The 57671-nt window shown below is 38.2% G+C and carries 44 protein-coding genes (2 of these 44 running past the window's edge); 27 read left to right on the forward strand and 17 right to left on the reverse strand.

Annotation, left to right across the window (positions count from 1 at the left end; translation table 11 throughout):
• The 8 genes from BCF58_RS04145 to BCF58_RS04180 all read left to right on the forward strand — a co-directional run.
• A protein-coding gene (locus BCF58_RS04145; protein ID WP_394337662.1) for an SDR family NAD(P)-dependent oxidoreductase crosses the window boundary here: on the forward strand, positions 1-5701 show its 3' portion. Its footprint begins 1169 nt before the window's first position; the window shows 5701 of its 6870 coding nt (coding positions 1170-6870); its start codon lies beyond the left edge, outside the window; it ends in the stop codon at positions 5699-5701.
• Between the two features lie 15 nt (positions 5702-5716).
• Positions 5717-9952 (forward strand): type I polyketide synthase, encoded by a 4236-nt coding sequence (locus BCF58_RS04150; RefSeq protein WP_121460520.1) that lies wholly within the window; start codon positions 5717-5719, stop codon positions 9950-9952.
• Positions 9940-10239 carry an acyl carrier protein gene (locus BCF58_RS04155; RefSeq protein ID WP_121460521.1) on the forward strand — a complete coding sequence of 100 codons (300 nt, stop codon included), beginning with the start codon at positions 9940-9942 and terminating at the stop codon, positions 10237-10239. The genes BCF58_RS04150 and BCF58_RS04155 overlap by 13 nt, the downstream gene beginning before the upstream one ends.
• A complete protein-coding gene (locus tag BCF58_RS04160) occupies positions 10230-11021 on the forward strand; it encodes an alpha/beta fold hydrolase (protein WP_121460522.1) in 792 nt (263 codons plus the stop codon). The genes BCF58_RS04155 and BCF58_RS04160 overlap by 10 nt, the downstream gene beginning before the upstream one ends.
• Positions 11014-13410: a glycosyltransferase gene (locus BCF58_RS04165; RefSeq protein ID WP_121460523.1), complete on the forward strand. Its 2397-nt coding sequence runs from the start codon at positions 11014-11016 to the stop codon at positions 13408-13410. The genes BCF58_RS04160 and BCF58_RS04165 overlap by 8 nt, the downstream gene beginning before the upstream one ends.
• Positions 13411-13444: 34 nt before the next feature.
• Positions 13445-14683: a condensation domain-containing protein gene (locus tag BCF58_RS04170; RefSeq protein ID WP_228434731.1), complete on the forward strand. Its 1239-nt coding sequence runs from the start codon at positions 13445-13447 to the stop codon at positions 14681-14683.
• Entirely contained in the window at positions 14680-15927 is a 1248-nt protein-coding gene (locus tag BCF58_RS04175; protein WP_121460525.1) for a condensation domain-containing protein, read from the forward strand. Before BCF58_RS04170 ends, BCF58_RS04175 begins: the two co-directional genes overlap by 4 nt.
• 71 nt (positions 15928-15998) lie before the next feature.
• Positions 15999-16472: a hypothetical protein gene (locus BCF58_RS04180; protein WP_228434732.1), complete on the forward strand. Its 474-nt coding sequence runs from the start codon at positions 15999-16001 to the stop codon at positions 16470-16472.
• Between the two features lie 25 nt (positions 16473-16497).
• On the opposite strand, the gene BCF58_RS04185 is transcribed toward BCF58_RS04180, so the two are convergent.
• From BCF58_RS04185 to BCF58_RS04200, 4 genes are all read right to left on the reverse strand, one after another.
• Positions 16498-16704, reverse strand: coding sequence for a hypothetical protein (locus BCF58_RS04185; RefSeq protein WP_121460527.1), 207 nt, complete (start codon positions 16702-16704; stop codon positions 16498-16500).
• 196 nt (positions 16705-16900) lie between these two features.
• Positions 16901-19075 carry a cytidine/deoxycytidylate deaminase family protein gene (locus BCF58_RS04190; protein WP_121460528.1) on the reverse strand — a complete coding sequence of 725 codons (2175 nt, stop codon included), beginning with the start codon at positions 19073-19075 and terminating at the stop codon, positions 16901-16903.
• A 54-nt stretch (positions 19076-19129) separates the two neighbouring features.
• On the reverse strand, positions 19130-20989 hold the full coding sequence (locus BCF58_RS04195) for a DUF2075 domain-containing protein (RefSeq protein WP_121460529.1): 1860 nt from the start codon (positions 20987-20989) through the stop codon (positions 19130-19132).
• Complete coding sequence (locus tag BCF58_RS04200; protein WP_121460530.1) at positions 20986-21315, reverse strand: nucleotide pyrophosphohydrolase; 330 nt, start codon at positions 21313-21315, stop codon at positions 20986-20988. Before BCF58_RS04200 ends, BCF58_RS04195 begins: the two co-directional genes overlap by 4 nt.
• A 645-nt stretch (positions 21316-21960) precedes the next feature.
• Here BCF58_RS04200 and BCF58_RS17645 point away from each other — a divergent pair.
• The 4 genes from BCF58_RS17645 to BCF58_RS04220 all read left to right on the forward strand — a co-directional run bounded on the left by BCF58_RS17645 (position 21961) and on the right by BCF58_RS04220 (position 26033).
• Positions 21961-23520, forward strand: coding sequence for a hypothetical protein (locus tag BCF58_RS17645; protein WP_121460531.1), 1560 nt, complete (start codon positions 21961-21963; stop codon positions 23518-23520).
• A gap of 11 nt (positions 23521-23531) precedes the next feature.
• On the forward strand, positions 23532-24134 hold the full coding sequence (locus tag BCF58_RS04210) for a DUF6705 family protein (RefSeq protein ID WP_121460532.1): 603 nt from the start codon (positions 23532-23534) through the stop codon (positions 24132-24134).
• Between the two features lie 51 nt (positions 24135-24185).
• Positions 24186-24947, forward strand: a complete 762-nt coding sequence (locus BCF58_RS04215) for a M23 family metallopeptidase (protein WP_121460533.1) — start codon at positions 24186-24188, stop codon at positions 24945-24947.
• A gap of 339 nt (positions 24948-25286) precedes the next feature.
• Positions 25287-26033, forward strand: a complete 747-nt coding sequence (locus BCF58_RS04220; RefSeq protein WP_121460534.1) for a metallophosphoesterase — start codon at positions 25287-25289, stop codon at positions 26031-26033.
• A 43-nt stretch (positions 26034-26076) separates the two neighbouring features.
• Here the strand turns inward: BCF58_RS04220 and BCF58_RS04225 are convergent, their stop codons facing one another.
• The 4 genes from BCF58_RS04225 to BCF58_RS04240 form a co-directional block, all read right to left on the reverse strand.
• On the reverse strand, positions 26077-28338 hold the full coding sequence (locus BCF58_RS04225) for a glycoside hydrolase family 3 C-terminal domain-containing protein (RefSeq protein ID WP_121460535.1): 2262 nt from the start codon (positions 28336-28338) through the stop codon (positions 26077-26079).
• A 188-nt stretch (positions 28339-28526) separates the two neighbouring features.
• Positions 28527-29336 carry a methionine ABC transporter substrate-binding lipoprotein MetQ gene (gene metQ, locus BCF58_RS04230; protein WP_121460536.1) on the reverse strand — a complete coding sequence of 270 codons (810 nt, stop codon included), beginning with the start codon at positions 29334-29336 and terminating at the stop codon, positions 28527-28529.
• 71 nt (positions 29337-29407) lie between these two features.
• Positions 29408-30064, reverse strand: coding sequence for a methionine ABC transporter permease MetI (gene metI, locus BCF58_RS04235; protein WP_121460537.1), 657 nt, complete (start codon positions 30062-30064; stop codon positions 29408-29410).
• Positions 30057-31085 (reverse strand): methionine ABC transporter ATP-binding protein, encoded by a 1029-nt coding sequence (locus BCF58_RS04240; protein ID WP_121460538.1) that lies wholly within the window; start codon positions 31083-31085, stop codon positions 30057-30059. Before BCF58_RS04240 ends, metI begins: the two co-directional genes overlap by 8 nt.
• 665 nt (positions 31086-31750) lie before the next feature.
• Here BCF58_RS04240 and BCF58_RS04245 point away from each other — a divergent pair.
• From BCF58_RS04245 to BCF58_RS04275, 7 genes are all read left to right on the forward strand, one after another.
• Entirely contained in the window at positions 31751-33871 is a 2121-nt protein-coding gene (locus BCF58_RS04245; RefSeq protein ID WP_121460539.1) for a type IA DNA topoisomerase, read from the forward strand.
• 107 nt (positions 33872-33978) lie between these two features.
• Positions 33979-34401, forward strand: coding sequence for a PaaI family thioesterase (locus tag BCF58_RS04250; protein ID WP_121460540.1), 423 nt, complete (start codon positions 33979-33981; stop codon positions 34399-34401).
• Between the two features lie 96 nt (positions 34402-34497).
• On the forward strand, positions 34498-34842 hold the full coding sequence (locus tag BCF58_RS04255; RefSeq protein ID WP_121460541.1) for a phage holin family protein: 345 nt from the start codon (positions 34498-34500) through the stop codon (positions 34840-34842).
• A 188-nt stretch (positions 34843-35030) separates the two neighbouring features.
• Positions 35031-37025 (forward strand): S9 family peptidase, encoded by a 1995-nt coding sequence (locus BCF58_RS04260; protein ID WP_121461040.1) that lies wholly within the window; start codon positions 35031-35033, stop codon positions 37023-37025.
• Positions 37026-37096: 71 nt separating this feature from the next.
• The gene (locus BCF58_RS04265; RefSeq protein ID WP_121460542.1) at positions 37097-37789 is read left to right on the forward strand and encodes a hypothetical protein; all 693 of its coding nucleotides are present in this window, start codon (positions 37097-37099) and stop codon (positions 37787-37789) included.
• Positions 37790-37792: 3 nt separating this feature from the next.
• Complete coding sequence (locus tag BCF58_RS04270; RefSeq protein ID WP_121460543.1) at positions 37793-38281, forward strand: DNA-deoxyinosine glycosylase; 489 nt, start codon at positions 37793-37795, stop codon at positions 38279-38281.
• A gap of 10 nt (positions 38282-38291) precedes the next feature.
• A complete protein-coding gene (locus BCF58_RS04275) occupies positions 38292-38966 on the forward strand; it encodes a hypothetical protein (RefSeq protein ID WP_147462018.1) in 675 nt (224 codons plus the stop codon).
• 21 nt (positions 38967-38987) lie between these two features.
• Here BCF58_RS04275 and BCF58_RS04280 read toward each other — a convergent pair whose 3' ends face one another.
• The 4 genes from BCF58_RS04280 to BCF58_RS04295 form a co-directional block, all read right to left on the reverse strand.
• On the reverse strand, positions 38988-40022 hold the full coding sequence (locus tag BCF58_RS04280) for a phosphotransferase enzyme family protein (RefSeq protein ID WP_121460545.1): 1035 nt from the start codon (positions 40020-40022) through the stop codon (positions 38988-38990).
• The gene (locus BCF58_RS04285) at positions 40013-40921 is read right to left on the reverse strand and encodes a sugar phosphate nucleotidyltransferase (RefSeq protein ID WP_121460546.1); all 909 of its coding nucleotides are present in this window, start codon (positions 40919-40921) and stop codon (positions 40013-40015) included. Before BCF58_RS04285 ends, BCF58_RS04280 begins: the two co-directional genes overlap by 10 nt.
• On the reverse strand, positions 40911-42302 hold the full coding sequence (locus BCF58_RS04290; RefSeq protein WP_121460547.1) for a Gfo/Idh/MocA family protein: 1392 nt from the start codon (positions 42300-42302) through the stop codon (positions 40911-40913). The genes BCF58_RS04285 and BCF58_RS04290 overlap by 11 nt, the downstream gene beginning before the upstream one ends.
• 113 nt (positions 42303-42415) lie before the next feature.
• Positions 42416-43108, reverse strand: coding sequence for an AIM24 family protein (locus BCF58_RS04295; protein WP_121460548.1), 693 nt, complete (start codon positions 43106-43108; stop codon positions 42416-42418).
• A 175-nt stretch (positions 43109-43283) separates the two neighbouring features.
• On the opposite strand from BCF58_RS04295, the gene queA reads away from it, so the two are divergent.
• From queA to BCF58_RS04320, 5 genes are all read left to right on the forward strand, one after another.
• Positions 43284-44333, forward strand: a complete 1050-nt coding sequence (gene queA, locus BCF58_RS04300) for a tRNA preQ1(34) S-adenosylmethionine ribosyltransferase-isomerase QueA (RefSeq protein ID WP_121460549.1) — start codon at positions 43284-43286, stop codon at positions 44331-44333.
• Positions 44334-44409: 76 nt separating this feature from the next.
• The gene (gene rlmN, locus BCF58_RS04305) at positions 44410-45444 is read left to right on the forward strand and encodes a 23S rRNA (adenine(2503)-C(2))-methyltransferase RlmN (RefSeq protein WP_121460550.1); all 1035 of its coding nucleotides are present in this window, start codon (positions 44410-44412) and stop codon (positions 45442-45444) included.
• A gap of 73 nt (positions 45445-45517) precedes the next feature.
• Positions 45518-46429, forward strand: a complete 912-nt coding sequence (locus BCF58_RS04310) for a sterol desaturase family protein (RefSeq protein WP_121460551.1) — start codon at positions 45518-45520, stop codon at positions 46427-46429.
• 102 nt (positions 46430-46531) lie between these two features.
• Positions 46532-47410: a hypothetical protein gene (locus BCF58_RS04315; RefSeq protein WP_121460552.1), complete on the forward strand. Its 879-nt coding sequence runs from the start codon at positions 46532-46534 to the stop codon at positions 47408-47410.
• Between the two features lie 74 nt (positions 47411-47484).
• Positions 47485-48462 (forward strand): polyprenyl synthetase family protein, encoded by a 978-nt coding sequence (locus tag BCF58_RS04320; RefSeq protein ID WP_121460553.1) that lies wholly within the window; start codon positions 47485-47487, stop codon positions 48460-48462.
• A gap of 50 nt (positions 48463-48512) precedes the next feature.
• Here the strand turns inward: BCF58_RS04320 and BCF58_RS04325 are convergent, their stop codons facing one another.
• Complete coding sequence (locus BCF58_RS04325; RefSeq protein ID WP_147462019.1) at positions 48513-49307, reverse strand: hypothetical protein; 795 nt, start codon at positions 49305-49307, stop codon at positions 48513-48515.
• A 132-nt stretch (positions 49308-49439) separates the two neighbouring features.
• The gene (locus tag BCF58_RS04330) at positions 49440-49733 is read right to left on the reverse strand and encodes a hypothetical protein (RefSeq protein WP_121460555.1); all 294 of its coding nucleotides are present in this window, start codon (positions 49731-49733) and stop codon (positions 49440-49442) included.
• 137 nt (positions 49734-49870) lie between these two features.
• On the opposite strand from BCF58_RS04330, the gene BCF58_RS04335 reads away from it, so the two are divergent.
• Positions 49871-52303 (forward strand): alpha-ketoacid dehydrogenase subunit alpha/beta, encoded by a 2433-nt coding sequence (locus BCF58_RS04335; protein ID WP_121460556.1) that lies wholly within the window; start codon positions 49871-49873, stop codon positions 52301-52303.
• 52 nt (positions 52304-52355) lie between these two features.
• On the opposite strand, the gene BCF58_RS17715 is transcribed toward BCF58_RS04335, so the two are convergent.
• Both BCF58_RS17715 and BCF58_RS04340 read right to left on the reverse strand, forming a co-directional pair.
• Positions 52356-52517, reverse strand: a complete 162-nt coding sequence (locus BCF58_RS17715) for a bacteriocin-like protein (protein ID WP_449384890.1) — start codon at positions 52515-52517, stop codon at positions 52356-52358.
• Between the two features lie 144 nt (positions 52518-52661).
• Entirely contained in the window at positions 52662-53045 is a 384-nt protein-coding gene (locus BCF58_RS04340; RefSeq protein WP_121460557.1) for a winged helix-turn-helix transcriptional regulator, read from the reverse strand.
• A gap of 168 nt (positions 53046-53213) precedes the next feature.
• On the opposite strand from BCF58_RS04340, the gene BCF58_RS04345 reads away from it, so the two are divergent.
• The gene (locus tag BCF58_RS04345) at positions 53214-54275 is read left to right on the forward strand and encodes an NADH:flavin oxidoreductase (protein WP_121460558.1); all 1062 of its coding nucleotides are present in this window, start codon (positions 53214-53216) and stop codon (positions 54273-54275) included.
• Positions 54276-54457: 182 nt separating this feature from the next.
• Here BCF58_RS04345 and BCF58_RS04350 read toward each other — a convergent pair whose 3' ends face one another.
• Positions 54458-55660 (reverse strand): C1 family peptidase, encoded by a 1203-nt coding sequence (locus tag BCF58_RS04350; protein ID WP_121460559.1) that lies wholly within the window; start codon positions 55658-55660, stop codon positions 54458-54460.
• Between the two features lie 329 nt (positions 55661-55989).
• On the opposite strand from BCF58_RS04350, the gene BCF58_RS04355 reads away from it, so the two are divergent.
• Positions 55990-57671, forward strand: the 5' portion of a protein-coding gene (locus tag BCF58_RS04355; protein WP_121460560.1) for a vWA domain-containing protein. 211 nt of this gene lie beyond the right edge of the window; only the first 1682 of its 1893 coding nucleotides appear in the window; its start codon is at positions 55990-55992; its stop codon lies beyond the right edge, outside the window.

Raw genomic sequence — 57671 nt, forward strand, 5'->3', positions numbered from 1 at the left:
AAGTATGGTCCTTTGGGAAAAACAGATTGAGCGTATCTTAAAAGAAGATCACCCCGAAAAGATCAGTGTATTTTTTGCAGGAGGTATCCATAATGCATTTTCAACGGCATTCGTCTCCATTATGGCAGCACCTTTAGCGGCCCGAGGCGTAAAAGTCGGAGTATTGATGGGGACTGCTTATCTCTATACCCAGGAAGCCGTTTCTTGTGGTGCTATTCAGGAAGAGTTTCAGTGGCAGGCTATGCAGGCAAAAGATACGGTTTTGCTGGAGACAGCCCCGGGACATGAAACCCGCTGTTTGAATACCGCGTTTGCACAATATTTTAATTCCGAGAAGGCCAAACTTATAGAATCCGGAACTGATAAGAAACAAGTCTGGGAACAGCTTGAAAAATTAAACGTTGGCAGGCTTCGGATTGCAGCGAAAGGTGTAGAGCGGCAAGGCGATCAGTTAGTCCGTATTTCTGCCTCTGAACAGCTAGAGTTAGGGATGTACATGATCGGGCAGGTAGCAGCCATGCATGACCGTGTGATTTCCCTGGCAGAACTTCATCAAAATGTAAGTGTCGGCAATTATGAATATATTGAAAAGGCAATTTTACCGGAAAAGCCTGCATCGGTAGAAAAACCGCTGGATATTGCCATTATCGGGATGGAATGCATTTTTCCGGATGCCAAAAACCTGGAAGAATACTGGCGCAATATCATCCTTGGAAAAGACAGTGTTACGGAAGTCCCTGACGAAAGATGGAACAAAGAACTTTATTATCACCCGGATTCTAACGAAGCAGACGTGTCCCATTCCAAATGGGGTGGTTTTATTCCGAAAATTGATTTTGATCCGCTGGCATTCGGAATTCCGCCACAATCTTTGGCAGCCATTGAACCCACGCAATTGCTCACACTGCTGGTGGCCAAACGTGCCATGGAAGATGCAGGCTATGGCGAAAAACATATCAACAGGGAAAATATTTCTGTAATTATCGGTGCGGAAGGAGGAAATGATCTTGCCAATAGTTATAGTTTCAGAGGATATTACAAACAGGTATTCGGAGAGCTTCATCAAGAAGTAAAAGAAGCCTTTCCCCATACAACAGAAGATTCTTTCCCGGGCATTTTAGCCAATGTTATTGCAGGGAGGATCACCAACCGCCTTGATCTTGGCGGAAGAAACTTTACCGTAGATGCGGCTTGTGCTTCCTCATTGGCAGCTATTGACCTGGCATGCCAGGAATTGATATTAGGAAAATCAGATATGGTTCTTGCCGGTGGGGCTGATCTTCATAATGGGATTAATGATTATCTGATGTTTTCCAGTACACATGCCCTTTCCAGAAAAGGAAGGTGTGCCACATTCGATAGTGAAGCAGATGGTATTGCCCTCGGTGAAGGAGTGGCCATCCTTGTTTTAAAACGGTATGAAGATGCTGTGCGCGACGGAGACCGCATTTATTCGGTCATCAAAGGAGTAGGAGGGTCAAGTGACGGTAAAGCTCTCGGCCTTACGGCACCAAGAAAAATAGGTCAGGTAAGAGCACTGGAGCGAGCATATACACAAGCAGGAATCAGCCCTGCTTCAGTAGGCTTAATTGAAGCTCACGGAACCGGAACCGTGGTGGGAGACAGAACAGAATTGAGCGCATTAACCAATCTGTTCAGCCGTTCAGGGGCTGTACCGGGGCAAACCCATTTAGGTTCCGTAAAAACACAGATCGGGCATACCAAGTGTGCCGCCGGATTAGCCGGTCTTATCAAAGCCTCTTTGGCAGTCTATCATGGCGTAAAGCCTCCGACCCTCCATCTTCAGCAACCCAATGCTTATTATAACCCTCAGACAAGCCCTTTTGCCTTTCATGAGGAAAGCGGGTTATGGACAACAAGAGACCGCTATGCCGGGATCAGTGCTTTTGGATTCGGTGGCACCAATTTCCACACGGTAATTGCCAATCACCCCAAAGAAGATGATTCTATAGCGTTGCAGTCGTGGCCATCAGAGCTGTTCGTATTCAGAGGGAATAGCTATGAAGAAGCAAAAAGTCAATTGGCTCAGGTCAAATCTTTACTGGAAATCAATGATCATATTCCCTTAAAAAATATTGCTTACAGTCTCGCTGTCGGTTCGGAAAAACCCATTCAGTTAAGTATGGTTGCTGACACGGCAGAACATCTGATTATGAATATTGAACTGGCGCTGGCAGGAATTGAAAGCAAAGATACCTTCACTGTCCATAAGAAAGAGGGCAAAGTAGCCTTCCTGTTTCCTGGACAGGGCAGCCAGCGAATCAATATGGCCCGTGAACTATTTGTTGCTTTCCCGCCCATGCGAAAACTCATCAACTCTTATCCTGAACTGGAAAAAGTGGTTTTCCCTTCTAAAACATTTGATGAAGCGGCTTTAAAGCAGCAAAAAGAAACCATTAAAGACACTCGTCTGGCACAACCGCTATTAGGCATTGTTGATTTGGCTTTAGCTCAATTTTTACGATCCATCGGAATTGTTCCGGATATGTTGGCGGGTCATAGCTACGGAGAATTACCTGCTTTATGTTTTGCAGGCGTTTTCGAAGAAGAAAAATTGGTTGATTTAAGTATCCAAAGAGCACAATCGATTTTAAATTCCGTTGAAGGCGGCGATCCGGGTTCTATGATCGCGGTAAGTTCGACAAGGGAAAACTTGCAGCCGATTTTAGAAAAGGTTGAAGGTTGTTATCCCGTAAATTACAATGCTCCGGCTCAGTGTGTGGTAGCTGGAACTACAGAAGCCATCAACAAATTAATGGAAGTTTTAAAGCAGGAAAGAATTTCAGCTAAAAAACTGGAAGTTGCCTGTGCATTCCACAGTCCGTTGTTGGCGAAATCTAAAGGCTTATATCAAACTGTTTTAGAGAATGTTCCGTTCAACGAAATGCAGATTCCTGTCTGGTCCAATACGACGGCAGAAATCTATCCTGCAACCGCTTCTGAAATCAAAGAAAGATTGACCGATCATTTGGTTCAACCGGTGCGATTTGTTGAACAACTTCAGGCAATGTACAATGACGGCGCAAGAATATTCATTGAAGTTGGTCCTGGAAAAGTATTGACGGGATTAACGAAATCCTGTTTAGATCAAGACCATATAACCCTGTTTGTTGAAGATAATAATCGTAATAAGCTTAGCCATCTGCTTTCTATGCTTGCTCAGTATTTGGGAACAGGACGGGATTTTAATTTGGCTAAACTTTTCGACGGACGTAATGCTCAGGTCATTCAAATTGACCAACCGGAATTATACAGAAAAAATCCGGCTATCTGGCGTGTCAACGGACAAGCTGCACATCCTACTACAGGCGCACTTCCTGCCAACGGTGCTTTACCTATCATAAATCCACTTCAAATGAACAGTTTAATTAATAATAATCAGGGTACTACTACTGAAAACCAGTCTAATACAGAACGTATGCTGCAGGAGTATTTAAACAGTATGAAATTAATGATACAGGCGCAGCGTGATGTGATGCTTACCTTCCTGGGGCAGAATCCACAGGTCAATCCGGTTCCTGTTGTCCATACTCCCTCAGTTCAGGTGCACTCCAATCATCAGGCTCCTGTGATCTCGAGTCCATCAAGTGATGGAATTGAAAAGTCTGTTTTCATTCCGGCAGCGGAAGTTCCGGCGAAAGATATTAAATCTTTATTACTGCAGGTTGTGAGCGATAAAACAGGATACCCTCACGAAATGTTGGGTATGGAAATGGATCTGGAAGCAGATCTAAGCATCGACTCCATTAAAAGAGTTGAAATCATTGGAACTTTGAAAAATGAGTTAGGTTCTTTCTCTTCCAATAATGCTAATGAAGACACCATCATGGAACAATTGGCAGGAATTAAAACATTAAACGGTTTGGTTTCTTGGCTAACGGAATATAGCGGAACAAACACGACAATAAGTTCAGAGAAAAATGTATGTACACAAACAGCACCTCCAAAAACTCAGAAGCAGGCTGTATTTTCTCTTGAAGAACTTCAGACGGCCATTTTAAATATTGTGAGCGATAAAACGGGCTATCCTAAAGAAATGTTAGGCTTAGACCTTGATTTGGAAGCAGATTTAAGCATCGATTCCATCAAACGTATGGAAATTATCGGTGATCTTAAAACAAAAATAGGTTTCGGTGGCGATATGGAGCAAGCAGATGATCTCATGGAAAAACTAGCCGCCATCAAAACATTGAACGGACTGGCTTCATGGATCAATGAAATGAACGGAAACAGTACGCCTGAACCCGAACAAAATCCTTTATCACGGCTTCGTTTCGACTTAACTCCAACGGATGTTTCGTTAATTGAAAATAAGGAAATTCTACACGGAAAGCGTTTTGCCATCACTCAAAACGACAACAATCAGACGTTAGCTATCAAAAACGAACTTGAAAAACATGGCGCAATTGCAGAATTGATTGATTCCGATCAAGATTTAAAAGATTTTGACGGCTTAATTATTCTTGATCTGTTCTCATCTTCCGTGAAACACAATATTATCGATCATGTGGATCTGATTAAAAAAATGGATCTTGATAAAGCCCAATGGATTTACCTGATCTCTGATATTCCGGCTCATGTGCAGGAGCTGACGGATACTACACTTTTGCGCCATTACAAAGGACACCCCGGACTTTTTAAAAGCCTGGCCCGTGAATTTGAACAGACGAATTGCAGATTGATCAGCCTGAGCTCTCCTCAACAAATCGATCAGATCGCCGAGATTGCTTTAAAAGAAATACTATCAACCGATAAGCCTTCCGAAGTTATTTATAAAAACGACCAGAGGCATAAAGTCGACATCATCCCGTCACCTTTGTCAAACAGCCTGGAAGAAGCTCATATTCAACTGGATCAACAATCCGTTGTTTTGGTTTTAGGGGGCGCACAGGGAATCACTTCCGAGTTGGTGAAACACATGTCACAGGCTTATCCTTGTACCTATGTTTTGGTCGGAAGATCGGCAGATCCGAGAAATCAGGCAACCAATAGTGAATTAGAAGCATTCAAAACCAAGGAAGAAATAAGAGCCTGTCTTATCAAATCCGGAACATTCACTTCCCCTTCCGAAATCGAAAAAGAAACGATAAAAATTTTCAAAAACAATCAGATCCTGCGTACGATCCGGGATATGGAGCAATTGGGCAATACGATTGTTTACCAATCATTAGACCTTTGTGATGAAAATGGGTTGTCTGAATTAATTAATAATATTTACGAAAAATACAACCGTTTAGACGGCGTTATTCATGGTGCAGGATTGTTGGAAGATAAATTATTCAGGCAAAAAACAACAAGCTCTTTCGGGAGAGTTTTTGATACCAAAGTAAAACCGCTTCGTGTACTGGCAGAACAGCTTCGTACCGATTGTCAGTTTGTGGTATTGTTTTCAAGCATCGCTTCGGTGTATGGAAATAAAGGTCAGACCGATTACGCAGCGGCAAACTCCGTATTGGATGATTATGCGAATGCTTTACATAAAAAATTAAAAGGAAAAGTAATTTCCATCAACTGGGGCCCGTGGAAAGGAGCCGGAATGGTTTCTCCAACACTGGAAACAGAATATGAAAGAAGAGGTATTTCTTTAATTCCATTGGAACAGGGCAAGGAAATTTTCCTGAACGAAATAAAATACGGAACGGAAAGTCAGGTATTAATCATGTCCGGAACTAACTGGTAATCTCTGTAATTAGGTATGAAAAAAACAGATGTTGCTGTCATTGGTCTGTCTTGTATCTTTCCGGGGGCACAGGATGCCGACACTTTTTGGCAGAATATTATCAATAAAGTAGATTCTACCCAGCTGGCCCCAGCGGACCGGATCGATCCTGTGCATTTCAGTGACAATACCAGTCCTGTTGACCGTTTTTATTGTCAGCGTGGCGGGTTTATCCCTGATTATGAATTTGATCCGACCGCTTTTGGAATTTTACCGTTAGCTGTGGAAGGGACTGAACCTGATCATTTATTAACATTGGATTTGGTTCAGAAAGCCCTGGATGATGCCGGAATATTTAAGAAAAATATTTCGCTCGAAAAAGCGGGAATCATTATTGGGAAAGGAAACTATACCGGACCCGGGGCAACCCGAGCCATTGAAATTGTAAGAACGGGAGAGCAGATTTCCTCTTTGTTAAAGGAGCTGTTACCCGAAGTTCCTTCCGCTGATATTGAAAAAGTAAAACATGCTTTTCAGGAAAGAAAAGGGCGTTTTGCTGCCGATACGGCGATGGGATTGATTCCCAATTTAGTGGCTTCATTGGTGGCGAACCGATTCAATCTTGGAGGTGCTGCTTTTACTGTTGATGCTGCTTGTGCAAGTGCTTTATTAGCAGTGGATCACGCTGTTCAGGAACTTCAGAGAGGCCGCTCTGATATTATGATTGCAGGAGGTGTTCACACCGGACAAAACGCTGCTTTCTGGAGTATTTTTGCGCAATTGGGTGCTTTATCCCGTCAACAGCAAATCAAGCCTTTCAGCAATGATGCCGACGGGTTGTTGATTGGCGAAGGCTGTGGCTTTGTCGTTTTAAAAAGACTGGAAGATGCCGTTCGAGATCAGGATAAAATCTATGCCATCATTAAAGGCGTTGGAATCAGCAGTGACGGTAACGGAACCAGTGTGATGAGCCCTTCTGTGAAAGGTCAGTTGAAAGCTTTACAGCAAGCCTGGGAAAATGCAGATTTAGATGAAAATCAAATCGGTTACTTAGAAGCTCACGGAACAGGAACTCCACTCGGAGACAAGACAGAGTTGCAGACATTGGCTCAATTTTTCGGAAAAGAAGAAGGCACTAAAATTGCCGGAATCGGTTCTGTAAAATCCAATATCGGTCATGCCATGCCCGCTGCGGGAATTGCTGGTTTAATCAAAACTTGTCTGGCTCTACATCACGATACATTACCACCGACATTATACTGCGAAAATCCGACCTCGGATATGCAGAATACCCGATTCGAACCTGTACAAGAGGCGAAAAACTGGTCTAAAACTGGTTTGCCGAAAGTGGCGGCTGTCAATGCTTTCGGATTCGGAGGAATCAATGCACACGTAGTGTTGGAAGGCTATGATATGCCTAAAAAAGACAAGATTTTAATCTTAGCAAGACCAACGCATGAAGAATTATTAACCGCTTTACAAAATAAGGAAACAGCAGTCGGCGAAGGAAATTTCCGAGTGGCGGTATTTGATCCGACTCCTGCCAGAATTGAAAAAGCAACTAAAATTGTTGCTAAAAATAATCCGTGGCGCAACAAGCAGGATATTTGGTATACCAACACACCCCTGTTGCAAAATGGCGAAAAAGTGGCGTTTGTTTTTCCGGGATTAGACGGGTTGGCAAAAGGTGAAGTCGAAAGTGTAAGCCACTATTTCAACATCAAAGCACCCATTGAAACAGAAGGCGAAGGTTTGTTAAATGACGCTTTACATATTTTCAACAACTGCAGCATTCTTGATAATTCATTAAAGAAATTGGGAATTTTGCCGGATATGAATGCAGGCCACAGCTTGGGAGAATGGCTCGCGGGCTACTCTTCCGAACTGGCGGAAGTAAATTCTGTAAAAGCATTAATTGATGTTTTAAATCCCGAAACCTTTGAATTAAAAGATTCTAAATTCATCGCTATCGGAGCAGGAATTGAAACCATTAAACCCATTATCGAAGAAATTAAAAACGTTTATATTTCCAACGACAATTGCCCGAATCAGGTAATTCTTTGCGGAAGTAATTCGGCGTTGGATGAACTGGTTCCAATTTTAAAGTCAAAACAGATATTTCATCAGATATTACCGTTCCAGTCAGGGTTTCACTCGCCTTTTATTGCAGATAAACTGGATGTGATTCTGGCAGGAATGGAAAAAGCACAATTCCAGCAGACAAAAATCCCGTTATGGTCTGCAACGACATTGGAACCGTATCCGGCCGATCAGGAATCCATCAGGAAACTCAGTGCGGAACATCTTGTGGAACCTGTCCGTTTCCGCGAGCTGACCGATAAACTATATGAAGAAGGCGCAAGATTTTTCATTCAGGTCGGAACCGGCGGTTTGATCGGATTTATTGATGATACTTTAAAAGGAAAAGCGTTCAGTACAATTGCTTCCAGTGTTGCGACACGTTCTGCACTGGCTCAGTTTCAAAGAGTGGTTGCTGCGTTATTTGTGGAAGGAAAAACAGTTGCGCTGGACTTTTTAGATATTCAAACTCAACCAAAAAAATCAACCGGAAAAGGAATGAAACTGGAATTAGGTTCACCGATTATCCGTGATTTTACAGCGATTCAACATTTAGCACAATCAATTGATATACCGAAGCCAAAAGTTTCTGCGGCAGTTGCAAAGTCAGGACATCCGCTTGTTCAGGCATTTCAGGATAATATTTCGGACATGATTAAAATGCAGGAAGAGGTTTTAACCTTATTTCAAGACCGTCCGAAAATTTCAATTCCGAATGTGGTTTTGGCAAAAGTTCAGGCTCCGATAAGTAAGAATTTTGAAAAAACATTGTACGTCACGTTGGAAACTCACCCTTACCTCATCGACCACAGCTTATTGAGACAACCAAAAGGCTGGACAGAAGTTGCCGATATAGAACCCGTGATTCCGATGACGATGATTTTCGAACAATTAGCAGAAATTGCACAGGCTGAAATTCCGGGAAGCCAGATTCATAAAATCATGAATGTAAGTGTTTTTCAATGGATGAATGTGGCAAAACCTTTCGAAAAAACCGTAAAAGGAGAATGGAAATCTACCAATCATGCTTATTTAGATATTGAAAATTTTGCAAACGCTGAAGTTGTATTAACCTCAACCGCAAGACCAAATCCTACGCTCAACCTTTCCATCGGAGAAATATTACCCATCGAAAGAACTCCCGAAGAAATCTACGAAATGCACATGTTCCACGGAGAACAATATCAGGGAATTACGGAAGTTTCAAAAGTCGGAACAAAAGGAATTATCGGGAAAATCAAAGGAAACGGCGGAAAAGGTTCGTTGTTGGATAATGCAGGACAATTATTTGGACTTTGGTTGCAGTTAACGTTAACGAAAGACAGAATTGCCTTCCCCGTAAAAATTAAAGACATTGAATTTTTCGGAGATCTGCACGATCAGGACGGCATTTTTGAATGCACCTGCAGCCTGACAGAATTGAATGACGAATTCGCGATTGCAGATATTCTTTTAACCAGAAACGGAAAAGTCTGGTGCAAAATTTCAGGGTGGCAAAACCGCCGTCTGGAAATCGATGCCGCGCTTTGGAATGTTTCAATGTCGCCTTTACACAACCGACTTTCAGAGGAAATTGCCCCCGAAGTATTTTTCTTTCATCAGGCCTATTCAAGGGTGGCGTCGTGGGATTTTATTCTGAAAAGGTATTTCAATCAGACCGAAAAACAGCATCATCAACAATTGCTTCCCAACAAGAGAAAAAGCTGGATGGTAAGCCGTGTTGCGGTAAAAGATGCAGTGAGAAACCTTCTTAAAAAAGAAAAAAATCATCCTTGCTTTCCCATCACTTTTGAAGTAGGGAAAGATGAGGTCGGAAAACCATATTTAATCGGAGATGCTACGAAAGACATTCACATTTCTTTAGCCCATAAAGGAAAAGATGCCGTCGGAATTGCAAAAAGCGGAAAGCCTGTCGGAATCGATATGGAAATCATGGAAGAACGAAGCTCCGGGTTTTACGATTTGGTCTTTACCGATCACGAATTAGCCTTATTAAAAGGAAAAGATCAGGCAGAATGGACGACCAAATTCTGGGTAGCCAAAGAAGCCTACGGAAAATTCGTCGGAACCGGACTGAAAGGAAACCCGAAAAATTTCGAAGTCGGAAAAATTACAGGAGATTCTTTATGGATCAATCAAACAGAAATCAAAACCATTAAACATAAAAATTATATCATAGGATGGACACTATAAGCACAACCGCAAAATTAAATCACGAAGAATTATTCACCCTTTTAAAAGGTTTCATCACAGAAGTTATCGGGGAAGAATTTGCAGAGGAAATGGACATTACCCCGGAAAGTTCGTTCACGAAAGACCTGGAAATGGACAGTATCGAAATCGTTTCTTTTTCCGAAAAGATCAAAGCACATTTCGGAGACCAGATCGATTTCACGGGATGGCTGTCTTCAATGGACCTGGATGAGCTGATCGATCTGGATTTAAACAGGATTATCAATTATATCTACGAATGCCAATAATCACGGTCAACGGTAAAAAAGTTCATATTCAGGAACTCAACAAAGGGGCTGAACACACGGTGGTACTGATCCACGGTATGTTCAGCAACCTTTCCATTTATTATTTTAATATTGCTCCGATTCTGGCAAAACACTTCCACGTCGTAATGTTTGATTTGAAAAGTCATGGCATGAGTGAACGTTTTACAGACGGCTACGATCTGGACAGTATGTCCTCTGATGTACTGGCCTTGATGGATGCATTAAATATTGAAAAAGCACATCTTATCGGGTATAGCTTTGGAGGGCTGATTGCTTTGAAAACCGCTTTAAAAGCACCAGGCCGTGTTGAACAGTTGGTGATTATCGAAGCACCAGATCCGCAAGATGAAAAAGCCCGACATATTATTGATGATTACAGCAAAGAGTTTCTGGAGCATTATGTAGCCAATTTCACCGATACCACCAAAGTACAGATGGGTAAAAGGCAGATGGAAAAGAACCACCGTATGTATGAGTTTCTGTTCAATGAAACCACTATTAAAGCAGACATGATCACAGAAAAGCATTTCCTGAGCGAAGTTGATTTTTCGGAATTAAAACCATCTACAATGCTGATGTACGGCGAAGATTCCAACTGCAGGCCGACCGGAGAATGGCTGAATGCTCAGATCGGAAATTCTGAATTACAATTAATTCCCGGAGATCACAACATCCCGATTCAGGAACCTGTTTTGATTGCGGAAACCATCGCCCGTTTTTTATCAGAATCATTAAAAACTTTAACACAAAACCATGGCTAAATTTGTATTTATAGTTCCCCCTTTAACCGGTCATGTCAACCCCACATTAAGCATTGGTGCCACTCTGCTGGAAAGAGGACACCGGGTGGCATGGATTAGTCTTGACCAGCATTTAAAAAACAAACTTCCGGAAGGCGGAGAATTATTACTGATTCAATACGACCAGACGGATGAAGAAAAAAGAGAAAGCGAAAACTATCTCGATATCATCTCTAAAAAAGTAGTCTACGGAATCGACAGCATTAAATTCCTTTACGAAGAGGTGCTGATTCCTTTAAACAGGCATTGCTATAACGGAATGATTCCATTGCTAAAGGAGTATCAACCCGATCTGGTAATTGGCGACCATCAGCTATTTGCAGCTTCTATTGCAGCCAAAAAGCTGGGTTTGCCTTACGCTACAACGGTTACCGCTCCGGCGGCCATTAAAATCATGAGTGAACTTCCAAAAGTCCATGAATGGGAAGAAAAGCAGATCATTGCACTGCAGAAGGAATTGGGCGTTGAAGAAAACCGTGCTTTGGATTGTTCGGATATATTGACATTGGTCTTAACATCAAGGTATTTCTTTGGCGAAATGGATCTTCCTGCTCATTTTCAATTCACCGGACCGGTTCTTACGGAAAGACGTATTTCCTGTGAATTTGATTGGGAAACATTCAGCCGCAGCTCAAAGAAAAAGATTTTGGTAAGCATCGGAACGACTTTCGACCACGAGCATAAAAAAGCATTTTTTCAAAAGGTGATTGATGCTTTTAAAGATGAAGAGGTAATGGTCGTTGTCGTTTCAGATCCTCAGCTTTTCGATCACTGGCCGGATAATTTTATGGTGTACCAACAAGTTCCACAGCTCGAATTGTTGCCACATCTGGATGGGGTGGTCTGCCACGGAGGTCACAATACCGTTTCCGAAGCCATTTCCAACGGGTTGCCGTTGGTGGTGATTCCGATTGCGTATGACCAGTCGCATGTGGCGGGCCGTGTTGTGCGCACAGGTGCTGGTGAACGACTTAATTTTAACAGGTTTAAAGCGCATCATTTAAACGAAGCCGTACAGCATATTTTGAATAACCCCGAATATAAAAAGGCAGCGGAAACCATCCGTGAATCTTTTGTAGAAGCCGGAGGAAGCGCAACTGCTGCTGATTTGCTTGAAAAGACTATTTCAGCATCAAAAACAGAAAAGCCCAGGTCTAAATTTTTATTTGTGGTTCCCCCGTTTTTCGGGCATATCAGTCCGACTTTAAGTGTCGGGGCAAGTCTGATTGCCCTTGGCTATGAGGTAAAATGGTTCGGAATTACACCTTTAGACCAAAAACATATTCCAGAAGGCGGAAGCTATTTTTACCCTGAAGAAGACCTGATCCCTTATCAGGAGGAGATCGCCCGTATTTTAAAAAGACAGGACGATGGTCCCGCCTGTTCAGGACCTGAAGTGATGAAGCTGGCGTTGGAAGAAACCTACGTTCCCTTTGCTAAAATAATGATGCCCGGATTGGAAACGCTTACCAAAGAATGGAAGCCTGATGTTATCATCAACGATTGTATTACGTTCGGAGGAGCGCTTTTTGCCCATAAAAATAATATTCCGTGTGTGACGACAACGCCCGTTCCGCCGGATGTGATGGGGGATACAGAGAACAGTGCCCCGAGAATATTTGAATGGCAGCAGAATTTGATCAGACAGCTTCAAAAAGAGGTCGGGATTGAAGAGGATGGTATTTTTATCCATTCTCATCATTTAAACTTAATATTTACCTCACAGAAATTTGCAGACTTTGAAACGGTTCCGTCCCACATGGAATTTGTGGGACCTGTAAAAGGGCGCCCGAATCCTGCTCCTTTCGACTGGGAAAAGCTGGAAGCCTCCACGACCCCAAAAATATTTGTGTCATTAGGAACCTTATTGGTAGATATCCGGAAAGCCTTTTTTGAAAAAGTCATTGCGGCATTGGGTAATCAGCCTGTAACGGTGATTGCCGCTACACCGCCGGACATCTTTGAAGAATGGCCGTCTAACTTTATCGTGAGCAGCTTTGTTCCTCAATCGGCATTGATGCCTCACATGGATATGGTGATCTGCCACGGCGGCTTCAATACGGTAAATGATACGTTCACCAACGGATTGCCGATGCTGATCACACCCATTGCTTACGACCATTTTCACATTGCAAAACTGATTGAAAAGGCAGGTTGCGGAATCAGTATCCGATATAAAAGACTGCGGGCTGAAGCCCTTCGCCAAACCGTTTTTGAATTGCTGGAAAACCCGGCGTACAGAAATGCTGCGAAAGACGTTCAACATACTTTGTTAACGGCAGGAGGTAATGACCGCGCAGTAGAACTGCTTGAAAATTTTGTAGAACAATCCACCTTGGTTCCTGTATAAAGCTATGAAAAGAAGACTGCTATTCGGTGAACGCATGCTGTTGGGAGACGGAACGGAGCCTTTCAATGCCGTTATCCCGTTCAGGCTGCGGGGAACTTTTAAGGAAGAACAAATTCAGCATGCCCTGGGTCAGATCCAGGCCAAACATCCCTGGTTGAGCGCGCTGATCACCTATGATGATCAAAACATTCCCTGGTTTGAAGTGCCGGAACCGTCTTTACCTGTTCCGGTACGGCTGGTGCCCCGGAAAGGAGAGGACGACTGGCAGGAAGAATCCAAAAAAGAATGGCATACGATATTCAATTACGGGGAATTGCCCCTGATCCGCTTTGTATGGATCCGGGGTGAGGAGGTTTCAGATATGCTTTTCGTGTTTCATCATTGCTTATGTGATGGCGGTTCTGCGATGGCCTTCCTGTATGAATTTTTACAGGTATTGGATCATCCGGCTGCGGATATCGGTATAGAACAGCCCATTTTGGGAATTCAGGATGTGGTTCCGGAAGCTATTTTAAACAACCGCAGGCAAAAGCTGAAAGCCAGGTTCATTGGCAGACTGGCAGCCACGGCAATCAAATGTATTCCTGTAGGCAAAAAAGCGGTGGAGCGGCAAAACGATTACCTGATCCATTGGAAGTTGGATGCGGCAAAGAGCCGGGAACTGATTGCTTATTGTAAATCCAATGATGTTACCGTTAACACCTTTTTAAGTGCAGCGGTACTTCAGGCATTCAGAAAGGTGAGAGGGAAATCGGCTTTCAACAAAGTTTCCTGTCCGGTGGATATCCGGCGTTTTGCCCCGCAGATCAAGGACGATCATATTTTCGCTTTTGGACTGATGATCGTGGTTTCGGCGCACGAGAAAATAAGCTTTCCGGATAATCTACGCCTGATGCAGGAAGCAGTGGAGCGTAAAACGGCTAAGCTCAATCCTTATATCACGATGATGGTGATGGAATCCGGGCATGATGCCCTGAACAACTTTACAAAGCTGCTGAAACAGGGTAAATCGTCTAACGACTGTATGTTTTCCAATCTGGGGCGCATCCAGATCCCGCATCAATACAAGGCGTTCATGGTGGACACTATTTTCAGCCCTTCCGTGATCGGGCCTTTAGGGAATACCACGACGCTGGTTACGTCTACCTTCCGGGGCGAAATGGATTTCTCCTTCGTAGGAAGTGAAGGCTATTTACCGTATTCGGAAGCACTGGCGATCCGTGATGAGATGATGAAGACCGTACAACAACAAATAGAATCTTTGGCAGTATGATGAAACGAAGATTAATGATGGTGGAGAGGATCATGTATGTAGATGCTCAGACGCCTTTAAACTGTGTGTTTACGGCCAAAGTCTCCGGCGCGCTTTCGGAAGAGAATTTCCGGCTGGCTTTAGCGAAAATCCAGCAGAAGCATCCTCTGCTGAGAACGGTTATCGATGATCAGAGTGAAACATATCCTTTCTTTACGGAAGAAATGGACATAAAGCCTATACCGCTCCGTATGGTTCCAAGACAGACGGAAAATGACTGGCTGCTGGAATCTGAAACGGAATGGTTCCGCCTGTTCGATGAGGATAAAAAGCCGTTGGCCCGCCTGGTTTGGATCAAAGGAAAAGAAGTGTCCGAAATCCTTTGGGTGATGCCTCACTGTATCTCTGACGGCACTACCGGGATTACCCTGATGCGTGAGCTCCTTGCCCTGCTGGATGATCCGTCTTCGGAATTGCTTCCGTATGAGGCATTCCGTTCCGTGGATGAATTTCTTCCTTCAGGTTTCGATGCGGGAAAAAAGAAATATAAGGCTTATTTGTATTTGATCATGGCGAAAATTTTCTTCATGACACAGAAAAAAAGCAGGAGAAAAAACCTCGGAAAGAATTATGCCCTTCACCGGAAGCTGGATTCGCAGACTACTCAACAGATCACTGGAAAATGTAAAACTCTTGGTGTTTCTGTGCATGCTTTGCTCTGTGCCGCATTCATGCAGGCTTTTCAGGAGATACAAGGGAAGAAAGCCAAAGGGAAGGTAATCAGTCCTGTAGATGTGCGCCACTTTATTCCGGAGATCGGGCAGGATCATTTATTTGCTTTTGCCCCAACGGTGGAACTTTCTTTAAAAAAAGGCCCTCAGACCGTATGGGAGTATGCCGGAGAGATCAAAAAAGAACTTACCCGGAAGATCCAAAAAATAGAAGCAAGAGAACTGCTGTGGATGGGCGAGCGGATGCATCCTATTGTGGAGCGTATGATCTCTATGCTGAAATCGAGCAGAGGAGGACATGATATTACCTTATCCAATATGGGTAGGATAGATATTCCGCAGGATTATAAGCATTTTACGCTGGAAACGATCTACAGCCCGACGGTTGCGTTTCCCTGGCTGAACTCCAATACGTTGGTGGCCACTACTTATAACCAACAGATGGATTTCACCTTCATGTCCAATGAACATTTTCTTCCGAAAGAAGAAGCGATACAAATCAAAGATAAAGCTATTGAGCTGATGACCTCATGAAATTTACAATAAAAAAGGCTCAACCTAAACCGATCAAAAAAACAACGCTGAGTCGCTTTCTTAGAAAGCGGATGATCTATTATGTCTTTCCGAATGTATTCTTCAATTTTATCATTGCCTACGCCAGCTTCAATGAATTAGGTTACACGCATTTCTTTGCAGGTACCCAATGTCTGGCCAAGTTGACCCTGCCCATGGCGATATTTTTACCGGTTGTCCTTACCATTGATATTTTGAAAAGGGTAACCGATGCCGCCGAGCAGGAAGCCATTGAGTTCAGAGTAGATGAACAGCTTAATCTCAAAAGGATGATGACGAGGCTGAGCATCATGCATGGCGTGGTGACCGGATTATCAGTGCTGTGTATATTGCTTTTAGCACAATTCAATCTGTCTAAATATTATAAGCTGGATGGTGCTGCCATGGCTGTAGTGGTGGGGATTCTTGCGGGCGGGCTTTCTGTGGTGTTTACGTATTTGCCGGTGATGAGGTTAAAAAAGTATCTGTATAGACCTGTACAGATTGTTCCTGCTGATGCAGAATAGTAGTACAAGATATTCAATCTATTTTTTAACGCAAACTTTTGTTTTCGGATTGCCTTATTGTAAGGAAGCAAAGTTTGTTCTGCTCTGCAATCCTTCCATACTGCTGTCTCTGTTCCGGAGTAAGGTTGACGGTTTTCCCGGAAAGGGTGCTTTCCATATTTTGAATTGCCTGGTCTAAAGCGGCAAGCTCTTCCTGGGAAAAGCTCATACTGATTAAATTCTCAAATGCCATAATTTTATTTCTATTATTTGGTTTGTAGATCAAATATAGAAAATGGGAGTATTCCAAAATCACAGCGTGGTGATTTTCTTAATGGTTGTTCATGGATTTATAATATATTGGGAAATAGGATTTTGTGTTGGTTGATTTTTTGTGAAAAGTTTTTAGGGATTTTACTATGTAGTATTAAATATGAACTTAATACATACTATTGATTTTTTTGAGATTTAATCTCTACACCTAGTTTAATGATTTCGGTTAAAGCATTCAAACCATCATTCTCACTTATCAAACCATCTAAAGATTTCATTGTTTCTTTATCATCTTTAAATTTGTCTTCCAATAATGTTTTTATTGTTTTTAATTTATTTAGATCGGACTCTTGAGGTTTTATTCCTGTTCGTAAAGTTATTTCATCTTTTATTGACATCATTGGTTCATACAATTTATTATATCCTCTTCCTATAGCTCCTTGATACATAAATAAGTTTGGATTATTTTTTTGTGAATTTCCACCTTTAAGAATTTGCAATTTTGAAATTCCAGGATATGGATCAATATAAAAAATATTTTTGATACCTAATTGATATGCTTTCTTCGAACATAATTCACAAGGACTTGCTGTAGTAAATAAATTTCCACCTTTCAATGCCTGCCCGCCATATTTTGTTATTTGAAGCATTGCGTTCTCTTCAGCATGTAAAGATCTTGTATGAACCTGATTATCTTTACCCTCAAAAGCATTATGAAAACTTTTAAAACAATAAGGACAATTTCTGCCGTTTTCTTGTTTTTGATATTTAGCTGGAACACTGTTAATAGTATCCTTCATTTTTTGAATAAAAGATTCATCTTTATATTTTCCAGTTTTTTCAAAACTGGTATAAATAGGGCTTGTTCCCACTACGCCACTTTCGTAATCTTTAATTTCACGTAGTCCACATGGTGTCTGTCCTTCTGGAACTTCATTCCAACCAATTCCTTTTACTGAATAGAATTCATCTGTTACAACTGCACCAACTTGTCTTGAAATACATCCTGAATTTAGTTTAGCATTATAAGCGACTTGCATTGTTCTTTCTAATGCAGAAGGTGTTACTATCCCCGGTTGTTTTATAAGGCATATAAGCTTTAATAATTGAAGATGCATTGATTTATAGTTAAATATATTTTTGTCATCTTCTATATCTTTTGTAATTATTTTTTGTTGCTTTAAAGCAGCACTGATTATCATTTTTGATTTCTTAACTTCCTTAGAAGATTCTATATTTCTGCCTATTTCTTTGTCAATAAAAATATGATAATCACTTTTTTGGATACAGTTTTCAACATCTGGCGACGCAAACCCTCCCTTCTTAAAATCATTAGTATCATATTCAATCTGATCTAGCTCTAGACACTCATTAGTTTCACGAGTCAGTTTTTCCTCCAAACCAAAACCTTTAACCTTTTCTTCAAGATTTTTTTTACGAAGATTTTCATCTTTATTTACAGATATTAAATAAAACCCTGCGAATCTTTCTCTGAAATAGTTAATCTCAAATGAGTTTTTAAGTGAATCAATAACCACATTACATCTTTCATCTTCATCATTATATTTACAAGATTTTAAAAGAAATTTAATTGTTTTCGCTACTGTATATATATGGCTCAAATCTTTGTCAAAATTCAAATCTTTTTTTTCGGCATCTTCTATTTTATGAATATCTAGCTGGCCATAAACACGAAGATAAAAAGATAAAAGATGTAATAGTCTTATTCTTAAAATATGGCTGTATTGATCTAAGCATTTAAAAAAGGCTTTTGAAAATTCCTCAAAATTTTCACCAAAGAAAAAGTTGTAAATCTGATCACTATTTTTACTTTCTTCCTTTCCGTCCAAGCACATATTAAGAGTTGAACAACTAAATTCAAAAGAGCTTAAACAAGATTGTGACTCAGCACTTTTAAGAAAGGGTATTAAAACATCTTCCAAATACTTTAAGTTTTCAGGTTTAGAACCAAACCTTTCTTTTTTAAAGACACCATTTGGCGTTCCCATTTTCTTAATAAAACTAAAAATATTGTCAGCAAATTTGTTTGTATTGGTGTCTTGACAAGCATGCAACAAATGAAGTAAGACAACATTACGATATCTAATTATATGAAATGGTTTCCAATTCCCTGGATAAATAATGAATTGCTTTAAATTTTGATATTTTAATCCTTCGTTAATATTCTTATTGCGAATTTCTTCAATTTCATTATCTATCTTGCTTTCAGAAAAAGGGTTGTCTATTTGACTCAACAAATCTGCAACTTCATATGCACCACCACGCATTCTTCCAGTAAGACCAATAAGTATAAAGTTATTTCTCAGTTTATAAAATTCTGTAAGTCCCATGATTTAGTTTTTAATTTTTAGTTTTTTATTACATGTGATATCGAAAAAGATATTTTAATGCTTTAATGCTTTTTTAAAGTATTCGTTAGTTTCATGATCAGTACAATATATGTAACATCCCTTCATTCCTCTTGTCATTAATGTACGATATGTATTTTTGATAATTGATCGAACTAAACTTTTAGCATATTGGGGATTTTCTTTTAATAATTTTTTATATCCAAAAATAGATTTGTCCATTTTAGATCGAGATAAGGGTTGTACTAATACCTGATCATCTCTCACAATTAAATCATCTCCAATAATAACCCCAATATAATCGACCTCTAGACCTTGACATGTATGTATGCATCCAACTTCGTTCACAGAATTAGGATTGATAATCCAAGTAGAGCCATATGTTTTAAGGTTCCATTTCATAGAGAAATCAAAACCATCTATTTTAATATCATCCAATTCTGGATTTTTATCAGAAACCCAATCCCAACAATATCCAGCAACAAGTCTTGCTTTATTATTTTTTTTATTCTTTTTTACAATAGTATCTTTTAACTCATCAGGTGAATCAAAAATTTTGAATTCATAATCAAAATCTTTAGAATTAAATTCATAGTTTGCGGTTTCTCTTATCTGCAATGTATTATCTAACCAAGAGATATAGCCATCTGAACCATTACATCTGAATTGAGATTCTAATTCCATTTTATGAACATTAGCACCTAACTGTAGAGCTATTTCTTCAATTACCTTGATTTCACCATAGTCTTCAATATGTACTCTTTGATCTTCGTCAATGAAAAATATTGAACATAACGCAGAGTTTATAATCTCTTTAACCTGGTTATCTCCTCTGCGAAGGAAGCTAGTTTTTTCAGTTAATCTATGGGCTTCATCTACAAGTAATGTTTTAAAAGAATTAAGAGGTGTATTTATAAAACTACCACTTCCTACAAAAAGTTTCTTAAGCTCAAGCATTTTATGATCCTTGCTTAACTTATCAAAATAAACTTCCCTAGGAGCGCTTGTTTTGGTGACATACTGAGCCAAATGACCTCTTTTTACTAAATCCACCAATAAATTGATTGCTACTACAGACTTTCCTGTACCTGCTCCTCCCTGAATAATGATAACATTTTTATTTGATTCTGATGATTCTATAGCAATCTTTTTAGCTGTTTCATAAACCACTTTCTGATCGTCAATCATTAGAAACTCTTTATTGCCTTTAAGAATAGAGTTTAGCGCATCTGATAAACTTTTAGTAGGACGGACCTTACCATTATCAATCCTAAACATAATGTTAGAATCATCACCTTTTTTTATAAATTTTTTGATGAATTCACGTAATTTTAAAGCATCAGGTTTTAAGAAAATAGGAGCTTTTTGATTATAAAATTCATAAAAGCTATGGTCAATGATTCCATCAGGATCATAATTATGAAGATAAGCACAGGGATGTAACTTAATATTCTCTTCCTCAATGGTCTCATTAAAGCCATTCAGTAAAGCAGCGTATGAGTAAGCTTGATAAGAAGGATGACTTGTATCTACCATTCCACCTCCAAGTCTTGTTTGCACTATACCATCACGATCAGTTAGTTGACATGATTCCCATTGCTTCAACTCAATAATTATTACATTTTCATGGGCATCATCTTTTCCAGTGATAATAAAATCAACTCTTTTAGAAGTCTGGGGAATATGATACTCTATTGAAATACCGGCATCTTCGGGAATTTGAGGGTCATTAAGTACACGATCCATATACCCTAGAGAATTGTGAAAGGATCTTAATTCCCTAGCTGATATATTGTGCCCTGTTTTTGAGTGTATCTGGGAGGAAATAATATTTTCAATTGCATTAGTAAGCACATCACTTGAAAAGTCTTGCTTAGTTTTATGGTAAACTATCATAGATCTGAATACTTTTTACTGGTTCCTTTAGATTTATCAATAGGATATTTTTCAGCATTTTTTTTCATTTTATCCTCAATAATTTCTGCCACATCTAAATCGAATTTATCAGCAATATTTAGAGCAAATGTAAAAACATCTGCCAATTCTTCTTTTATTTTCTCCGTGTTTACTTCTGTATCTCTTTTCCATAAGAATAATTCTAAAAGTTCAGAGGTTTCAATATTTAATGCTATTGCTAAATCTTTTGGATTATGAAATTGTTCCCAATCTCTATCCTTATTAAACTTTCTGATTTTTTCTATCAGGGATTTTATTTCTGACATTATTATTAGCCTTTAAAAAATTATTACAATATAGAAATAAATTAAATTATTTAATCTATAAATTTTCAGCTTTGAACCCTTGTGTATATAAAAACTTCAAAGCCACCCAGCTGGTAGCTTTTGTGGTATATTTTGTATACCGAGACATATTCAAAAACCAATTTTTGCAATAATTTTTTATTCTCATTTCATTTTATAGTGAGTTGTGAAAATATTTATATATTAGCAACTGATTTTAACGGAAAAATATAAAGCATTAGCTTTCTTGTTCTGGAAAACTGGCACTTTTCAAAGACAAACAAGGATAGGCAGTGCTCACGTTTGGCGTGGGCTTGTTTATTTGTTTGTCGGGTATGCCAGTACCTCCGGAACAGTAGACATAGCTCCACGCTTTCTTATTTTCTAAATCACTGCAACCAAAAGAAAAAAATGTATCTATAAATATAATACGACATGCTTTGTCGCTATGTGATATTACTTTTATAGAGTAAATTATAAAAGCCTATGAAAACACAGTATTTTATATTTAAGCCTCCCTGAAAATATTATTTGTCTTAATGAATGATGAAATTCATTAATTATTAGAAAAAATTATTTTCTCAATTACAAAAAATTATTTTTATAATCTTAAAAATCCAAACATCAATGACAAAAAAAATTAGCTTAATTAAAATTTTAATGTTTTTTGTATGTACTGCTTTTATTCTCAGTGGATGCAGACAAGAACTATTAAAAGATGATGAAGAAAAATTTAATCCAAATTCTTCAAGGTTTCAAGTAATGAAACTTGCAGACATACCTAATGTCGCAAAATATATTAAGAGTAAGACAGGTAGAAGTGATCTGAAACTTCCAATAGTAAATTCACAATTTGCTTTATCAAAAGGAAACATAGACTTTGCGAATCTTGAATCTTCCACTATTATTAAAAAAACCGATGGAGATAATGTTTATTATGTTTTCAGTATTGAAAATGCGGGAGATGAAAAAACTATTTATACTTATGAAGTTAAAGAGGTAAGAGAAGAAATAATAAAATCAGAATTTATTGAATATGCCTCAGATGTTCCTTATGGTGATAGACCTTTTGAGGTGCTTAACGGATTTACTGGAAAGGTTATTTCTTATGATCTTGAAGGAAACCAAATTTCCGTAAATAGTTTTTTAGATGGTGACAGTGGTTGTCCTCCTAACGGCGGATCAACAGGCGGCTCGTCAGGTGGAACAACTACCCCCGGTAATGGAGGACCAACTTTTCCAGGTGGAGGCTGGGTAGGAGGAGGTTTCGGAGGTTCTGGAGGCAGTGGAGGCTCTAGCGGAAATCCGACTGATGATTGTGGAGAATGGGTTTTCTCACATCATACCTATGATAGTAGTACTAACGTAACTGGTTATATTTACACAAATGATTGTGGAGAGACCAGATGGGAAGAAGTTGAATATGTACTTACTCCAAATGCTAACAAAACTGCGCTTACAGCAGATTGTAATGACGGATCAGGAATAATAGTTTTACCCATTAAAAATGGAACGCCATGTGACAGGATAAATGCTATTACCAGTAACCAAATGTTTCAAGATAATATTACTGCTCTCGCAGGGATGACTAATTATAGTAGTGAAAGAGGATATAGAATGGATTATGCAAGTTCGACAAGTAGTAATCCTGGCGGAATTAATAATCAATTTCTTCAAAATAAACCTGGAACAAACCAAATTGAATTTAAATATTTTCTTCCATCTACTTTTGCAATTATTCATACCCACTATGATAGTTTAAACGATCCTATCTTTTCCCCAGGAGATATTATACAGTTTAACGCTTGGCTAGTTGCGGCAAAAAATTGGAATGCAAATCCAGCTAATAATCCTAAAATTGACCTCAAAAATCTTTCTTATACATTAGTGACTAGCTGGGGAACTTATACTCTTACTTTTGATGGTACAGATGTTGTTCCTTTTAGTGGCTATAATATTGATAATTTGAACACGGAATATATTAATAATGTAATTTTACCAGTAATGACCGTTGCAAATGTGAGTGGAGATGTTAGCTTTAATATGGATAAGTTAGAAGAGGGCTTTTTGAGATTTGCAGCAGCAAACTTAAATATGCCTGGAATGAAATTGTTTAAATTAGGTAGTGATGGAAATACGGAGATTTTCCTTAACAATAATATAAGAGTAACTAATAAATGTAACTAATAAATACTGATATGAAAAAATTAATATATATATTCATCATTTTAATTTCAGGCTATACATTAGCACAGGAATACCCTTTAAATACAAGTTCTTTTGATGTACCAGATTATGCTTATATAAAAGATACTAATAATGAGTATGATAAGTATGTAGGAGTATGGAAGGGTGACTGGAATGGTAAAACAATTTACCTTGAACTCAAAAAAGTTAAACAGTTTCGTGATGGTGTTCATCCATATTATAGAGATCAATTACTTGGAGAGAGAAAAATTGTAGATGCTAATGGCAATATAGAAATAGATAGAATTAGTAATTTTGACCTTCAACATCCTGAATTTTGGGGTTTGGGGATTCCTACCAAATATAATGGACAAATAAGGAACACGCTTTTATTCTATCCTAAAAATATGTGTAATAAGACAGCACGGTTAATTATTACTGATTTTGAGAATTTATTAACTCTTAACAGTCCTGTCGTTACTACAAAAATGACTTTACATTTTGAATATCTTCCAAGTTTTTATGATGAGAACTGTATTCATAATGTTTATGTAGATCAAAATGATGATTTTCCTATGAATTTCCCTAAAGATATTGTTTTAACAAAACAATAATACTTAATTTAACCCTCAGATTTTATTTGAGGGTTTTATTTTAATAATTATATGAATAAGTTTTTACTATCATTTTTAACGTTTTCAAACATATTTATTTATTCTCAGAATAGGTTTCATATATATGTTAGCAAACAAAAAGACACTATTTATTATTATTCTGAAAATGATAAGGTTTTCAAATGCTCAGCGAAAAGAAATAGGGGAAGAGTCGATAAATGTGAAGTAAAAGATGAGGTATCCCCCAATACTCAAGAGTATAAAATGTGGATACAATACTTAAAATATAAAGATGGTAAGTTTATCCCTTATGATAAAAACTACATTTATAGCTTACCCTATAAGAAGGGACAGCATTATAAAATAGCCCAAGGATACGACGGAGATTTTAGCCATTACGGCAATAATGCCATTGATTTTGAAATGCCCATCGGGACAGAAATTTTAGCAGCTAGAGATGGTTTAGTTATCCAAACTGTTCAAGATAATACAAAAGGATGTGATTCACAAGAATGTGGTAAGTATGCAAATTATATTTCTATATTACATGATGACGGAAGCAGAGCGGATTATTATCATTTAAAATACAATGGAGTTACGGTAACAGCAGGAAATAGAGTTAAAAAAGGAGATTTGATAGGATATAGTGGAAACACTGGCTGGAGCAGTGGTCCTCATTTACATTTTGTCTGCTATACTCCTGAAAGTGCAAGAAAGATAAAACAAGAAACTATTAAAACTCTTTTTAGAACTGGCGACGGCAAGAAAGTTGAATATTTATATGAAGGGGAAATCTATTTAAAAAACTATTAAAAGGCTCTCCAAATTATACTAAGACTACAAAACCCACAGCCACCCATCGGGTGGCTGTGGTGGCATAATAATTTATACCGAAACATATTCAAAAACCAATATTATATATTATTTTTTAACAACTTTTTGGGTGATGATCTTTAGGTTTTTAGTTTGTTTTAGTATGTAATTAAAATTTTGTGATTTGGGTATTACAAATTTATTCCCATAACAGAGAAGTATCAATCCTGAAAAAAGGGTATTTATTTCTACCGGAATTTAGGTATAGGATGAGAGGAAGAGAGCTATTTTATTTCTTATAAACTCGATGTTCATTCTGAAAATGGTTATTTTAGCACCATGAAAATCCAAGTCATCAGCGATTTGCACCAGGAGTTTGGCCATACCGATCTATCTTTCAATAATGCGGATGTTGTGGTATTGGCAGGAGATGTAAATCTCGGAACCAAAGGAGTGGATTGGATCAAAACAAAGATTCCTGATAAGCCGGTTTTGTATGTTTTGGGAAATCATGAATATTATAAAGGTTCTTATCCGAAAACGTTGAACAAAATAAAAGAAGCTGCTAACGGCTCAAACGTCATTGTTCTTGAAGATGATTTTGCAGACATTGGAGGAATACGCTTTCATGGAACCACTTTATGGACCGACTTTTCCATTTTCGGAGATCCGATGCAGTACGGAATGATCTGCCAATCAGTAATGAATGATTACAAAAAGATTAAACGCGATCCTTCTTATTCTAAAATGAGAACCATTGATATTTTTAAAATTCATCAGCTTTCAAAAATGTGGTTAAAAGAAAGTCTTGGTAATTCAAAAGAATTGAAGAATATTGTGATTACTCATCATGCACCCAGTATACGATCTGTTCCTGAACACTTTAAATCCGATCCTGTAACGTCGGCATATGCTTCCGATCTTGAAGATTTTATTGTAGAACATCAACCATTGTACTGGATTCATGGCCATATTCATACCCCTTGCAGATATACGATAGGGAAGACTGAAATTATCTGTAACCCTCATGGATATATAGATGAAAAATATAACGGGTATGATAAAGAATTGATTATTGAAATATAAAAAAGAGCCCGGAACCGGGCTCTTTTTAAGTATATGATCAATCTTATTTCAGTGTAAATTTCACTTTGGTTTTAATAGCGTCGGAAGAATTTCCGATCTGTGCTTCAAAATCTCCCGGTTCAGCCACCCAATCGTGCTTTTCCGCATCAAAATAGCTTAAAGCAGTTTTATCGATCGTGAAGCTTACTTCTTTCTGTTCGCCGGGATTCAAGTATACTTTTTCAAAGCCTTTCAATTCTTTGGCAGGACGTAGAACCGATGATTTCGGATCGCTGATATAAAGCTGTGCCACTTCTGCACCGGCTCTTTTCCCGGTATTTTTTACCGTAACGGTAAAGGTGATCTTATCGTCCTGTGACATCACGGCTTTATCCGCTTTAGCTTTTCCAAATTCAAAAGTGGTATAGCTCAGGCCATGTCCGAAACTGAATAAAGGTTTGATTTTTTTCGTGTCGTGCCAACGATACCCTACAAAAACCCCTTCGTTATAAGTAATATTGATTGGATTTTTCTGGTCTTTTCCCTTTCCTGCGGCCAGTTCTTTTTTATTTCCTGGGTATTCTCCCAACTGATGCGCTGAATTATCTTCAAGCTTCACAGGGAAAGTAAACGGTAATTTCCCGGATGGATTCGCATCTCCTGCTAAAACAGAAGCAAGTGAATTTCCGGCCTCCGAGCCTAAATACCAAGCCTGAACCACTGATGGAACTTCTTTAATCCAAGGCATAGCAACAGCATTTCCGGAAACCATTACTACGGCAAGGTTTTTATTCGCTTTAGCCAGTGCAGAGATCAAACGGTCCTGGTTGTAAGGAAGGCCATAGCTTTTTCTGTCGTTTCCTTCACTGTCCTGGAAATCACTTTTATTCAATCCTCCTACGAAAATGACGAAATCGGATTTTTTGGCCAGCTCAACGGCTTCATTCAATAATTCGGTTTCAGAACGGTCGTCTTTTAAGTTTTGTCCGGATTTTACGCCATTGTACTCACCGCCGATGTCGCCCACATACCCTCTTGCATACTGTACATCCGACTCCTTTCCAAATCTTGCCTTAATTCCGTCTAATGGCAATGTTTCGTATTTTACTTTCAATGAAGATGAGCCACCACCAACAGTCATGATTTTGATGGCATTTTCTCCGATAACCGCAATTTTCTTTGTTTTGTTGACGTCTATCGGGAGAATATTTCCTTGATTTTTTAATAAAACGATCCCTTCTTCTCCAATTTCCTTCGCCACCGCTTTATGCTCTTCAGAAGCAATGTTTCCGAAAGGCTTGTTTTTGTTCATGGTGGTTTTATAAGCCAGGCGAAGTATTCTTGTTACTTTATCATCAAGCTCTTTGGTGCCTACTTTTCCGGATTTAATCAATTTCAGATACGGTTTTGCCAGGTAATAATTGTCATAGGCATTGGAATTTCCTTCGGAAAGACCGTTGGTCCAGCTTCCGAATTCCAGATCCAGGCCGTTATGGATGGCCTGTTCCGTATTATTGACTGCACCCCAGTCGGAAACCACTACGCCTTTATAGTTCCATTCTCCTTTTAAAATATCGTTCAAAAGATACTGGTTCTGGCTTGCGTATTGGTTCTTATACATATCGTAAGCGCCCATGATCGTCCAGGAATCCCCCTCAGTTACGGCTGCTTTAAAAGCAGGTAGGTAAATTTCGTAAAGTGCTCTGTCATCAATATTCACATTGCTGGTATGTCGGAACATTTCCTGATTATTCAGCGCAAAATGTTTCACGCTTGTGGCAACCCCATTAGATTGCACCCCCTGGATATAAGGAACCACCATTTTAGAAGTCAGGAATGGGTCTTCACCCATGTATTCGAAGTTTCTTCCGTTCAGAGGAGTTCTGTAAATATTGACGCCCGGTCCCAGAAGAATATCTTTTTTTCTGTATCGCGCTTCTTCACCTAAAGCTTTACCGTATTTCCAGGACATTTTTTTATTCCATGTAGCGGATAAAGCCGTCAAAGCAGGGTAAGCAATAATAGAATCATTGGTCCAGCCAGCCTGGTTCCATTCATCCCACATCACTTCCGGGCGGACCCCGTGAGGACCGTCGGTGGTCCAGAATTCCGGGATTCCTAATCTCGGGACACCGGGAGAGCTGAATTTGGATTGGGCATGAATCATAGCGATTTTTTCTTCCAGGGTCATTCTGGAGAGGGCATCCTGAATACGTTGTTCAACAGGTAGTGAATCGTCCAGATAAACAGGCAGGGTATGAGTTTGAGCCATTGAAGAGACGGAAATAAGAGTGAATAAACTTACGATGGCAGCTTTCTTTAGCATAAAAACCTTTTTATGGATTGAATAACAAAAGTAAGCAAAAATTTTATTATCTCAAATTGAGAAAATAATTTTTGTAAAATTTATTGAGTGATGAGTTGAGAGTTGTGAGTGATAAGTTGATCAGTCATCAAGCATCATTCATAGCCCATCCTCTCAACTCTCAACTCATAACTCATCACTTATCACTCTTACCATCCCTTCACCGCTCCCCCTTTAAAAATTTCTTCAGCTTTCTTTAAAACTTCTTCGGATTGATAGGCTTTCAGGAAGTTTTTTACTTTTTCCGTATTTTTATTATCCTGTCGCGAAACCACGACGTTGACGTAAGGAGAATTTTTATCTTCTTTCAAAATGCCATATTGATTAGTATCCAAACCTGCCTGCGCTGCAAAATTATTATTGATGATAGCAAGAACCACTTCTTTGTCATCCAGAACCCTCGGCAATTGAGGCGCTTCAATTTCCAAAATTTTCAATTGCTTGGGATTCGCGGTGATATCTGTAACTTTAGGCAATAAGCCAACCCCGTCCTTTAATTTCAATAATCCGTTTTTCTGAAGAAGTAGTAAGGAACGCCCGCCGTTGGTAGGATCATTAGGAATGGCAATGGTACTTCCGTTTTGAAGCTCATGAATACTTTTTATTTTTTTAGAATAGGCCACGATAGGGTAGACAAAAGTATTTCCCACGACCGCCAGTTGATAGCCCCTCTGCTTAGACTGCTCATTCAGATATGGGACATGCTGAAATGCATTGGCATCGATATCCCCGTTTTGTAACGCTTCATTGGGAACTACATAATCATTGAAGGAAACCAGCTCAACATCAAGATTATACTTTTCTTTCGCCACCTTTTTGGCTGTCTCGGCGATCTGTTGTTCCGGACCGGAAGTGATTCCTACTTTAATATAGTTCGGGTCCTCCTTTTTTGAAGAATTACAAGCGTTGAACAACAATAAACCGGCTGCTAATACGCCTAAAATTTTTATTTTTTTCATTGTATATTATTTATTATTTTTTTGAATGTAACTGCAAAGCCGCAGTCCTGTAAATGATTTTAATACTTTATTTATCTATGATCAAATCTTTTGGCCAACCGGTCTCCTGAAAACTGGATCATGAACACCAAAATCACCAGCAAAGCCAGAACAAGATTCATAATGACGGCATCATATCCGATGTATCCGTACTGATACCCGATTTGTCCCAATCCGCCGGCCCCGACAGCTCCTCCCATGGCAGAATACCCGACTAACGTAATGAGCGTGATGGTGGCATTATTAATCAATGAAGGAAGAGCCTCGGGAAGCAATACTTTGTTAATGATCTGAAACGGAGAAGCCCCTAATGCCCTTGCCGTTTCAATCAATCCGTGAGGGACTTCCAGTAAGCTGTTTTCCACCAGCCTTGCAATAAATGGAGCAGCACCGATGCTTAGCGGGACCAATGCGGCATTTACACCAATGGAAGTTCCCACCAAAGCCCTTGTGAACGGGATCATCCAAACGATCAGAATGATAAAAGGAATAGAACGGAAAATATTCACCAGAACCGATAAGGTCTTGTTATAATAAGCATTGTCCAGAAGCTGTCCCTTCCTCGTAAGAAACAGTAAAATGCCAATGGGCAACCCTAAAACAAATCCGGAAAATCCTGACACAAACGTCATATATACCGTTTCCCAAACCCCTTTCAGCAAAAGGGAAATTACTGTTTCATTAAGCATATCCTCTTACTGTATTTTGAATGTTGTTCTGATTGAAATAATAGATCGCTTTTTGATTTTCTTCGGTTTCACCCTGTAACTGCAGTAAAAGTTTCCCAAAGTTGGAATTACCGAGATATTCTACATCGGCTTTCAGCAGTTTGTATGGAATCTTGTATTTTTCATAAATGGTAGAAAGAAGTTCTTCTACACTTACTTTTTCATTAAGCTCTATTTCAACAAGTGGAAACAAACCTTCCTGCGGCTCTTTCTGTATTTTTTTATTCAATTCCTGAGGTATAGTCATGATATCTGTATTTATAAATTGTCTGATGATCGGATTTTCCTTATCCGAAATAATCTCGGTCAGTGTTCCTTTGGCAATGAGTTTTCCTTTATCAATTACTGCCACATGATTGCAGATGGCTTTGATGACTTCCATCTCGTGGGTGATCAGCAGAATGGTAATTCCCAACCGTTGGTTAATATCCCTTAGTAACTGTAAGATGGATTGTGTGGTAGTGGGATCCAAAGCGCTTGTTGCTTCATCGCAGAGAAGGAGATAAGGATCATTGGCTAAAGCCCTTGCAATGGCAACTCTTTGTTTCTGTCCTCCTGAAAGGCTTTTGGGGTAATCGTGAGCTTTATCTTCCAGTCCCACTATTTTTAAAAGCTCATTTACTTTTTCCCTGATCTCATGCCTGCTGACATGGTCCAGCTCTAAAGGAAGCGCTACATTATCAAAAACCGTCCGTGAAGAAAGCAGGTTGAAATGCTGGAAAATCATCCCGATCTTTTTTCGCTCTTTAGCAAGCTGCTTTGAGCTTAGTTGGGTGAAATCTTTATCATTAATAATGATTTGTCCCTGGTCAGGTTTTTCCAACAAATTGACCGTTCGTATTAAGGTGCTTTTCCCTGCTCCGGAAAACCCGATAATTCCTACAATATCTCCCTGTTCCACATTCAGATTGATACGGTCGAGGGCCTTGAACGACTGTTTTTTCTGATAAAATGTTTTTGAAATGTTTTTAATCTCTATCATTGATAAGACTTTTATTTGTTGAAATGTTGTAAATAAAAAAAGGCTCTACAACGTGGTAGAGCCTTAAAATATGTCATAAAAACGAAGGTTAACCACAAAAATATCTATGCACAGGCATGCAGCAGTTCATCATCATTGTATTGATAATCTGTTTCTTGGCGAATCTATTTTTATGTGTTGTTTTCATTTTTGTTTTCCTGAATACGGTTGCAAATATAAAACATATATTTTTAATAGTCCACTAAAAATATAGACTTTTTCAAATGTAAATTAAAATTAATATTTACAATCATGAAAATCAATTGATTGTATTTTGTTTCATGAGTTGTTTAAAATAAAAGAATAAACCACAAAAGGCACAAAAATTTTAGACACATAAGTCCGTTGAAGTATAATATGATTATGTATATAAGAACACATAAGCTGAAAATATTTGATTTTCAGCTTATGTGGACTTTGAATAGTATTATTGTAAACTTAAATAGCTAAAGTGTTTAAAAAAAATCTAAAAAACTTTTGTGCCTTTTGTGGTTATTTATAAAAGTATACCTTGTTCCAATTCTATTTTTATTAAGACCACTTATCAAATTATTTTGAATAAATCCTCTCGAAAAAGTCAAAAAAAATCCCGAATTTTGCTCCCCTTTCCATAATGACGAACATTCATGAAGCTTTGTATTGCCGAAAAACCCAGTGTTGCCAGAGATATTGCCAAAGTATTGGGCGCTACCACGCCTAAGCAGGGCTATATGGAAGGAAACGGCTATTGCGTGACATGGACTTTCGGACACCTTTGTACGTTGAAGGAACCTCATGACTATGGTCCGGAACTGAAATCCTGGAGCCTCATTTTCCTGCCGATCATCCCTAAAAACTTCGGCATCAAGCTTATCCCGAACAAAGGTGTGGAAAATCAGTTTAAAGTGATAGAAAGATTGGTGGCGGAGTGTGATGAAGTTATCAACTGCGGGGATGCCGGGCAAGAGGGAGAGCTGATTCAAAGGTGGGTGTTGCAGAAAGCCAAATGCAATAAACCTGTTCATCGGTTATGGATTTCATCCCTTACGGAAGAAGCAATTAAAGAGGGATTTGCAAGTTTAAAGCCCGCGGAAGATTATAAGAATTTATACCTGGCCGGAAATGCGAGAGCAATAGGAGACTGGTTATTGGGAATTAATGCCACAAGATTATTTACCAAAAAGTTCGGTGGTAATAAAGCAGTTTTATCCATCGGAAGAGTTCAGACGCCTACATTGGCCATGTTGGTACAACGCCAAAAGGAAATTGAGAGTTTCACAGTAGAAGAATACTGGGAACTGAAAACCAAATACCGGGATGTTATTTTCAATGCGGCTATCGATCGCTTGAAAACACTTGATCGTGCGGAAAAAGGATTGGAATATTTAAAAGTAAATCCCTTTGAAATTGTTTCTTTCGAGATCAAAGAAGGAAAAGAAAAAAATCCAAGACTTTTTGACCTAACCGGACTTCAGGTGGAAGCCAATAAAAAATACGGTTATTCTGCAGAGAATACCTTAAACTATATTCAAAGTCTTTACGAGAAAAAACACGTGACCTATCCGCGTGTAGACACCACGTACTTATCAGAAAGCCTTTATCCGAAAGTGGGCGGGATTCTGCGAAGTATGACATTTTATCAGGAATTGGTAAGCCCATTACTGGAACAGCCGATTCCCAAATCAAAAGCTGTTTTTGATGATACCAAAGTGACGGATCACCATGCGATTATTCCAACAGAAATTCCACCTTCAAGGAATCTGAGCAAAGAAGAAAAACTGATCTATGACCTCGTTGCCAAACGTTTCATTTCTGTTTTCTACCCGGAATGTAAAATTTCCAATACTCTGGTAGAAGCAAAAGTGGGAACCATTCCGTTTAAAACCAGTGGTAAGCAGATTCTGGAGCCGGGCTGGAGAGCGGTGTATTCAAAAGACTCTAAAGAAGAAGTACAGGACAAAGAAAAAGATAAGGAAGAGGAACAAACCATTCCTGAATTTATAGTAGGAGAAACCGGGCCGCACGAACCGGTGATCCATCAGGGAAAAACTTCGCCACCGAAACCTTATACGGAAGCAACATTGCTGAGGGCCATGGAAACCGCCGGAAGACAGGTGGAAGATGAAGAACTGCGTGAATTACTGAAGAATAACGGAATCGGAAGGCCATCAACCCGGGCCAACATTATTGAAACCCTTTTCAAACGAAAATACATCGAAAAGAAAAGGAAAAACCTGTATGCTACTCAAACAGGAATTCAATTAATAGATACCATTGAAGACGAACTTTTAAAAAGTCCTGAACTTACGGGAGAATGGGAATCCAAACTTCGTAAGATCGAAAAAGGAGAGTATGAAGCCAACCAGTTTAAAGAAGAGCTGATCCAAATGGTAACGGAGCTTACTAAAAAAGTGGTAGACGGAAAAGGCAAAGTGATCATGTTGCAGGAAGAACCTGAGGTAAAAGAAAAGAAAAAGAAAGAACCGGCTCCGAAAAAAGAACTTCAGACATGGGAAGAAACAAAGTGTCCGAAATGTAAAGAACATCATTTAATGAAAGGCAAAACAGCTGTCGGATGCTCAGATTACAAAAATTGTAACTTTAAAGTGCCGTTTGAAATATTCGGTAAGAAATTATCCGAAAAACAGCTTCTGGACCTCATTATAAAAGGAAAAACTTCAAAGCTGAAAGGGTTCAATACCCATCCGGAAAATATAACGGAAGGAGCTTTATTATTATCTGATGATTTTACCGTTCAGCTTAATTAAGTGAATTTGGACGAGACTTTGCACTGTATGCTTCGACTTCGCTCAGCAAAGGAGAATTTAACTGGATATATTCATTTATCATTTATCAATTATTTTAAACAATAATCATGACGCCTGAAAAAAAGAAACTCATCACAGATAGCTTCAACCGCTCGGAAACCCTGAAATTCTACAAAGCGGAGCTTCTTGAACTACAAACCGATTTTATCTCCATGAAAATCCCTAAAATGGAGTTGATGACCAGAAAAGCAGGAATGTTCAACGGAGCAATGATCGCTTCTTTGGTGGATGTTTCTTCAGGGTATGCTGCAGTAAGCCATTACGAAGAAGATTGCTATGTAGTGACGGTAGAATTGAAAGTAAACTATTTGCGTCCTGCAATAGGTGACGCCTTGATTTCAAAATCGTATGTTATTAAAGGAGGGGCTACGATCAGCGTGATCAGAACAGAAATTTACACGGTTGATGAAAACCATACTTCTGAAAGCCATGTGGCCACATCACTGGTTACCATGATGAAAATAAAGTAACATTACCTATGCTCATACGAGCTGTAAAAGCCCGTTTCCTATCATAATGGAATAGCTTTTGTAGAAAATCAGGTATAAACATTAAAAAAATAAGCTATGAACATCATTATTCGGCTGTTTATCACTTCGATAGTGGCCTATCTTTTAACTAAAATATTGCCAGGAGTGCATTTTGAAGGATTTACTTCTGCTATTATTTTTGCCCTTGTTTTAGGGCTGTTAAACCTTATTGTTAAACCTATATTGAGTTTATTGGGCCTTCCGCTTACGATTATCACATTGGGATTATTTGCCCTTGTAATTAATGCCGTAATTATTTTAATAGCGGACTATTTTATAGACAGTATGGTAGTGGACGGCTTTTGGTGGGCACTTATTTTCAGTATAGCCCTTTCTATTATTACTTCTCTTGTTAACTCATTTGTTTCCGATAAAGAGTAGCCGGAAATTAATATAACTAAACAAAGTCGCCGGTTGTTCAGCCGGCGATTTTTTTTATCGAAAAACTAAATGTTAATTTTTTCGTTCATTTTTATTTTAATAATTAACTTTGGCAATCTTTGAATTAAACAGGGATGGATGAAATCAGTTTGAGATGTCATATATCCTTTAAAAACGAATATTTACATATGAAATTTAAGTACAGTCTGCTGGCTTTGGCAGCTCCGCTTTTAATGAATGCACAACAGTTAATGACGCCTGAAATTCTTTGGACTTTGAAAAAGGTGGGAGTACAGGCAGTTTCTCCGGACCAATCTTCCCTGATCTATAAAATAGGACAGGTAGATTTAAAAACAGAAAAAACAAAAAACGAAAATTATTTCCTCAATATCCTTAGCAACCAGTCTTCTAAAATAGATTTGGGTAAAAAAGCGCTTATTCAGTGGGATAAAAATGGGATATATGCCCAGGAAGGAGATAAAATTTACCTTTCTAAAGACAGCGGAAAAACGTGGACGGAATTCTATACAATAGGTGAAGCAGATAATATTGTCATTTCACCTGACGGGAAAAAGATCGCTTTCAGTAAGCAGGTGCTGGTTGAAAAATTAATGGGGAAAGATAAATACAACGATACCCCGAAAACAACGGCCCAAATCTATACAGACCTGAACCACAGACACTGGGATTACTTCAACGAAGGGAAATACAACCACGTATTTGTTGTCAATGTTTCCGATAAGGTGGATGCAGCAAAAGATCTTTTAGAAGGTAAAACCTGGGATTCTCCGCAAAGACCGTTCGGAGGAGCGGAAGATTTTATCTGGAGCCCGGATTCTACCCAACTTTTGTATGTGACAAAACCAAAAAGCGGGAAGGAATATGCTACAAGTACCAATACGGATATTTTTGCGTATGATCTGGCTTCGGGAGCCACAAAAAACTTAACGGAATCCAATAAAGGATACGATGTTAATCCGAAATTCAGTCCGGACGGGAAATCTCTTGTCTGGCAAAGCATGGAAAGAGACGGGTATGAAGCAGATAAGAACGATGTTAAATTATTAGACTGGAAATCAGGAAAAACAGTTAATCTTACCAAAGGTTGGGATGAAAGCGTAACCGGAGATGTTTTCTGGAGCGGAGATTCCAAAATGGTATATTTTACGGCCGCCTTCAGAGGAACTAAACAGCTTTTTTCCGTAGATCCTAAATCTTCAAAAGTTCAGCAGATTACCAAAGGTGATTTTGATGTGAATGAAATTTTTGCAGATAATAAGAATTCTCTTTTAGTAGGAAGAACAGATATTAACCACGCAACAGATCTATTCTCTGTAAACCTTAAGAACGGAGAAATGAAGCAGGTTACGGAAGCCAATAAAGATACATATTCTAAGTTATCCCAAGGGAAAACGGAACTTAAAATGGTGAAAACAACGGATGGGAAAGAGATGGGAGTATGGTTCCATTATCCACCTAACTTTGATCCGAATAAAAAATATCCAACCTTATTATATTGTCAGGGAGGCCCACAGTCCGGATTAACGCAATATTTCAGTACAAGATGGAATTTTGCCTTAATGGCGGCGAACGGATACATCGTAGTCGCTCCCAACCGTAGAGGAATGCCGGGTTGGGGAACCAAATGGAATGAAGATATTTCCAAAGATTGGGGCGGACAATCGATGAAAGACTACCTGGCTGCTGCAGATTATGCAAAAACATTACCTTATGTGGACGGAGAAAGAATGGCCGCAGTAGGAGCAAGCTATGGTGGATACAGTGTATTTATGCTGGCGGGAATCCATAATAACAGATTCAAGACTTTCATTGCACACGACGGATTATTTGATATGAAATCATGGTATCTGACAACGGAAGAACTTTGGTTTGCTAATTGGGATCTCGGCTCTCCATGGGAAAAACCATTGCCAAAAGCCTATACGGATTTTAACCCGAGCAATTTTGTGGATCAATGGAATAAACCGATCATGATCATTCAGGGCGGAATAGATTTCAGAGTTCCTTACGAGCAGGGCCAGGAAGCTTTCCAGGCAGCAAAATTAAAAGGATTAAAGACCAAATTCTTATACTTCCCGAACGAAAACCACTGGGTACTTCATCCGCAGAACGGATTGGTGTGGCAGAGAGAGTTTTTTGAATGGCTGAAGGAAACTTTGTAATAGGAATTTAAAAAATGAATATATAAATTGCGGTTGGATTTTTTCAACCGCAATTTTTTTAAACATAGATCATGAAATATATTTTTTTACTGATGAGCTTTATTTCCGGCATGGCCAGCTCTCAAAATTTTGAATTCGATTATTTACTGAATTATAAAGTCACCAGAACAGAACCCAGCGAAATGAAATTCGGCGATACCAATGTATACTTAAATTCTAAAGATACCTCTTATACCATGCGTTCTTACAATATCGGGAATCAAAGTAAAATAGATATAGAAGATGATAATGTCAGGCTTTGGTACAAATTCGATGTTGAGAAAAAAGAAGGAGCTTCGGATATTTATTACTATGATTATGCAAGGAAGTTTATAGACATAAAACCGGAAGATAAGCATTTTGTGAGCAAAGTAGACATTGAAAAGACCGGAGAGAACACCTATTTCGTTAAAACATATCAAAAAGGAAAGAGAACCAACTTTGAAATTAAACTGGAAATAGAAAAAGCAGAGGCAGATTTGATATTTATTGATGTCATTGATATTTCCAGAGATGTAAGCATAAAAATCCTTTCGGAAATAAGAAAACAATTGGGCAATACTCATTTTGTGATCAAAAAGGCTGTTTATGATTATAGAACCGGATATGTGATCATCAGTGAGCTGACAGACGTGCAGAAGGTTTCTAAGAAAGTGAATGTTCCTGCTGAAATTCAAGAAAGGGCAAAAATGCAATTCAATAATCGTCCCACGACAGAAAAATAATATATGGAAAACAGGATTTCTTCGTTTCCGCCTATTGTTGATGAGAATTCTAATATATTAATTTTAGGATCAATCCCGGGTGTGAAATCACTGGAAAAACAGCAATATTATGCCCATCCGCAAAATGCATTCTGGAAAATTATTTTCACTTTGCTCCAAGAGGAATTTACGGAAGATTATGCCGAAAGAATAAGGATGTTGAAAAAACATCATATTGCCCTTTGGGATGTTATTGATTCATGTGAAAGAAAGGGCAGCCTGGATTCTGAGATCAGAAATGAAGAAGCCAACCAGATTGCGGAACTGTTGGAAGCGCATCCGAACATTCAGGCTATTTTCTGCAATGGTGGAAGATCATATAAAAATCTACAGAAAATTTTAGGCAAAAATTTCAGAATTCCCATATTTTTACTGCCTTCCACCAGTCCGCTCCATACTGTTTCTTTTGAAAGGAAATTGGAAGGGTGGGAGAAAATTAAAAATTATATATAGAACACATAAAATGAGAAAAAATTTATTTGTATTATTTTGTTTTATTTCCATCATTTGTTATTCCCAGGATTATCATTTTGATTATTTCATTGTAAGAGAATCGACTAGAATTAAGCCCAATAAAATAGAATGGACAGATCATCTTTTCTATGATTCTAAAAGTGGAGTGGCTTTATTGTTAATGACTCATAATAAAAAGATGAGAGCATACATTTATGAACAAAGTAAAGATAGAAGACATTCTTTTAAAGTCAATCAGAAAAAAGATTTACTTTCTTTTGAATATACACATACTAACAATTTTGGGAATGAAAAAAAAATCCGTGATGCTTATAAAAATGATGAATTTAAAATAACGAAAGTTGATTCTTTGCATTATGAAATTATTGTTTTCAAGGATAAAAAGATGAAAAGCAAAAGAATTACCATAATGGTTGGTTTGGAAAAATCTGATTTCAATTATCTCAATATCAATGCTGACTATGGAAGATGTGAAGAAGTAGAAAATGAATTGGCACAACTTCTGGGTACGGACAAATATATGATAAAAGAGACACATTTGGAATATTCGGGGGGATACATCTTCGATAAATCAATTGTGAAAACTCAAAAAATAGACCTGAATTTGAAAGTTCCTGAAAAATTAGTAGTGAAAGAATATGACCATTGGGCAGAATTTGATTAAAATATCAATAAAGAATACGATTTAAATTTCATTTAAATATTTTCTCAACCCTTTCAACAGCTGAAGCTGGTTTTTAGTCCGATCCAGATTATGTTCAGGATAAGTGATGGAATAATAAATGTTACCGTTCAGATAATCCGTTAAGAAACGGAGAGCCTGGATATAAATAACGACCTGTGCGGCATAATCCAGGTTTTCATATTCCTCAGGGGTCAGTTTTTCTTGTAAGTGAAACAGAAAGCCTTCCTTTACCGCCTTGAAAATTTCAGAATTAAAATTATTCGCAGTTACTGCCTCATCCTCATTGGCAGTATTGGTATATGAACGGATCATATCTCCGAAATCATACAGTATCGTTGAAATCATTACCGTATCCAGATCAATAACTGCAAGCGGATAATGTTCTTCATGAAAAAGAATGTTGCTGATTTTGGGGTCGGCATGGATAATTCGTTTGGGAAGCAAATTGTTATGCTGAAGCTTGATCCATTTTTCCGGTAAGGATAAAAAGTCGTTTATATATTGTATTTCATTTGCAGCATTTTCTTTTAAATCAGCAGATGCAACTTTCAGAGCTTTTTTATAATCAGAAATTCTCTTTTCAAAATTGATGAACCCGGGTAAGCTGTCTCCGATTTCAGGAAGAGGCTCCATATTAATGGTATTAAGGAAAATGCTGAATGTTTTAGCAGCTTCATAGGCAATTTTTGCAGATGGAACTTTAAGAAATGTAATGCTGTTTTCCACAAAATCAAGCATCCTCCATATCTGCTGATGGGGATCTTTCACCAAAAACTCATTGGAGATGGAAGCTATAGGCTTTATGATTTTAAAATCATAATGTTTTGCGGTAAGCATCCGGTTGATTTTTAGATGATTGTCGACAATGATTTGAGGATGTTTAAAAACTTTAGTATTAATATTCTGAAGGATATATTTACTGTTATTATCATTGTTCTTTACCAGATAGGTGCTGTTGATCAACCCGTTGGTAATAGGACTGACAGAATAGTTTTGAGTATCTATAAATTTCCGGATGATATGATCTAGCTCCATAAATCTTTTGGATATCTGTTTAATTCCGTTTCTTTTTGAAGAAAAGCCTTTAAAACATTTTTATCATTGGCATAAGTCATTCCTTTCCATATGGAAGGTGAAGATTTTACCAGAACATTGATCTCATGGCTGTCAATCATTTTCTGCACTGCGGAAGGAATATAGAATTCTTGTTCCGATGACGGGCCGGATCGGATAAAATTAACGAACTGCTCTTCCAGATAATCAAAAACCTTGGGATGGAAAACAAAAAAATTCATGGAAACTAACGTCTGAGGTGCAATAATGATATCTTTCCCGTTTTCTGTGTAGATAATAGAATCGTTTTCTTTTCGGATAGAAGTCTGTTCTTCTACTTGGAGAAGATGATGGTCAGAATCGAAAGAGCAAATTCCTCTGGCAACGGAACCATTCTCACTTAAAGTTGATTCCACCGGATATGCAATCATTGCAAATTGTGACTTGGTAATATTCCCGGCTTCTATTTCCGACGAAGCCACCTGATAAACCTCTTTCCCGTAAAAATCATCTGCATTAATCATTACGAAAGGAGATTGAATAATCTCTTTTGCACAAAGTACAGCATGGCCTGTGCCCCAGGGCTTTTTCCTTTTTGAGAAATCAAATCCCCTGGAAACATACTGATTCATATCCTGATAAATCCAGTGCAATTCAAAATTCTTCTGTTTTGAAATGCTTTCCAGCCTCTCTTTATAGCTTTGAGGAATAAGGCGGTTGATAACGATCACAACTTTGTTGAAACCGGCTTCCAGGGCATCAAAAATAGAATATTCAGAAATAGGTGAGCCGTTGTCTAATATTCCATCCACCTGCTTCAGTCCTTTGTAACGGCTTCCCAGTCCGCCAGCCAAAATAAGTAAAGTCTTGTTAGAATTCATCAGTCATTCCGAATACAGGTTGACGGTTTTTCCATTTTCCTTTGGTAAAATCCGGAATATCAATAGCTTGTCCGCCTTTTTGGATAGATTCTTCACTCAGGGGAGTAATGGAATACCATGTAGCCAGATCATAAACATCCATCGGGAATTCTATATTTCGCTTGATACATTCGATAAAAGTATTCATGACGAAGAAATCCATACCCCCATGACCGGCGCCTGAAGCAGAGTTTTCAAATTTTTTCCAGATAGGGTGGTCGTATTCTTTCAGCCATTTCTCGGTATCTTCCCATTTATGGCTATGATTCATAAGTTTTTCGAAATAAATATGCCCCTGATTAAATCCTCCCGAGCCGAAATCCTGCCATAACCCTTCCGTACCCTGTACCCTGAATCCTAAATCATAAGGTCTCTGAAGGCTTGTATCATGAGTTAGAAGGATGGTTTCACCATTAGCACAGGCAATTTGTGTAGTCACAATATCTCCCTGATTGAATTTTACCTGGGCATTAGGATGGTCTTTACCTCCTTTAGGATGTTCTGTAATGTATTGATGAAGGCCGACAGCTTTGGATGAGAATGAAGAAAGCCTTGTTAACCTGTTTCCGCGGTTAATATCCATCATCACTGCCACAGGGCCTAATCCATGGGTAGGATAAAGCTCACCGTTTCTTTTTACATAATGTTCCGTTCTCCATTGGGCCTCGCTGAATCCCTTTTTACCAAATTCCACTCCCGAATTATAAGGAGTAACCCCATCATTGAATAAAACCCCACGCAGATCATGCTGATAACCACCTCTTCCATGAACCAGCTCACCGAACATTCCTTTACGGACCATATGTAGAATTGCCATAATATCCCTTCGGTAGCATACATTTTCCATCATGAAAATAGGAACTTTGGTCTCTTCATATACTTTTACAAATTCCCAGCAGTCCTGGAGCTTGATAGCTCCTGAAACTTCCATTCCCACAATCTTTTTCGCACGCATAGCTTCCACTCCTTGTGTCAGGTGCCATTCCCAGGGAGTGGCAATCACTACGGCATCAATGGTGGTAAGTTTTAAGAGATTTCTGTAATCATATTCGCCATTGGAAAATTCCTTTGCAGCAGGCTTATTATGGTCTTTTAAAATTTTCTGGCATTCGGAAAGCATAATTTTACTTGGATCTGCAAAAGCTATAATCTCTACATCATCTCTTTGTGCCAGGAGCCGCACATGCTCACGTCCCCGGAGTCCGACCCCGATAAAACCGACACGGACTTTTTTATACGAAGGAAAATCTTTGGAATAAGCAAATAATGAATTAGGTAAAACAAGCGCTCCGAAACCTGCCAAAGCAGCGGTCTTGATAAAATCTCTGCGGGTAGTTGTCATATTTTGTAAATTGATTGTTTAAAGATATTAAAATATCACAAAAAATGAATATTGGCAGCTATTTAAAAGGCTGCTTCAAATGAAACAGCCTTATAATCTAAAATATATAGGATTTATTTTTCCACAGTATAAACCTCTTCATAAGGCTGGATCAGCACCCAACCGTTTCCTGAAAATTTCATCTGAAACTCTTCACCGCTTCCTCTTCCAAGAAGACTTTTAAAAGACACATTCGTTTTCAGCTCAGGGCTTAGGTTTCCTGACCATGCCACGGTAGCATTCGGGTCAGTGAAAACAGGATTATCTGGAGTTACCATCAACGTTAAAGGATCACCGTGAGTGGTAATTGCAATATGTCCCGTTCCGGAAAGTCTTACCTGGAATAATCCGCCGGACATTACTCCTGCAATACTTTTCAGCATGGTAATATCACTTTTTATGCTTTGTTCATGAGCTAAAACATCATTTCCGTTCACACAAACCGCTTCATTATTCAGATAAAGAATACGTACTTTCTTTCCTGAATCTGCCACATACAGCTTACCGGTACCTTCTGCTTTCATCAGCTTGGATCCTTCACCACTGATGGCTTTTTTCAACAGATTGCCCAATCCTCCGGAAAGCATTCCCTGTCTTTCAAATTGAATGTTTCCGATATAGCCGACCATACTTCCTGCTTTGGTCCATACAGACTGATTATTAAGATTGATTTCCAAAAGCTGGGGTTTTTCAAGCTCGAAATAATCTCTTTCATGAGGGTTCTCTTTGGTTTCGTTCACGAACGCTTCTAATGAATATTTGCTCATAGGTGTAAAATTTGATTCCAAAAATAAACTTTTTTTGCTTGTAAATGCACCGTAGTATTACGGTTTTTGATATCATTTGAAATAAGACTTGACAAAGGGGTATCGAATGTCGTATATTTGCACCTCGAAAATTACACCTTGTAGCTTTCTTAATTTTTAAACCGTAATTTAAAAAATGAAAACATCCGATTTTAATTTTGATCTTCCTGCGGAATTATTGGCAGAACATCCATCAGAACACAGAGACGAAGCAAGACTAATGGTTTTAGACAGAAAAACTCAGACTATTGAGCATAAGCTGTTTAAAGACGTGGTAGATTATTTCGATGAGAAAGATTTATTCATTTTCAACAATACTAAGGTTTTTCCTGCCCGTCTTTATGGAAATAAAGAAAAAACAGGTGCTAAAATTGAAGTATTCCTTTTAAGGGAACTGGATAAGGAAACCCGTGTTTGGGACGTTTTGGTTGACCCTGCAAGAAAGATCAGAATTGGTAATAAATTATTCTTTACTGAAGATGAATCCTTAGTAGCGGAAGTAATAGACAATACAACTTCCAGAGGAAGAACATTGAGATTCTTATTCGATGGTTCTTATGAAGAGTTCAGAGCTAAATTAAAGGAGCTGGGAGAAACTCCGCTTCCGAAATATATCAAAAGAGCTGTAGAACCTGAAGATGCTGAAAGATATCAAACCATCTATGCTAAAATAGAAGGGGCTGTAGCGGCACCTACTGCAGGACTGCATTTCTCCAGGCATCTGATGAAGAGACTGGAAATTAAAGGAATTGATTTTGCTGAAATCACTCTTCACGTGGGATTGGGTACCTTCAATCCAATTGAAGTGGAAGATCTTTCCAAGCATAAAATGGAATCCGAAGAAGTATTCATCGATGAGAGGAATGCTGAGATCATCAATAAAGCTGTAGAAAGCAACAGAAGAGTTTGTGCAGTGGGAACTACTACAATGAGAGCGCTGGAAACATCAGTATCTTCCAACAAGAAGATTTCTGCGTTCCATGGCTGGACCAACAAATTCATCTATCCGCCTCATGATTTTGGAGTAGCCAATTCAATGATTACGAATTTCCACACACCGAAATCTACTCTTATCATGATGATTGCTGCATTTGCAGGAAGAGACTTTGTAATGCATGCTTATGAAGAAGCCGTAAAAGAGAAATATAAATTCTATTCTTACGGAGATGCCATGTTAATTCTTTAAAAAGATATCAGGTATGAGGTAGCAGGTCGCAGTTTTGAGCACCTGTTACCTATTATCTGCAACCTAATTACCCTGAATGAAAGATATCAGAACTTTATCACTGGACCAGCTTAAAGATTACTTTATGTCTTTAGGGGAAAAGCCGTTTCGGGCGAAACAGGTCTATGATTGGCTATGGAGTAAAAATCTCCATTCCATTGATGAAATGACGAACCTTTCAAAACAGCTTCGCGAAAAAATTTCCGAAGAATACACCATCAATCCGGTTTCTGTAGATCAGCTTCAGAAAAGTACGGATGGAACCATCAAAAACGGAGTAAAACTTCATGATGGATTAATGGTGGAGTCCGTTCTTATTCCTACCGAAACAAGAACCACAGCCTGTGTTTCATCCCAGGTCGGCTGTTCCCTGAACTGCGAATTCTGTGCAACCGCAAGACTTAAGAGAATGAGAAACCTTGAGGTGGCAGAAATTGTAGATCAGGTCGCTCTGATTGATAAGCAGAGCAGATTGTACTTCGACAGGCCGCTTTCCAATATCGTTTTTATGGGAATGGGGGAACCGATGATGAATTACAAAAATGTGGTTGAAGCCATCAGAAAAATTACCCAACCGGAAGGATTGGGAATGTCTCCGAGGAGAATCACTGTTTCCACATCCGGAATTCCGAAGATGATCAAAATGCTTGCTGATGATGAGTTACGGGTGAAATTAGCCTTATCGCTTCACTCTGCCATTGAATCCAAGCGTAACGAGATCATGCCTTTCTCAGATAAGTTTCCATTAACGGAAATTATGGAGGCTCTTCAATATTGGTATCAAAAAACAGGTTCTGTGATTACTTTTGAATATTGTGTCTGGAAAGATATCAATGATAAAGATGAAGACATTAAAGCGCTTATCAGATACTGTAAACAGGTCTCTTCCAAAGTTAACCTGATTCAATACAACCCGATAGGTGACGGAAAATATGACCAGTGCAACAAACAGGCAGAGGAAAATTATGTCCGTCAGCTTGAAAATGCCGGAATTACCGTGATGATCCGAAGAAGCAGAGGAGGTGATATTGATGCCGCATGCGGTCAGTTAGCGAATAAAAACGCAGATTAAAATTTCATTAAAAAAAATCAAACTTATCCTTTACAGCACTTAAAATCCTACATTTGCATAAAACTAATAGTAAATGATGGATTATTTTCTTGGCGAGAATGGTCTGGAAAATGTTTACACATGGGCTATTCCTGTACACGCCACTGTTATTTTAGCTGAAATGATCTACAGCCATGTTTCCGAAGCTAAGTTGTATGACGGGAAGGATGTAGCAACCAGTATTTACCTTGCCTTATTGAATTTCGGTTTAGATTTCATAATGAAGGTCTTTGCAATGGGAGTCATGTTTTTCTTTTATAATCTTAGACTTTTCTCATGGGATTTTACTGTCTGGTATTGGCTGATCTGCTTTATCATTACGGATTTTGCTTATTACGTTTTGCATTACGTTGATCATCATTCAAGAGCTTTTTGGGCTGTTCACATTACCCATCATAATTCTGAATATTTTAACCTGACTACCGGTTTCAGAAGCCCGGTGCTACAACCTCTTTATAGATATTTATACTTTTCGCCATTAGCTTTTTTAGGATTCAATCCTTGGCATATTATGGTGGTGTATGCAATAGGGCAGGTGTATGGAACATGGGTGCATACCCAAACTGTGAAAAAAATGGGGATTCTGGAGCATATTCTGGTAACTCCTTCTCATCATAGGGTTCATCATGCCTGCAACATTAAATATCTGGACAGGAATATGGGAATGTGTCTGATCATTTGGGATAAGATCTTCGGGACTTTTGAAAAAGAGGATCCGGATGTTCCTGTAAAATTCGGGATATACCCGAAAATGCCGGATAATAATCCTGATACGGTATTATTGTACGAATGGAGAAAGATCTGGAAAGATATCAAACAGCCCGGACTTAAGATATCAGACAGAATCAGTTACCTTTTCAATTCTCCGGGATGGAGACATGACGGTACGGGGAAAACAGTAAGACAGTATCAAAAAGAATATGCAGAGAAGCAAAAAATAACTTAAAAAGCTCTCTTAAATTTAAAATAAAGATTTTCTAAAATATTGTGCGTTGACATTTCATTATAGCAAACCAAGAACTTCAATATAAAATTTTACTTTTACCAGATGAAAAAGTTTTCTCTGATTTTTACCATTATCATTTTCCAGTCCGTATTTTCCCAGCAGGCAGATTTTCTGAAAATAAGAAAATACAAAGTGGCTTTTCTAGATAATCAGATTAAAGAAACTTCCGGACTGAGCTTTTTCAATGGAAAGCTTTATACATTCAATGATAGTGGAAATCAACCGCAGCTTTTTGAAATAGACCGATCTTCAGGGAATATTACAAATGTCTTGAAGATTAATGCTGAAAATAAGGATTGGGAAGCACTGACTAATGACGGAAGCTATTTTTACATCGGGGATTTCGGGAATAATGCCGGAACCAGAAAAGATCTGAAAATATATAAAGTTCCTTTCCAGACTGCAGAGATAAGCAATGATGAGGTGAAAGCAATTAATTTTTATTATCCTGAGCAAACCGATTTTACTTCTAAAAATACAGAGACTAATTTCGATGCGGAAGCCTTGATTTATCTGAACGGAAAATTACATTTGTTTACGAAGGAATGGTCCTCAAAATCAACTACCCATTATGTAATTGATCCACAAATATATGAAAGCCAAAAGGCAGAAAAAGTAGAATCCTATCCAACAGGTTTTGTAATAACAGATGCTTCATATTTTGATAAAAAGCTTTATTTAATCGGATATACAAAAAAAACAGAAGTCTTTTTGGATATTTTTAATGAGACAGCACCCGGAATTTTTTTTAAAGAAGCTCCCCAACATTATTATTTAGGAAGTTCCTTATCCATCGGGCAAATTGAAGGGGTTGAAGTGAATGAAAGCGGGGTGTATATTTCCGGTGAAAAATTCAACTCTCCTTTAGGGGGAGCCAAGCAAAGTTTCTATTTTATTCCCAAAGAAAAACTCAAACATTGAAATTTCTCTTAAAATTGTCTGAAAAAAATTATCTTTGTGAGAATTAATAATCAATTACCTATCATTCACAGATTGTGGCGAATATTGTAGAAGAAATCAAACAACCGATCAACGAGGAAATGAAGCTTTTTGAACAAAAGTTTTATGAATCTATGCAGAGTAAAGTCCCTTTATTGGATAAAGTAACCCGCTTTATTGTAACAACTAAAGGAAAACAGATGCGTCCGATGTTTGTATTTCTTTGTGCGAAGCTGGTAGGCAACGTCAATGAAAAAACTTATCGGGGGGCTTCAATGATAGAATTGATTCATACCGCTACTCTGGTACATGATGATGTGGTGGATGAAAGCTTTAAGAGACGTAATTTTTTCTCCATTAATGCTTTATGGAAAAATAAAATTGCCGTTTTGGTGGGAGATTACTTATTATCAAAATCAGTTCTATTGTCTACAGACCATAAAGATTATGATCTTTTAAGTGTAATTTCCAGAACCATCCGTGAAATGTCCGAAGGAGAGCTGCTTCAGCTTGAAAAGGCCAGAAAGCTGGATATCACCGAAGATGTATACTACGAAATCATCCGTCAGAAAACCGCTACTTTGATTGCCGCTTGTTGTGAGATCGGTGTCCTTTCGAATAATGCCGATGAAAAGCTTGCCAAAAAAATGCAGGATTTCGGAACGTATACCGGAATGGCTTTTCAGATCAAAGACGACTTATTCGATTATTTAAGTTCCAATGTGATCGGAAAACCGGTAGGGATTGATATCAAAGAACAGAAAATGACCCTGCCTTTGATTCATACCTTGAAGATAGCCGATGAAAAAAATAGGAAATATTATTTCAATACCATAAAGCGGTACAATAACGATCAGAAAAGAGTAAAGGAGCTGATCAACTTTGTGAAAAGTTCCGGAGGCCTGGATTATGCTATTGGAGTGATGAAAGACTTTCAGCAGAAAGCCAAAGATATCCTGAATGAATTCCCGGATTCTGAGCCTAAGAAATCATTACTTCTTATGCTTGATTATGTGATTGAAAGGAAGTTCTAAAAATAAAACGACTCCGGCGTGCCTTCAGGCACGCCGGAGTCGTTTCCGGACTATATTTTTTGAACCGTTACATTCGTTACGTTACCGCTTCCTGTACTTCCTGTTTCAGTGGATAAAACAGTACAGTTTTGGTTGGGAGCTGCTGTAAAACGGATCTGATAACCTGCCGTTGGTATTATCAGCATTGTTGAGTAATTCATCAATTCTCCAACGCTGGCAGAAGTTGCTGTGGCATTGTAATGGCTTCCCCGGCCCAGATAGTTTGCATCAGGATTGGGTCTTATACCCACCAGTAATTGTGTGCCGGCTGGAGCACTGGCAAAACTTGCCTGTAATGTAACCAAATAATTTCCAGGCTGATTAAATGTTAACACCCCTGTACTTGTATTGTAAGAGTAAAACGGGGAAGTTGCCAGCGGAGTGGCAAACAGTAAAGTTGTGATGGTAGAGCTGGTAAGGTTTTGGTTGGCTGCCAGACGTGCGTGAAATAGTGAATAAGCCGTAAAATCGATAGTTTTTAAAACACCGTTGGCATCTGCTACCACAACTCTGTCTGTACCACCCACACCTATATTGGAATTAATATCCCGTACACGTACATTCCCTGTACTTACATCAAGTTTTTCTGTTGGGGCAGTTGTTCCAATACCTACTTGCCCTGTATTGGTTACAGAAAAATCATTAGCTTGCTGTGCCGCTGTTGGAGCTCCTGATGTTGGATTATCTTTAGCCCCATCAATATGGAAGCTCGTCTGAGGATTTGAGGTATTTATTCCTACTTGTGCGAAGTAAAGTGAAGAAAAGGCAAAAACCTTAATCACGATCAGTAATTTTTTTGTCATCATTTATGCTTTTTGATATTTTAATTTTCAATTATTATGCCAAAAACTTAAAAATCAGGTATTATCGATAAAAATCTATATTTAATAATTTGAAAATGATAATTAAGTTTTTGTTTCAATTTCGCATTTTGAAATTTAAATTATTTTTATCGTTACAATGATAACAGCCAGAACTATACAAAATAATGCTAATAAAAATAAATAATCCGCAATAGTCTCAAACTTATTTTCACGTTTTTTATTTTTTGATCTTATGGCAAGAAATGAAAAAAAACAGCTGCAGGCAAAAAGCAGGCAAGACATTCCGGCAAATTCGTCCAGATACGTACTGCCGCTTATTTTAGTGATTTTTAAAGAGGTGATAATAAGTAGGGAAAACCCCAGAAGATTACTGGAAGCGTTCAGAATATGAGGTGATTTCTTTTCCATCTTTTACAATTTTTTTCAAAATAAAACACAATTTTTTTTATTATCAAATTTTTAAAAAAGATTCTTAAAAATTAAAATTAATTTAAAAAGTGTATATTAGCAAAATACTTCAGGAACATAAAATTTTATATTTGGCTATGCAGACAACTTATATTGAAACACAGCAAATTTCCTTTCAAGACTTTAAAAATCAAATACTTGAAGATTATAAATTAGGACGGATTTCCCGTGAAATGTCCTATTTAGGTAGAAGAGAAGTTCTTACGGGAAAAGCTAAATTCGGAATTTTTGGGGATGGTAAGGAACTTCCTCAGCTTGCTATGGCAAAAGTTTTCAGAAACGGGGACTTCCGTTCAGGATACTACAGGGATCAGACTTTTGCATTGGCTGTAGATGCGTTGACGGTGGAAAGCTTTTTTGCGCAATTATACGCAGATACGAGTGTAGAAAGAGAGCCTGCATCAGCCGGAAGACAAATGAACGGGCATTTTGCGACAAGAAGTTTAAATGAAGACGGAAGCTGGAAAGATTTAACCGCTCAGAAAAATATTTCTTCGGATATTTCCCCTACTGCAGGTCAGATGCCTAGGTTATTAGGCTTGGCCCAGGCTTCTAAAATATATAAAAGTGTAAAATTTGAAGGTTCTGAAAAATTCTCAAAAGGAGGAAACGAAATCGCATTCGGAACTATCGGAGATGCTTCTACTGCAGAAGGTCACTTCTGGGAAACTTTGAATGCCGCTTGTGCGCTTCAGGTTCCAATGATTGTTTCCATCTGGGATGATGGGTACGGAATTTCTGTTCCTACCAAAAACCAAAGAGCAAAAGCAGATATTTCTGAAATGCTGAGCGGTTTCCAGAGAAGAGAAGGCGAAAACCAGGGCTGTGAAATTATCCAGGTAAAAGCCTGGGATTACCCTTCATTATTGGATGCTTATGCAAGAGCAGAGCATTTTGCCAGAACAGAAAGTGTTCCTGTAGTGGTTCACGTAGTGGAAGTTACACAGCCTCAGGGCCACTCTACATCAGGATCTCACGAAAGATATAAAAATGAAGAGCGCCTTTCATGGGAAGCAGATTTCGATGGATTGGTGAAATTCAAAGAATGGATCCTTAACTATTCAATTGAGATTGAAGGAAAAGAAGAAATCATTGCTACTGCCGAAGAATTGGAGGCTATTGATGATGAAGCTAAAAAAATAGTTAAAGCAGGGCAAAAAAAAGCTTGGGAAAGCTATCAGAAAACCATTACGGATTTAATTCAATCAGTTTTACCTTTGGTAGAAAATCTTAAAGGGCAAAACCCTGAAATTGAAAACTATATTGCACAGTTCAATAAATTAGTTTCTAAAGCTAAAAAAGATGTATTTCATTTGGTAAGAAAATCTTTATTGGCAACAAGAGGAACAAGCTCTGCAGAGAGAAACCAATTGATGCAGAAATACAATGAGATCTTTGAAGTTGAAAAAGACAACTATTCTTCCCACCTATATTCCCAGTCTCAGTGGAAAGCTACCAATATAGCAGAAGTTAAGCCTGTGTATTCTGAAAGCTCTGAAGAAGTGGACGGAAGAGTAGTCGTGAGAAACAATTTTGATAAAATATTTGAAAAATATCCTGAAACATTAGTGTTTGGTGAAGATGCCGGAAATATCGGTGACGTAAACCAGGGACTGGAAGGAATGCAGGAAAAATACGGAGAGCTTCGTGTTGCCGATACCGGAATCCGTGAAGCGACCATTCTTGGACAGGGAATCGGGATGGCAATGAGAGGATTGAGACCGATCGCTGAAATCCAGTATTTAGATTATATTTTATATTGTCTGCAGGGAATGAGTGATGATTTGGCTACTGTTCAGTACAGAACAAAAGGAGGTCAGAAATCACCGGTAATTATCAGAACAAGAGGTCACAGACTAGAAGGAATCTGGCATTCCGGTTCACCAATGGCCGGAATTCTTAATCTTTCTAAAGGAATATTGGTTTTAGTGCCGAGAAATCTTACCAAAGCAGCCGGATTCTATAATACTATGTTACAGGCAGATGAGCCAGCTGTAATCGTTGAATGTCTGAACGGATACAGATTAAAAGAAAAGCAGCCGGATAACTTAGGAGAATTTACTGTTCCTGTTGGAAAAATTGAAGTAACGAAAGAAGGTAAAGATGTTACATTGGTAACATATGGTTCAACTTGGAGAATTGTAATGGAAGCAGCCAATGAATTAGAAAAATTAGGCATATCTGCGGAAGTTATCGATATCCAGTCATTGATTCCTTTCGATTTATCTCACGAGATCGCAGAAAGCGTAAAGAAAACAAACAGATTGGTCGTAATTGATGAAGATGTGGAAGGTGGAACTTCAGCATTTATCTTACAGCAGATAGTGGAAAAACAAAAAGCATTCAGATATCTGGATTCTGATCCGTTAACCATTGCTGCGAATGACCACAGACCTGCATATGCAAGTGATGGAGATTATTTCAGTAAGCCATCTGCAGATGATATGGTAGAGAAAATCTACGCCATGTTTAATGAAACCAATCCTCAGAAATATCCTGCGATATTCTAAATAAAGGACTAAAAATATAACGGAAACCGCTTCTAAAAGAAGCGGTTTTGTTTTAATCGGGACATCCCATACTTATCGGAACACATCTCCAATAACTTGGATAGCCATTTTTAGGTGGATAATAGCAGGGAATTTGATCTTCTGCGCATTCTGGTGCACTTCCGCCATTGATGATTTTTAGATCGGCTTTTGATAATCTTCTTAAGTTTTTCATGTTTTTCAAAGGATTGTGATTTATACAAATATAGTATTTTTTTTAAATATCTATTATTTATATGAAATCTCTGCTTTTAATTAAAGCTTCATTGAAAATGGTTTCTCAGAAAATAAATAGAGAACATTATAAAATAAAAGACCATCAAACGACGGTCTTTTCACTTTTTTTATCTAAAAGAGTACAATCTTTTTCAGGATACAAATCTTTATTCTGATATTTCGCTTCCCATTCTTCCAGCAAATGTAAAATCGGTAAAAGTGCCAACCCTTTTTCTGTAAGAGAATATTCCACACGTGGAGGGATTTCTTTAAACTCCTCACGGATCACTAATCCGTCAGTTTCCATTTCTCTGAGCTGATCGGTAAGAACTTTCCTGGAAATAACACTGATGCGTACCGCAAGTTCTCCAAAACGAAGTTTTCTATCTTTGATCACAAGGGCAATAATGGGTTTCCATTTGCTTCCCAGTGCAGACATGGCCTTTCCTAAAGGGCAATTATGCTGCATCAATTCATTCTTTTTCATACTAAGGTTTTATTTTTTTTGAACATCATTGAAACCAGGATTTCATATGTTACTTCAACGTTACTAATATAAGTTACTGCAAAGTTACCACTATTTTTTCATTAAAAGATACAAAAACGAACTATTATTAGTTACTTTGTGTAACAATTATAAAAAGAAATTAAAAAAATGAGCACAGAATCATTATTTAAACCGTTTCAATACAAGAATTTACAGCTTAAAAATAGAATCGTAATGGCTCCGATGACAAGAGCTCAATCCGATAATGGAGTACCCACTGGGAAAATAGCAGATTACTATGCAAGACGTGCAGCTTCTGAAGTTGGATTGATTCTTTCCGAGGGAACCGTTATCAACAGACCTGCTTCAAAAAACATGCAGAATATCCCGGACTTTTATGGAACAGAAGCATTGCAGGGCTGGAAAAATGTCATTGATGCCGTTCATCAGCATGGCGGAAAAATGGGACCGCAGATTTGGCATGTCGGAGATACGAGAATGTCTGAGGATTATCCTTTGATTCATATGGAGAAAGCTTCTACGATGACGTTGGAAGACATCCAGGATACTATTGCACAGTTTGCTGCTTCAGCAAAATCGGCAAAGGATTTAGGATTTGACTGTATTGAAATTCACGGCGCTCATGGTTATCTTATCGACCAGTTTTTCTGGGAAGTAACCAATACAAGAACAGACGAATACGGAGGAAAAACATTAAAAGAAAGAACCCGTTTTGCGGTAGACGTTGTTAAGGCAATAAGAGCTGCAGTAGGAGAGGATTTCACGATCATTATCCGTCTGTCACAATGGAAACAGCAGGATTATTCCAGCAGGTTAGCCGCTACAGCTTCGGAAATGGAAGACTGGTTGTTGCCGTTGAAAGAAGCCGGAGTAGATATTTTTCACTGTTCACAACGCCGTTTCTGGGAACCTGAATTTGAGGGTTCTGATCTGAATTTTGCAGGCTGGGCAAAGAAAATTACAGGACAATCAACCATCACTGTAGGTTCAGTTGGATTGAAAGGGGATTTTATGACGGCATTTGCAGGCCAGGGAACTGAAAAAACAGATCTTTCGGAACTGATCCGCAGATTGGAAAGAGAAGACTTTGATCTGGTGGCAGTGGGACGTGCACTTTTACAGGATCATGAGTGGGTGAAGAAAATAAAAGTCGGAAATACAGAAAAACTCTTAGATTTTTCAGCAGAAAGTATGGGTGTGTTATACTAAAGTCAATGATGAATAAGTCAATGCATAAATTCACAATTGACTATTCACAATTCACTTATTTATATATTTTAAATTTTTTCCTATCATCTATTTAAGCAAACCCGCTTTCAGAATTTCTGAAAGCGGGTTTTTTAACAGATTTAAATATCTAAAATTGTCAAGTGAATGACAACAGTGATTCCCTATAAACCAATATTTTTAGTAGGCTTCAATTGCTTTAGAATACTCTTTGGAATAGCATTTTTGTGAACAAGGATTGCTGTTGATTTATATTCAACATAAGGTTTTGTTACATACAGGTAGCCTTCAAAATCATTGGTTACACCCCAGGAATTTTTCACCATATAATAATCTTTGCCATGTTGGTCTTTTGCCAATCCTACGATATGCATTCCGTGATCATCCGTTGTAGAAAGCGTATTAAGAGCATTTTGACGCATCTCCTCGGTGATGGATTTGTCTTTCTTAGGCTCAGTAAATAATTCCTTCTTTACTTCAGGAGTAATCTGGTTTAAATCAACATCCGGAACATAAGCCACCCCGTTTTTATAAGAGAAATAAGGCTCAGAAACATCCGTTGCCCAGCCGATAGAATATCCTTTATTAATTGCATTATCAATAATGGCAGTCATATCTTTCATCGGAACATTCCAGTCAGAATCATGGCTCCAGTTATCAGGAATCGGAACTACGAATTTTTGATAGTATGGATAATCCTTATAAGAAGAAAGTTCAACATAATCTTCCGGATTAATTCCTACAACCTCCTTAGCAAAAGTTTTCGGAGTATAGGATTTCCCTTCATAAGTGAAGTTAGCCGGAACCTTTCCAAGATATTCATCTAAAATTGCATCTACAGAACCCATCCAGTTATCCGTAAGCTTACCTTTTTGAGATGCCTGAACCAGGCTGTCTAAAACCGGTTTCAGCTTATCCTGCATTTCTTTGAAATTATTAAGAGTCTGTCCGGATTTCAACCCCGTATAAACATCTTGAGGAACAGCACCATATTTTTTATACATATTGATTACATCATGCAGTTCACCGCCGTCACCCCAATTGATGGCTCCATTGTTCAGTACATATAATTTAGCCTTGTCGTGGTAAGAATTTCTGGCCGTAAAAATCTCTGCAAGATCTACAGGCTTTTTGCCCATACGCTGCATTTCAGATTCAAGGAATGAATTTCCTGAATAACTCCAGCATGTTCCCGATGAACCTTGATTTTTTACCGAAGTCGCTCCAAGATCTTTTATTGTCGTAAACTTAAAGTTTGCGTTTTGAGATTGGTTGTTTTTTAACTTATTGATTAAGTCATCCTGAGCAAACATCATACTTCCTGCAGACAAAACAGAAAATAATAATGCCATTTTTTTATTTTTCATTACCATTAAAGTTATATTCGGAATAGTCGGTATTAGCAAGGATTTGTTACATCATAGCCAATCTGTCTTCAAAATATTTTTAAAAAAAACCATACACCTTTTTAAATTTCTGCATCTATAGATTAAAAGGTTAATCTTACTTATAAACGTGTTTTTATGTGTTTGATCTTTAGTGACTTATTTTTTTGGTGGTAGTGACTGTTTATAATTTGAAATGAGTGGGCACCGGAGTAAGTAGATTAACTTTTCATTTACCTTAAAAGTTTAACAGTTTTTAATGACTATTAAAATTGTTTTAAAATAATTAACAACCGCTAAAGAAATTAAAGATGAGAAAAATTTGTATGTCGATTATGGTACTGGCTTTACTGGGAAGCTGTAAAACAAAAAATGCTTCCAGTTCTTCCAAAGAATCTAAGCCGTTAAGTAGTAAAAAAGATAAAGATCAGGATACTGTCCCCAATAAACTTGATCAATGCCCGGAATTATCCGGACCCATAGAAAACAATGGCTGTCCGTGGCCTGAAACAGATGGTGACGGAGTTATCGATAAAGATGATGCCTGCCCTACCGTAGCCGGACCCCCGGAAAATAATGGCTGTCCGTGGCCGGATACAGATGGAGATGGAATCCTGGATAAAGACGATGCCTGTCCTACAGTTCCGGGATTACCGGAATATAATGGTTGTCCGAAACCTAAGACACAGACGGCATTAGAGGTTGAATATTCTTTTTCACCCGGAAGAGTATACCATCATGCAGAAATCAAAAAAACCGGAAAAAAAGCCAGCAAAAAGCAGAAAAATTACAGCAATGAAGAATATGATGCCTTAATTGAAAACGCTTTTGAACTAACGCAAAATCAACCGCTGTCTACTTTCTCCATTGATGTGGACAACGCTTCTTATTCAAACGTAAGAAGAATGATACAATATGGAGAAGTAGATAAAAATGCAGTACGCGTGGAAGAGATGATCAATTATTTTCAATATAGCTATCCTCAACCCAAAAAAAACCAACCATTTTCCATTAACACAGAGCTCAATGCTGCTCCCTGGAATCCAAATCACAAATTGTTGAAGATCGGATTAAAAGGAAAAAATATTCCGATGAATAATCTTCCACCATCCAATATAGTTTTCCTTATTGATGTTTCAGGCTCTATGGATGAAGAAAATAAATTGCCATTGCTTAAATCCTCTTTTAAAATTCTATTAGACCAATTAAGACCCCAGGATAAAGTAGCGATGGTAGTATATGCCGGAAGTGCGGGAGTTGTTTTGCCTCCCACTTCGGCTGCCGAAAAAACAAAAATTACAGAAGCGTTAGACAGGTTGCAGGCGGGAGGAAGCACGGCAGGAGGAGCGGGGATTGAATTAGCTTATAAACTGGCTGAAGAAAACTTTATAAAAGACGGAAATAATCGTGTTGTTTTAGCAACAGACGGGGATTTTAATGTAGGAACTTCTTCAAAAACCGGCCTTGAAGGTTTAATTGAAGAAAAAAGAAAATCCGGAGTATATCTTACTTGTCTCGGTTACGGAATGGGTAATTATAAAGACAACAGAATGGAAACCTTAGCGGATAAAGGAAATGGGAATTATGCATATATTGATAATCTGCAGGAAGCCAATAAGTTTTTAGGAAGAGAGTTTGTTGGGAATATTTATACTATAGCCAAAGATGTGAAAATCCAGATCGAATTCAATCCGAAATACGTAAAATCTTACCGGTTGATTGGCTATGAAAACAGAAAACTAAGAAATGAAGATTTCGCAGATGATAAAATTGATGCAGGAGAATTAGGATGCGGACACACCGTTACGGCTTTATATGAAGTTATTCCTGTAAATATTGATTCAGAATTTTTACCTAAAAAAAGTAAACTGAAATATAGCACTACTTCGAAGACTCAAAAATTTGGAGATGAATTGGCAACGATAAAGTTCAGGTATAAAAAACCGGCAGGAACAAAAAGCTCTGAAATGATCCAGATTGTTAAAAACTCTTC

The organism is Chryseobacterium defluvii, assembly GCF_003634775.1.
Classification (GTDB): domain Bacteria; phylum Bacteroidota; class Bacteroidia; order Flavobacteriales; family Weeksellaceae; genus Chryseobacterium; species Chryseobacterium defluvii.

Excerpts from the sequence above, each read along its gene's own strand:
- BCF58_RS04150 (WP_121460520.1), top strand. The coding sequence starts at position 5,717 with ATGAAAAAAACAGATGTTGCTGTCATTGGTCTGTCTTGTATCTTTCCG.
- BCF58_RS04155 (WP_121460521.1), top strand. The coding sequence starts at position 9,940 with ATGGACACTATAAGCACAACCGCAAAATTAAATCACGAAGAATTATTC.
- BCF58_RS04160 (WP_121460522.1), top strand. The coding sequence starts at position 10,230 with ATGCCAATAATCACGGTCAACGGTAAAAAAGTTCATATTCAGGAACTC.
- BCF58_RS04165 (WP_121460523.1), top strand. The coding sequence starts at position 11,014 with ATGGCTAAATTTGTATTTATAGTTCCCCCTTTAACCGGTCATGTCAAC.
- BCF58_RS04170 (WP_228434731.1), top strand. The coding sequence starts at position 13,445 with ATGCTGTTGGGAGACGGAACGGAGCCTTTCAATGCCGTTATCCCGTTC.
- BCF58_RS04175 (WP_121460525.1), top strand. The coding sequence starts at position 14,680 with ATGATGAAACGAAGATTAATGATGGTGGAGAGGATCATGTATGTAGAT.
- BCF58_RS04180 (WP_228434732.1), top strand. The coding sequence starts at position 15,999 with ATGATCTATTATGTCTTTCCGAATGTATTCTTCAATTTTATCATTGCC.
- BCF58_RS04185 (WP_121460527.1), bottom strand. The coding sequence starts at position 16,704 with ATGGCATTTGAGAATTTAATCAGTATGAGCTTTTCCCAGGAAGAGCTT.
- BCF58_RS04190 (WP_121460528.1), bottom strand. The coding sequence starts at position 19,075 with ATGGGACTTACAGAATTTTATAAACTGAGAAATAACTTTATACTTATT.
- BCF58_RS04195 (WP_121460529.1), bottom strand. The coding sequence starts at position 20,989 with ATGATAGTTTACCATAAAACTAAGCAAGACTTTTCAAGTGATGTGCTT.
- BCF58_RS04200 (WP_121460530.1), bottom strand. The coding sequence starts at position 21,315 with ATGTCAGAAATAAAATCCCTGATAGAAAAAATCAGAAAGTTTAATAAG.
- BCF58_RS17645 (WP_121460531.1), top strand. The coding sequence starts at position 21,961 with ATGACAAAAAAAATTAGCTTAATTAAAATTTTAATGTTTTTTGTATGT.
- BCF58_RS04210 (WP_121460532.1), top strand. The coding sequence starts at position 23,532 with ATGAAAAAATTAATATATATATTCATCATTTTAATTTCAGGCTATACA.
- BCF58_RS04215 (WP_121460533.1), top strand. The coding sequence starts at position 24,186 with ATGAATAAGTTTTTACTATCATTTTTAACGTTTTCAAACATATTTATT.
- BCF58_RS04220 (WP_121460534.1), top strand. The coding sequence starts at position 25,287 with ATGAAAATCCAAGTCATCAGCGATTTGCACCAGGAGTTTGGCCATACC.
- BCF58_RS04225 (WP_121460535.1), bottom strand. The coding sequence starts at position 28,338 with ATGCTAAAGAAAGCTGCCATCGTAAGTTTATTCACTCTTATTTCCGTC.
- metQ (WP_121460536.1), bottom strand. The coding sequence starts at position 29,336 with ATGAAAAAAATAAAAATTTTAGGCGTATTAGCAGCCGGTTTATTGTTG.
- metI (WP_121460537.1), bottom strand. The coding sequence starts at position 30,064 with ATGCTTAATGAAACAGTAATTTCCCTTTTGCTGAAAGGGGTTTGGGAA.
- BCF58_RS04240 (WP_121460538.1), bottom strand. The coding sequence starts at position 31,085 with ATGATAGAGATTAAAAACATTTCAAAAACATTTTATCAGAAAAAACAG.
- BCF58_RS04245 (WP_121460539.1), top strand. The coding sequence starts at position 31,751 with ATGAAGCTTTGTATTGCCGAAAAACCCAGTGTTGCCAGAGATATTGCC.
- BCF58_RS04250 (WP_121460540.1), top strand. The coding sequence starts at position 33,979 with ATGACGCCTGAAAAAAAGAAACTCATCACAGATAGCTTCAACCGCTCG.
- BCF58_RS04255 (WP_121460541.1), top strand. The coding sequence starts at position 34,498 with ATGAACATCATTATTCGGCTGTTTATCACTTCGATAGTGGCCTATCTT.
- BCF58_RS04260 (WP_121461040.1), top strand. The coding sequence starts at position 35,031 with ATGAAATTTAAGTACAGTCTGCTGGCTTTGGCAGCTCCGCTTTTAATG.
- BCF58_RS04265 (WP_121460542.1), top strand. The coding sequence starts at position 37,097 with ATGAAATATATTTTTTTACTGATGAGCTTTATTTCCGGCATGGCCAGC.
- BCF58_RS04270 (WP_121460543.1), top strand. The coding sequence starts at position 37,793 with ATGGAAAACAGGATTTCTTCGTTTCCGCCTATTGTTGATGAGAATTCT.
- BCF58_RS04275 (WP_147462018.1), top strand. The coding sequence starts at position 38,292 with ATGAGAAAAAATTTATTTGTATTATTTTGTTTTATTTCCATCATTTGT.
- BCF58_RS04280 (WP_121460545.1), bottom strand. The coding sequence starts at position 40,022 with ATGGAGCTAGATCATATCATCCGGAAATTTATAGATACTCAAAACTAT.
- BCF58_RS04285 (WP_121460546.1), bottom strand. The coding sequence starts at position 40,921 with ATGAATTCTAACAAGACTTTACTTATTTTGGCTGGCGGACTGGGAAGC.
- BCF58_RS04290 (WP_121460547.1), bottom strand. The coding sequence starts at position 42,302 with ATGACAACTACCCGCAGAGATTTTATCAAGACCGCTGCTTTGGCAGGT.
- BCF58_RS04295 (WP_121460548.1), bottom strand. The coding sequence starts at position 43,108 with ATGAGCAAATATTCATTAGAAGCGTTCGTGAACGAAACCAAAGAGAAC.
- queA (WP_121460549.1), top strand. The coding sequence starts at position 43,284 with ATGAAAACATCCGATTTTAATTTTGATCTTCCTGCGGAATTATTGGCA.
- rlmN (WP_121460550.1), top strand. The coding sequence starts at position 44,410 with ATGAAAGATATCAGAACTTTATCACTGGACCAGCTTAAAGATTACTTT.
- BCF58_RS04310 (WP_121460551.1), top strand. The coding sequence starts at position 45,518 with ATGATGGATTATTTTCTTGGCGAGAATGGTCTGGAAAATGTTTACACA.
- BCF58_RS04315 (WP_121460552.1), top strand. The coding sequence starts at position 46,532 with ATGAAAAAGTTTTCTCTGATTTTTACCATTATCATTTTCCAGTCCGTA.
- BCF58_RS04325 (WP_147462019.1), bottom strand. The coding sequence starts at position 49,307 with ATGATGACAAAAAAATTACTGATCGTGATTAAGGTTTTTGCCTTTTCT.
- BCF58_RS04330 (WP_121460555.1), bottom strand. The coding sequence starts at position 49,733 with ATGGAAAAGAAATCACCTCATATTCTGAACGCTTCCAGTAATCTTCTG.
- BCF58_RS04335 (WP_121460556.1), top strand. The coding sequence starts at position 49,871 with ATGCAGACAACTTATATTGAAACACAGCAAATTTCCTTTCAAGACTTT.
- BCF58_RS17715 (WP_449384890.1), bottom strand. The coding sequence starts at position 52,517 with ATGAAAAACTTAAGAAGATTATCAAAAGCCGATCTAAAAATCATCAAT.
- BCF58_RS04340 (WP_121460557.1), bottom strand. The coding sequence starts at position 53,045 with ATGAAAAAGAATGAATTGATGCAGCATAATTGCCCTTTAGGAAAGGCC.
- BCF58_RS04345 (WP_121460558.1), top strand. The coding sequence starts at position 53,214 with ATGAGCACAGAATCATTATTTAAACCGTTTCAATACAAGAATTTACAG.
- BCF58_RS04350 (WP_121460559.1), bottom strand. The coding sequence starts at position 55,660 with ATGAAAAATAAAAAAATGGCATTATTATTTTCTGTTTTGTCTGCAGGA.